Source organism: Aeromonas sp. 75A (genome assembly GCF_051919425.1).
Taxonomy (GTDB): Bacteria; Pseudomonadota; Gammaproteobacteria; order Enterobacterales; family Aeromonadaceae; genus Aeromonas; species Aeromonas veronii.
Map to the genome: position 1 here is coordinate 1564612 of NZ_JBQBES010000002.1, position 57232 is coordinate 1621843.

The window sequence follows — 57232 nt, forward strand, 5'->3', positions numbered from 1 at the left end:
GGAGCTGGTCGCGGGGCTGACCACCTTCCTGGCGATGGTCTACAGCATCATAGTGGTGCCGAACATGCTGGGTGCTGCCGGCTTTGAGCAGGGCCCGGTATTTGTCGCCACCTGTTTGATCGCCGCCTTCGGCTCCCTGCTGATGGGTCTGTGGGCCAAGCTGCCGATGGCCATCGGTTGCGCCATCTCCCTCACCGCCTTTACCGCGTTCAGTCTGGTACTGGGTCAGGGACTGAGCATTCCGGTTGCCCTGGGCGCCATCTTCCTGATGGGGGTGCTGTTTACCTTGATCAGCGTCACCGGCGTGCGCCAGTGGATCCTGGATAACCTCCCCTCCGGCATCGCCCACGGCACCGGCATCGGTATCGGTCTGTTTCTGCTGCTGATCGCCACCAATGGCGTTGGCATGGTGATCAAGAACGAAGGGGCCGGTCTGCCGGTTCAGCTGGGTGAAGTGACCGCCTTCCCGGTCATCATGACGGTGCTGGGTCTGGCCGCCATCTTCGGTCTGGAGCGTCGCAAGGTGCCGGGCGGCATCCTGATGGTGATCATCGCCATCTCCATCCTCGGCCTTATCTTCGACCCGAAAGTGACTTGGCAGGGCTTCTTCGCCATGCCGAGCCTGACTGGCGAGAAAGGCTCGCTGGTAGGCAGCATGGATCTGCTGGGCGCCCTCAATCCGGTGGTCATTCCGACCGTACTGGCGCTGGTGATGACCGCCGTGTTTGACGCCACCGGCACCATCCGTGCCGTGGCCGGACAGGCGGGTCTCATCAACGAACGTGGCCACATCATCAGCGGTGGCAAGGCCCTGACTGCCGACTCCGTCAGCAGCATGGTGGCAGGCGCCGTTGGTGGTGCTCCGGCTGCCGTCTACATCGAATCCGCCGCAGGCACCGCAGCAGGTGGCAAGACCGGTCTGACCGCCACGCTGGTCGGCGTACTGTTCCTGCTGATGATCTTCCTCTCCCCGCTGAGCTATCTGGTACCGGCTTACGCCACCGCACCGGCCTTGATGTACGTCGGTCTGCTGATGCTGGGCAACGTCACCAAGCTGGACTTCAGCGACTCGGTCGATGCGCTCTCCGGCATGCTGTGTGCCGTCTTTATCGTGCTCACCTGCAACATCGTGACCGGCATCATGCTGGGCTTCGTGGCGCTGGTCGTTGGCCGCATCTTCGCTGCCGAGTGGAAGAAGCTCAACGTCGGCACCGTCATCATCGCCCTGGCGCTGGTGATCTTCTACGCCGGTGGCTGGGCCATCTAACCCGTCCGCATATTCCGGTTATAGCCAAGGGCCCTGCGGGGCCCTTTTTCATGGCTGTGAGTCAGCTAACAGTTTCCCACCCGTTTGCCCTGCACTGTTTCAGATTGAAACATCTATCCCCCTTCTGCTGTTTCAAATCCGAACCAAATCATCCGTCATTTTTATCCCTTTTTCTGTCGTTAGACTGGCTCCATCAACCATTTGCCCACCCGAGCGGTGGCAAGCCAAGGAGTGAGCCATGAAGAAACTGATCAATGCCGTCGATGCCGTGGTCCGTGAACAACTGATGGGGATGGCAGCCGCCCACCCCGAGCTCAAGGTACGTATCGAACCCCACTACATCACCCGCGCCGACGCCCCCGTGATGGGCAAGGTGGCGCTGGTCTCCGGCGGTGGCAGCGGCCACGAGCCGATGCACGGCGGTCTGGTAGGCAAAGGGATGCTGGATGGCGCCTGCCCCGGCGAGATCTTTACCTCCCCGACGCCGGATCAGATGTACGAGTGCGGTCAGGCCGTTGATGGCGGCGCGGGCGTGCTGTTTCTGGTGAAGAACTACACCGGCGACGTACTCAACTTCGAGACCGCGGTCGAGCTGCTGCACGGCGATGGTGTAAAAGTGGGCTTCGCCCTGATCGATGACGACGTGGCGGTCAAAGACAGCCTCTACACCGCCGGTCGCCGTGGCGTTGCCACGACCGTGCTGTGCGAGAAGCTGGTCGGTGCCGCCGCCGAAGCGGGCTACGATCTGGCGCGTTGCGAGGCGCTGGCCCGTCGCATCAACAACCAGAGCCGCACCATAGGCGTGGCCATGCATGCCTGTACCGTGCCTGCCGCAGGCAAGCCCTCCTTCACCCTGGCGGACAACGAGATGGAGTTCGGCGTCGGTATCCACGGCGAGCCAGGCATCGAGCGACGCCCCTTCACCGACCTCAATACTCTGGTGGACGACATGTTCAGCGAGCTTGCTGACAACACCCCCTATGGCCGCACCTTGCGCCACTGGGATCGCACCAGCGGCAGCTGGCAGGAGGAGCACACCTTTATCGAACCGCTCAACAAGGGCGATCGGGTCATCGCGCTGGTCAACAGCCTGGGTGGCACCCCCATCTCCGAGCTCTATGGCGTCTATGGTCGCCTCGCCACCCTGTGCGAGGAGGCGGGCATCCATCTGGTGCGCAACCTGATTGGCCCCTACTGCACCTCCCTCGACATGACCGGTATCTCCATCACATTGCTCAAGGTGGATGATGAGCTGATGACCCTGTGGGATGCCCCCGTTCACACCCCCGCCCTGCGTCGCGGCTGCTAAGGAGAACCCATGTTAAGCAAGCATCACATCGTCAACTGGCTGCTCGACTGCGAACATATCTTCACCGAGCAGCGCGACTACCTCACCGCGCTGGATACCGACATCGGCGATGGCGACCACGGCCTCAACATGCAGCGCGGCTTCGCCAAGGTGGCCGAGAAGCTGCCGGCGGTAGCGGACAAGGATATCGGTCAGGTGCTGAAAACCACCGGCATGACATTGCTCTCCTCGGTCGGCGGCGCCAGCGGCCCGCTCTACGGCACCTTCTTTATCCGGGCGGCAGCCAGCAGTGACGCCTGCCAGAGCCTGAGCCTCAGCCAGCTGTGCAAAATGCTGAGCGACGGGGTGGAGGGGATCGTCTCCCGCGGCCGCGCCGAGCCGGGCGACAAGACCATGTGCGATGCTTGGTGGCCGGCACTGGCGGCCCTGCAACAGGCGCAGCAGCAAGAGCTGCCCCTCAATGAAGCACTGGACAAGGCGGTTGCAGCCGCCGCAGCCGGTACCGAGGCGACCATCCAGATGCAGGCCCGCAAGGGGCGCGCCAGCTATCTTGGCGAGCGCAGTATCGGCCATCAGGATGCCGGGGCCACCTCGACCCTGCTGCTGCTGACCGCCCTGCGTGACAGAGCGAGGTTGTGACATGATCGGAATCGTAGTTGTCTCTCACAGCGCCATGCTGGCGGCCGGCTTGAAAGCGCTGGCCGACCAGCTGGGTAGCCCGGCCCGATTGCTGCTGGCGGCCGGGGTCGATGACCCCGACCACCCCATCGGCACCGACGCCATCGCGGTGCTGAGTGCGATTGAAGAGGCGGACGACGGCAGCGGCGTGCTGGTGCTGATGGACTTGGGCAGCGCCCTCTTGAGCGCCGAGACCGCTCTAGAACTGCTGCCCCCGGAGCTGAGCGCCCGGGTACGGCTCTGCCCCGCCCCGCTGGTCGAGGGTACTCTGGCCGCCGTGGTGGCGGCCGGTTCCGGCCTGACGCTGGACGAGGTGGCCGCCGAGGCGCTCGGCGCGCTGGGCCCGAAACAGGCGATGCTGCCTGCCAGCCCAGCGCTGGCCGCCACCGAGACGGCCCCCGCTGCCGACGACGGCTGGCTGCGCTGCGAGGTGGTGGTGGATAACCCCCACGGCCTGCATGTGCGCCCCGCCGCCCGACTGGTGGCTGCCCTCAAGCCCTTTGCCGCTGAACTCAAGCTGCAAAAGGGGGATAAAGAGGCCAATCCCCGCAGCCTGACCCGGCTCGCCATGCTCAACGTGCGGCAGGGCGACCAGCTCATCCTGCTGGCGCGCGGCGAGGATGCCAGCGCCGCCTTGGCCTGCTTCCAGCAGCTGGCCGACGAGCGCTTTGGCGACTGACGCCGCACACCATTGTTTCAAGGGGCTGCACTCGCTCGCTGAGCCTGTGCAGCTTCATTCAAGACGAAGGAGTCCCCGGCACAGCCGCCCCTTCGCCCCGATTCTTAATTCATAAAGAGAGAGGGATAGAATATGGACCGCATCATCATCAGCCCCAGCAAATACGTGCAAGGCAACGGGGCCCTCGCCAATATCGGCAACTACGTCAAAGCGCTCGGCGCCAAGCCACTGATTCTGGCCGACGCCTTCGTCACCAAGCTGGTGGGCGATACCGTGGCCACCAGCTTCCACGGCGCCGGTATCAAGCCAGAGTTCGACTGCTTCAATGGCGAGTGCTCCCGCCCCGAGATCGACCGCCTGCTGGCCCGCTGCAACCAGACGCCGTTTGACGTCATTATCGGCATCGGCGGCGGCAAGACGCTGGATACCGCCAAGTCGGTCGCCTTCTACCAGAAAGTGCCGGTGGTCATAGTGCCGACCATCGCCTCCACCGATGCCCCCACCAGCGCGCTGGCGGTCATCTACACCCCGGAGGGGCAGTTCAGCGAATACCTGATGATCCCGACCAACCCCAACATGGTCATCATGGATACCGGTGTGGTCTCCCGCGCTCCGGTGCGGCTGTTGGTCTCCGGCATGGGGGATGCGCTATCCACCTACTTCGAGGCGCGCGCCAACAAGGTCTCCGGTTGCCAGACTATGGCCGGTGGCGCTTCGACTCTGGCGGCGCAGGCCATCGCCGAGCTCTGCTACAAGACCCTGCTGGCCGATGGTTATAAGGCCAAGCTGGCGGTAGAGCAGGGGCTCTGCACCAAGGCGGTGGAGAACATCATCGAGGCCAACACCTACCTGAGCGGTATCGGCTTCGAGAGCAGCGGACTGGCCGCCGCTCACGCCATCCACAACGGCCTGACCCAGCTGGCCGAGTGTCACCACCTCTACCACGGTGAGAAAGTGGCGTTCGGTACCCTGGTGCAGCTGGTGCTGGAAAACGCCCCGATGGCGGAGATCGAGACAGTGCTGGGTTTCTGCCGCTCGGTGGGTCTGCCGACCAACCTGCATATGATGGGGGTCAAGGAGCTGGACATGGCGCGCCTGATGGAGGTGGCCAAAGCCTCCACCGCCGAGGGCGAGACCATCCACAATATGCCGTTCAAAGTCACCGCCGAGGATGTGCTGGCGGCCATCGTCACCGCCCACCAGCTGGGGCTGTAACCACGCCACGGCTGACCCTGCCATATAAAGCGGCCCCGCCACTGCGGGGCCTTTTCATTTTCTACAGGTTTGTTCGCAACGGCCTTAATAACCGTCAGCCGTGATAGTCGGCGGGATCGATCTCGAGCAGCTTGAGCCGCCGCCAGAGGGTGGTGCGACTGATGCCCAGATGCTGGGCCATCTGGCTCACCTGCCCCTTGCAGGCATGGGCGCAGCGCAGGATGGCTTGCCGCTCCAGCTCCGCCAAGGTGAGCAGCGGTTGCCCCACCACCTCGTCCGCCACCCGCTGATAGCCGTGACGAATGGCGGCGGGCAGCGCCTCCGGCGGGATCGGCCCCTGACCGGCGTGGAGCAGCGCATGCTCGACGGCGCTGCGCAGCTCCCCCAGATTGCCGGGCCAAGGGTAGGCCAGCAGGCAATCGAGAGCCGCCGGACTGAACTGGCGCACCGGTTCGCGCCCCTGCGCCGCCAACTGCTGGCTGATAAGGCCCGGCAGATCGGCCGCGCGCTCCCGCAATCCCGGCAGCCACAGCTCGCACGCCTGTAAGGCATAGAGCAGCTGGCGGCCAAACAGCCCCTCCTGCACCAGCTGCTCCAGCGGGGCGCTGCTGGTGGCGATGATCCGCACCTTGAGCGGCAGGATGCGGGCCGAATCGAAGCGCTGGATGCGGCCGGTCTTGAGCAGTTGTAGCAGCGCCGCCTGCATGGGGGCAGAGAGGCACTCCACCTGCTCCAGCACCAGGGTGCCGCCGTGGGCCAGCTCGAACTTGCCCGCCCGCTCCTGCCCCGCCTCGTCGGAACCCATCAGCTCCAGCGCCATCCGCTCGCTCGGCAGCGCCTTGCAGTTGAGGGTAATGAGCGGCCCGGCAGCCCGCTCGCTGCCAAAGTGGATCGCCTCCGCCAACTGAGCCTTGCCCACCTCCTCCTCGCCGCGCAGCAGGATCGGCCCCTGACTCTGGGCCGCCTGCCGGGCGTAGCGCAGCAGCTTGCGCATGGCGCTCGACTCCCCCACCAGCGCCGACAGCTCGGGCACCGTCTGGCGCAGCTGATGAATGGCCCGCAGCCGATCGACCGGGTGCAGCAAGGCAATAAAGCTGACCCCCTCCGGCCCCGGCAACGGCTTGAGGCTCACCAGCGCATTGATAAACTCCCCCTCCTGCGCGCCAAGCCGCTCCAGTGTCACCTCCACATGGCTGAGCGGCGTCTGGCCCTTGATGGCCAACTGTAACCGCTGGGGCAACAGCAGGTGCTGCTCCAGCGGTTGGCCGAGACAGAGCGCCGGATCGAGCCGCAGCCGGTGGGCCGCCAGCGCATTGAGGTAGCGCAAGCGCCCCTGAGGGTCCCAGGCCAGCACGCCGTCATCCATACCATCGAGCAGGGCGTAAAGCTCGCTCAGGTGGTGCTGGGACTCCTGCATCAGGGTCTCCATCTGCAGCAGATGGGCCAGCTCGCGCCCGGCGCTGACGGTGAGCGCCAGATCGCCGGCGCTCGCCTCCTCCACCTTGCAGATCAAAGCGATGATGGCGACCTGACGGCCATTGCTGTTGTAGACCGGGCTGGCGCAGCTGTGCCACGGGTGCAGAGTCTGGTTGAAGTGCTGGGGGCCGCTGACGCAGAGCGGCACGCCCTCCAGTGCCGCCAGATTGATGGCATTGGTGCCGATACGCCCCTCGCTGAAAAAGGCGCCGGGGCCAAACCCCAGCGCCGCCAGCTCGCGCAGGGTGTCGGGGTGGCCGGTCTGGGTCAGCAGGCAGCCACTCTCGTCGGTGAGCAGCAGGGCGCAGGGGCGCCCCTCCATAAATTCGTAGAGATCCTCGAGGGCCATCTCGCCGGTGGTGAGCAGGTCGCGCTTGCGCTGGCGCAGGCTCTGCAAGGTCTGCCCCTTGGCGCTGTGGGGCGGATGCCAGAGGGTGGCGCTGGTCTGGTGGGCGCAGCGCAGCCAGGATGCCTGCAGATAGTCAGGCCAAGCGAGCAGCGGCTGAAGGTCAGATGGCATGGTCACAGCAATATCCGGCAAGATGTGAGCCGACCATTTAACCACGCCAACGCCCCCGATTCAGTGACCTGCCTCAGAGGGTGGCAAGCACGCCCTCCTCCCGGTCGGGTTCACCGTCAGCAAATTGCTGGCCGAGACACTCCTTCAATCTTTTGATATATAACCCCGCTCACACTACTGACTAGTTTATGAAAAGGAGGCCGAATGGCGCTTTCCATTGCCGCCCCAGAAGTGTATTTTCGCCGAAGGAAGACGTCTGGCGAATGCGTTCAACACCAGAGTCCGTAGGCAATGCTTTAAAATGAATTTTTCCGTGGTGATCACGGCGAAACGGAGTTATATGGAAGGCTCAATTAACGGATTGGTACCACCTTCCATCTAATCATTGTTAGTCATACAGGAGGGTCTGGTGGCAAAACCAATCGTAATCGGAGATATTCAGTTTAGAACCAAAACGGCCGCTAAGGCGGAGATCAGGCGCCGTATTGGTCAATATGAAGCCGGTGATATTCTGTCTGTTGCGGACCAAGTTTTTTTCGAAGAGCTATTCAAGCTTCACGATGAATATGTTGAAAAAGTAGGCGTAGGTATAAAGCATATTCAGGTTGAAAGGGATTTTCATCGAAATAGGTGCTTGTATATCCACCGAACAGATGGTTCGGAAATTGATATTAGCTGGGTTCATTGCGTTCAACCTGCATCCACGAAAACCGTTGTTTCTGCCGCCTTCAGAAGAGCAGTAAAAGAGCGTGTAATGGCATTTAAATCAAGTCAACTATCAGAAGGATGTCGCTGCCCCATTTTGAATATTCCGCTAGATTATGAAAATAGTCATGTAGCGTATACCAAGAATAGCTTCGAGTCGTTACTAGATGATTTTCTTGGTCAAGCAGGTGTCACCTTCGAATCTATCGAGCTTATAAACCCGAGTCCAGATGATAGCGACCAGCGAGGCATTCTGAAAAATCCGGTTATAAAGGAGCAGTGGAACCAATTTTATGACTCCAACGCTCGGTTAACATTGATGAGTGCGGAAGCCAATCTGCGAAGAAAAGGCTAACCAATCCATTAAATCCACGCACTTCGTGTGCCGGACCTCGTTTCATTCAGCTGCTTATCGCGGAATTAATTTTTAGGGAATCCCGTGAAGATTCGATATATAAAACTAGGTGAGGGCGGGAAATGGGAACTCTACTGCATAGAAGAAAAGCAACCCGTAGGTTCGATTAGCCGTAAGGCGTAATCGGACATTCGCGTAAATTAATTCCCGCTATAACGGCTACTCCGATTTCCCATCTGCCAGAGGCCGCTGACTCATGGATACAACCGAGACAGCGGCATCTCGATCGTCCGATTACGCTTCGCTAGTCGAGCCTGCATGCAACGGTAATATATGGGAGATGCAGGTTGGCGCGGATCTGCCAATCTGACGCCATCGCCATAATCAGAATCACCACAAATAACAGAGCCGCCCTTATGGGCGGCTCTTTGCATCAGCGATTAATGGCTAAATCGTCTTGTTACCGAATCGTCACTCGGCCTTAGGGGCTTCAACCGCCGCGCTCGCCGGTTGGTCATCTTCCTTGATCCAGGCATCCAGCAGGGTGTAGCCCACCGCCAACACGACCGGGCCGATAAAGAGACCGATGATCCCCATGGTCAGCAAGCCACCGATTACCCCCACCAGAATGAGGATCAGCGGCAGGTCGGCGCCCCGCTTGATCAGGAAGGGGCGCAGGAAGTTGTCCATGGTGCCCGCAATCAGTGACCACACCAGCAGGAAGGTGCCCCAGGTGGTGTCACCGCTCCAGTAGAGGTAGCCGATACAGGCCAACAGCACCGGGAAGGGGCCGATCTGGGCGACGATCAGCAGGAACATCACCACCACCAACACCATGGCGTAGGGGATACCGGCAATCAGCAGGCCAACACCGGCTACCGAGGATTGCACCAGCGCGGTCACAACTACCCCCATGGCTACGGCACGGATCGCCTGTGAAGCGAGCACAGTGGCATTGTCACCACGCTGACCCGCCAGCCGGTGGGCAAAGCGGCGAATGCCGGTCGCCACCACTTCACCCGAGTGATAGAGCACACCGCAGATACCGACCGTCAGCAGGAAGTGGACGAACAGCAGCCCCAGATTGCCGGCCTGAGAGGCCAGCCAGCGGGCGGTCTGACCGAAATAGGGGGCCAGCTTGGCAAACAGCACCTGACCACCGCTCGCCAGAATTTGCTGCCAGAAGTCATAGAGCTTGTCGCCCACCAGCGGGATCTGTTGCAGCCAGAGCAGCTCGGGTGGCGGTGACTGGCTGATATGGGTACCCAGCTCGATCAGCATGGGCGCCTTCTCCGCCACATTGGCCAGCGTCATAAAGAGCGGGATGACAAACATCAGCAGCAACACCAGCGTCATAAAGAGGGCCGCCAGGGTGCGCTTGCCCCACAACAGGCGCTGCACCATCAACATCAGCGGCCAGGTGGCGATGGTGATCATGGTGGCCCACACCAGCGCAGGCAGGAAGGGCTGCAACACCAAGAAACAGGAGATAATCAGGATGCTGAGAAACAGCACCCCCAGGGTTATCTTGGCCAAATCCACTTTTTTCACATTCATAGAGTTCCCTTGTCAGAGCCGTTGCCCTTGGGTCGTGTGTCGCATTTCAAGAAAGAGAGTATCCACCAGAGGCCAGCGCTCAACCAGAGCCCCAGCCCGAAAAAGAGCACAAACTGACCAAGCAGGATAGCCAGCGAACTGCTGGTCAGCAGCGGCAGCGCCCAGAGTCCCGCCCCGATCACCGCGCCCCCCGCCAGCGTAACCGCGCCAGTCACAATGGGGGGATAACCGCCGCGGGTCAGGGAGCGCAAACCGCCAACCCAGAGCCCGAGGGCCGCCAGCCCGATCCCGGTCAGATGGGCCGACTGAGTCAGCCCCCCGAGCGCCAGTGCAGATGCAATCAGCAGCAGCCAAGCCACCGACTGCCTGTCGGCACGCCAGCAGGGGCGAGCGGCCAGCAGCAAGGCGCCGATCAGCAACCCCGCCGCCACGTCGGAGATAAAGTGCACCCCGAGCCAGACCCGCGCCAGACCTGTGGTGAGCGCCAGCAGCAAGGCCAGCGAATAGGCCAGCCCGCGCCGGGCAGGCCAGAGCCAGCCAAGCAGTGCCCCCCAGAACAGCAGGGCCGAAGCGGTATGGCCGCTCGGCATGCCAAAGCCTTGCGCGCTCTGGGTTGCCAGCAGCGGTTGCAGATGGAAGGGACGCGGCCAGCCGATCCCCTCCTTGCTTGCCTGCACCAGCAGCCCGAGCCAGAGCATGGCAAAGAGCAGCTGGCGCAGCCGCGGCCACCCCAGCAGCGGGAACAGCAAAGGTATCAGGGCAAGCTGAAAGCCGCCTGAACCAAACAGATTGCTGACCGACAGCCACCAGACATCGGGCCCCAGCCACTGCTGCAGCCGCAGCATCAGAGGGATCTCGGCCTGATGCAGCGCATTGCCCTGCGCCACGAAATCGGCCTGCCAGTGCACCTCGCTCTCGGGCACCTGATCAAGCCGGGATTGCAGCCAGTCGAGCTGATCCGGGAAGCGGCGCTGCTCGCGGGGCAGCTGGTCGATGGCGATCAGCCGGGCGTTAAGGATCTCTCCACCCAGATTGGGAGCCTGCAGCAGCGAGACAAAATCGGAATCTTGCTGCGCGACGATGGGTTCCAGCGTGCGGCAGGCGAAGATAAGCGCCCGCTGCCAGCGACCCAGCTCCTGCACCACCTCCCCCTGCAAGCCGGTCTCCTCATAGAGTTCGCGCAGCGCCGCCTGCTCGGGGCGCTCGCCGCCATCGATATAGCCACCGCTCAGGCTGTAGCGGGAGGAGATGCGATCCTGCACCAGCAGCAGTTGATCCTGATGGCGGATGGCGCAGGCGGCTGCCCTTGGGCCAGCCGGTTCGGCACTCAGGGCTGGCAGAGCGGCAAACAACGCCAGCAAGAGTAAAAAGAGGGTTCTCGACATCAATTTGCTTTCCCTATGCACAATGGCGACAAGCCTCCCAGAAATCAGATAGTTGGGCAACGGTAGCGGCCGGATCGCCGCCGTTCCCGCCGCGCTGGCGGTGCACGGAAGATTGCGATGAAGCAGGGCACTCCCTACTATTGGCGGCTATCTTCAATTTCATGCAGCAAATGCTGGAGCCCTCCATGAGACAGTTCGGCTTTTTCCTCGGCATCGCCATCGGTGTCATTTTGATCCTGTTCGGCAGCATCGTCATCTTCCAGGCGCTCCCTGCCGCACTGGATGTACTGGAGATGCCAAGCCGCATCCCGTTCGTGCGCGAGGTCTACACCTGGCTGATGACCAGCGCCAACGGCCTGACCGCCCAGCTGGAGCAGAACTTCCTGGAAGCGTTCCAGACCGTGCTCAAGCTGATCCTGCTCATCACCTTCATGTGGGTCTGCGTCAAGCTGGTCAACATGGGGGTGCTGATTATCCGCGCCGGGGTTGATCTGATCCGCACCGCCATCGCCCACAGCGAAGGCCCCCACGACCAGAAGAAGCCGGATCAGCACGATCACTTCTGACTGAGCTGTGGTCAACGGATGTGAACGCTGCCGCCCCCAACCGGGGCGGCAGCTTTATATGCGCGGTATGGAGGCCCTTCTCAGCCCCCATGGATACCCGATAAAGCAGCGCTTTCCCTTGTGAATCAGCAAACTGCCCATATGTTGCATCACCTTGACATGGTTTGCGCCCCGCGCGGCGGCTGCCAGGTTTCTATCCCGACCCCGTGCTCTGGTATAATCGACCACCTCTTTTCCCCGTTATGGAGCCTGTTCATGCCCAATCATGCAGAAAGTGCCCTCGAGGTTCGTCTCGACAAGTGGCTGTGGGCGGCCCGTTTCTACAAGACCCGCTCCATTGCGCGGGATCAGATCGACGGGGGCAAGGTGCACTACAATGGTCAGCGCAGCAAACCGGGCAAACAGGTGGAAGTGGGGGCACTGATCCGCTTCTGGCAGGGGCAGGATGAACGCGAAGTGCGGGTGCTGGCCTTGAGCGAGCAGCGCAAATCGGCCCCGCTGGCCCAGCAGCTCTATGAAGAGACCGCCGAAAGCCTGAAAAAACGGGCCGAGAACAGCGAGGCGCGCCGCTTCAACAGCCAGTTTGCCCCCAGCCCCGAGCGCCGCCCCGACAAGCAGGAGCGACGCCAGTTGCTCAAGGTCAAACAGTACTGACCGACCCCGATTTGATACCGGGCTGGCCTCAACCCCAGCCCGCCCGATTTACCTCACCGAAAAGCCAGGAATACATGATGAGCAACCAAGATTTGCTGTATCGCTATCTGTTTGAAGAGTACGAAGTGCGTGGCGAGCTGGTCCAGCTGGATCACACCTACCGCCACGTAGTGGAAGCCCAGAACTACCCGGTGCAGGTGCAAAAACTGCTGGGCGAGCTGCTGGTTGCCACCAGCCTGCTGACCGCCACCCTCAAGTTTGAAGGCTCCATCACGGTGCAGCTGCAGGGCGATGGCCCGGTGCGTCTGGCCGTGATCAACGGTGACAACAACCAGCAGCTGCGCGGCGTGGCCCGCTATGAAGGCGAGCTGCCGAGCGATGGCAAGCTGCAGAGCCTGATTGGCAACGGCCAGCTGATCATCACCATCACCCCGGAGCAGGGCGAGCGCTATCAGGGCATCATCGCGCTGGACGCCGATACTCTGGCAGGCTGCCTGGAGCACTACTTCGCCCGCTCCGAACAGCTGGCCACCAAGCTGTGGATCCGTACCGGCTACCACGAAGGTGCGCCGCGCGCTGCTGGCATCATGCTGCAGGAGCTGCCCGCCCAGAGCGAGGATCACAGCAACGATTTCGATCACCTGACCCAGCTCACCAGCACCATCAAGGATGAAGAGCTGTTCGGCCTGCAGGCAGAAGAGATCCTCTACCGTCTCTACCATCAGGACAAGGTGCGGGTGTTCGATCCGCAGGCGGTCGAGTTCCGCTGCACCTGCTCCCGCGAGCGCTGTGAAGGGGCTCTGCTGCAGATAGAAAAGGAAGAGGTCATGGAGATGGTGCAGGAGCTCGGCAAGATCGACATGCACTGTGATTATTGCGGCGCCCAGTACCAATTTAATGGGATCGATGTCGAAACCCTGTTCAGCAGGGCTCCCGGCAATGATGCAAACCAGTTACACTAATTAAAGGCGGGCAAAACCCGCCTTTAACTTTAATAACAAAAAAATACCCTATTTTATAAAGTTTGATGGCGATCGCTAAACTCTACCACCTAAGTGATAGGATGACCGTCAGATAGAACCCTACCAACCTCTGAACCCAGGAGAATACAATGACAATCGTGGCAGAACCCACCCTGGCCCAACAATTAGGACTGGACCAGTACGGCATCAAAAACAGCCAAGAAATCGTTCGCAACCCCTCTTACGAGCAGCTTTTCGCCGAAGAGACACGCCCTGACCTGGAAGGGTTCGAGCGCGGTGTGGTGACCGAACTGGGCGCCGTCAACGTAAACACCGGTATCTTCACCGGTCGCTCCCCGAAAGATAAATATATCGTCAAAGATGCCACTACCCAGGATACTGTGTGGTGGTCTGACCAGGGTAAAAACGATAACAAAGCCATTACCCCTGAAGTGTGGTCACATCTGAAAGGGCTGGTCACCAAACAGCTCTCCGGCAAGCGCCTGTTTGTAGTCGACGGTTTCTGCGGTGCCAACCCAGATACCCGCCTGGCCGTGCGCATCATCACCGAGGTGGCCTGGCAGGCACACTTCGTGAAAAACATGTTCATCCGCCCGAGCGATGAAGAGCTGAAAACCTTCAAGCCTGACTTCGTGGTGATGAACGGTGCCAAGTGCACCAACCCGAACTGGAAGGAGCAGGGTCTCAACTCCGAGAACTTTGTTGCCTTCAACATGACCGAGAAGATGCAGCTCATCGGTGGCACCTGGTACGGTGGCGAGATGAAGAAGGGCATGTTCTCCATGATGAACTACTTCCTGCCCCTGCGCGGCATTGCCTCCATGCACTGCTCCGCCAACGTGGGTCAGGACGGCGACGTCGCCATCTTCTTCGGCCTCTCCGGCACCGGCAAGACCACCCTCTCCACCGATCCCAAGCGTCAGCTGATCGGCGATGACGAGCACGGCTGGGATGACCACGGCGTGTTCAACTTCGAAGGGGGCTGCTACGCCAAGACCATCAAGCTCTCCGAAGAGGCCGAGCCGGACATCTACCACGCCATCCGTCGCGATGCGCTGCTGGAGAACGTGACCGTTGCTGCCGATGGTACCATCGACTTCGATGATGGCTCCAAGACCGAGAACACCCGCGTCTCCTACCCCATCTATCACATCGACAACATCGTCAAGCCGGTCTCCAAGGCAGGTCACGCCACCAAGGTGATCTTCCTGACTGCCGACGCCTTCGGCGTGCTGCCCCCGGTCTCCAAACTGACCAAGGAGCAGACCAAGTACCACTTCCTGTCTGGCTTCACCGCCAAACTGGCCGGTACCGAGCGCGGCATCACAGAGCCGACTCCGACCTTCTCCTCCTGCTTCGGCGCAGCCTTCCTCTCCCTGCACCCGACCAAGTACGGTCAGGAGCTGGTGAAACGGATGGAAGCGGCAGGTGCAGAGGCCTATCTGGTCAACACCGGCTGGAACGGCACCGGCAAGCGCATCTCCATCAAGGATACCCGCGCCATCATCGACGCCATCCTGGATGGCTCCATCGAGAAGGCCGAGACCAAGGTGCTGCCAATCTTCAATCTGGAGATCCCGACCGCGCTGCACGATGTGAACCCGGCGATCCTCGACCCGCGCGACACTTACGCCGACAAGGCCGAGTGGGATGCCAAGGCCGTCGATCTGGCAGGCCGTTTCATCAAGAACTTCGAGCGCTTCACCGATAACGATGAAGGCAAACGTCTGGTCGCGGCAGGCCCGCAGCTGTAACAGGCTCGCTTCGTATCAGTGACATCATGCCGGTCAGCCACGCTGACCGGCATTTTTGTTTTTGTGGAGCCTCGAACGCCGCCATCGGCCCCATTCAAGGGGCCAAAACCTTGCCTTTGCCCATTGTGACAGGTTAGATTCAGCCAAACTTTATACAATATACAATTCTGTAACACCCAATCGTGACCCGACCATGACCCCACCCTACAAGACCCGAACCCAGATGGTGATGGAAAACCTCCGTGGCCGGATCCTCCGTGGGGAGTTCCCCGCTGGCGCCCCCTTGCGTCAGGATGCCATTGCCAAAGAGCTGGCCGTGAGCCGCATCCCGGTGCGCGAAGCCCTGATGCAACTGGAAGCGCAGGGGCTGGTGAAGTTCGAAGCCCATCGCGGCGCCGTGGTCACCATGCTGGACGCCTCGGCCATCGAAGAGCTCTTTTATTTGCGAGCGCTGCTGGAAGCCGATACCCTGTTTCACGCCGTCGACAAGATGACGGAAGCCACCTTCGCACAAGCGGAGGCGATCCTCGCCCAGTTTGATCACGCCCTGGAGTCAGGCACCCAGATCGAACATTGGGCCGAGTTGAACCACAGCTTTCACGCCACCCTCTATCAGGCAGCCGGTCGCCCCCAGGCACTTGAACTGATCGCCCAGATCAATCTGAGCTGTGACCGCTATGTCCGCTTCGAGCTGCTGTTTGCCAGCGACGGCGTGGACAAGGCGGAGCGTGAACACGCCCAATTGCTGGAACTGTGCCGCGCCCGGCGCAAGCACGAGGCGGTGGTGCTGCTCAGGCAGCATATCGAAGCGGCAGGTCAGTCGATCAAGCGGATCCTGGCCAGCGGCCATAAAAACTGAACACTCATATAGCAACCATCTGGCACTAACGACATGAATAATTTCGAGATAATTGAAACCCGCGTCGCCCAAGTCAGGGCCGAGCTGGCCATGCAGGAGTTGGACGCCTTTATCGTCCCCCACGATGATGAGCACCTCGGCGAGTACATCCCCGCCTATGCCGAGCGGCTTGACTGGATCACCGGTTTCAACGGCTCTGCCGGGGTCGCCATCATCATGGCCCAGCGGGCAGCCCTCTTTGTCGATGGTCGCTATACGGTGCAGGCGCGGATGCAAACTCCCGCCGAACTGTTCGAATTCCTCCACCTCATTGAAAATCCCCATGTGCAGTGGCTGGCCGAGCAGCTGCCGTCAGGCTCCCGGGTTGGCTTCGATGCCCGCCTGCACAGCCTGACCTGGTACAAGAATGCCAAGGCCGTGCTGGCCGATCGCGGTATCGAGCTGATCCGCGTCGAGCAGAACCCCATCGACCTGAACTGGAGCGATCGCCCGGAGCCGACCAAGAGCCCGGTCATCCTCTACAGCGAGGAGTTGGCGGGCCAGTCCAGCCAGTCCAAACGTGAACAGCTGGCGGCCGACCTGCGCAAGCGCGGGTTGGATGCCGTACTGCTGACCCAGGCCGAGCCCATCAACTGGCTGCTCAACCTGCGCGGCCGCGATATCGACCGGCTGCCGGTGGTGCTGGGCTTTGCGGTGCTCTACGCCAACACCAGCATGGATTTCTTCGTCGATACCGACAAAATTGACTGCTTCGCCTTCACCCAACACGTGGGGCAGGACGTCTCCGTCTACCCCATCGACAAGCTGGGCGACGTGCTGCAACGCATCGGTGAAGATCAGCAGAAGGTGCTGGCCGATCCGGACAGCGCCAACGCCTGGACCCAGCTCGTTATGGAAGAGGCGGGCGCCATTCTGGTGGCAGGGCAAGACCCCACCATGCTGCCGAAAGCGTGCAAGAACGAGATCGAGCTGACCGGCATGCGTGCCGCTCATCTGCGCGATGGTGTCGCCATGACCCGCTTCCTCGCCTGGCTGGATCGGCTGGTCGCCTCCGGCGAGTTCGAGGGAGTGGATGAATGCACTCTGGCCGATCAGGTGGAAGCGTTCCGCCGCGAGCAGGAGCACTACGTCGAGCCGAGCTTCGATACCATCTCCGCGCTCGGCCCCAACGCCGCCATGTGCCACTACCACCACACCAACGGCACCCCGCGCGCGTTTGGCCAGGACAGCCTCTATCTGCTGGACTCCGGCGCCCAGTATATGGATGGCACCACCGACATCACCCGCACCATCAAGGTGGGTGAGGTGAGCGACGAGCAGAAGGCGATGTTTACCCGGGTACTGCAGGGCCATATCGCGCTGGATCAGGCCAGCTTCCCCCGTGGCACCGCCGGTATCCAGCTCGACGTGCTGGCCCGCATGCCGCTGTGGCAGGCCGGTTACAACTATGACCATGGCACCGGTCACGGCGTCGGTCACTTCCTGAGTGTCCACGAAGGGCCCCAGCGCATCGCGCCGAAAGGGAGCATGGTTGCCCTGCAACCGGGCATGGTGCTCTCCAACGAGCCGGGCTACTACCGTGAAGATGGCTTCGGCATCCGCTGCGAGAACCTGGTGGTGGTGACCGAGTTGGAACAGGTTGGCGAGCTGCCGATGCTGGGCTTCGAGCGGCTGACCTACGTGCCGTTCGATACCCGCCTGATCGACCGCAGCCTGCTGAGCCCAGCCGAATTCCGCTGGATCAACGAATACCATGTCGAGGTGTTCCGCCGCCTGAGCCCACTGCTCGAGGGCGAGGATCTCGCCTGGCTGGAGCAGGCAACCAGCCTCATCTGATGACACAGGGCCTGCGGGCCCTGTTTTTATCCCCCCTTTTGACCTGTATCAACACCCCAAGCGAGCAGGTCAGGAGAATGGCGGCCATGAAAAGTCATCATGCCAGCCCAGCCCGGGGCTCACACGCCGCAGCCAGCAAAAAGGCGAGTGACCACCCCAGACTCATGCGCGAGCAGCAGACGGTCAGCGCCATGATCCGCCTCTACTGCCAGCACCATCATCAGGATCCCCATTGCCGCCACTGTCGCCAGTTGCGGGATTTCGCCCATCAGCGCCTGCGTCGCTGCCGTTATGGCCACGGCCACAAACCCACCTGCGCCAACTGCAATATCCACTGTTACGCACCGGCGATGCGCAAACAGATCCAGCAGGTGATGAAGTGGAGCGGCCCGCGCATGTTGCTGCGCCACCCCTGGCTCACCCTCCGCCACCTGCTCGACGGCTTGCGCAAAGCTCCCAAACTGCCCCAGAGCCGCCCCCTGCCGCCATAACCGCCAATCCCTTGCATCCGGCAGGGGATGACCACTACCCTATGACTCCTTTTCTGCCGTTGACTCCAAGGTCAGCGGCGTTGCCGATCCGTTTGCTGCCAATGGAGTCCTGATGCACCACAACCCGCCCTTGCTACGCACCGCCACCCACAATGACATGCACGCCATCTGGCAGATCGATGCCAAGGTGTTTGGCGAAGATGTCTATCCCGCCTTCTTCTTCCGTCAGGCGATGGATTTGTGGCCCGAGTTGTTGCTGGTGGCCGAATACGAGGGGCAGCTGGTGGGTTATGTGCTGGGGGGATTCGGTCAGGAGCGGTCGCAAGGCTGGGTGCTCTCGCTGGCGGTGCTGCCGGAGGCGCGCGGTTTCGGTCTGGCCGAGCGAATGATGCGCCAGATGGAGGCCAACCAGCAGGCGCTGCAGATCAGCGAACTGCGGCTCACGGTCGATCCGGCCAATCCGGCCCAGCGCCTCTACTACCGGCTCGGTTACACATTGCAGGCAGAAGTAGCCGACTATTTCGGCCTCGGAGAAGACCGTCTGCTGCTGGTTAAAACCCTCTCCGGTACAGCTGCGATTCAAGGACAAAACCGGTTACAGAACGCATAATTGGTTACATTTTGCCGATTTCATGTGTGACGGGGTTGGAGTAAAGTTCACTCATCAACCGGATTGTTCAAATTACGTGCAGCCCAGGAGGCCCACCATGTTGAAGCGTATGACCCTTATTGCCCTGCTGGCAGCAACCACCATCACCGGATGCGCCAACAGTGACGTTTACTCTGGCGATGTTTACACCAAAGACCGCGCCAAACAGGTGCAGACCGTCAGCTACGGCACCATCATCTCCACCCGCCCGGTGAAGATCCAGGCCGATGAGAACTCCCTGATTGGCACCATTGGCGGCGCCGTAGTCGGTGGCCTGCTGGGCAGCACAGTCGGTGGCGGCACCGGACGCGACATCGCAGCCGCAGGCGGCGCCATCGCCGGTGCAGCGGCAGGCAACGCCATCGGCAACAAGATGAATCAGGTCGACGGCGTCGAGCTGGAGATCAAGAAAGAGAACGGCGAAGCCATCGTGGTCGTGCAGAAAGCCAGCCCCACCTTCACCCCGGGTGCTCGCGTGCGCATGACCCAGGGCAATGGCAGCATCAACGTGGCCGTCGTGAACTAAGAGTGTGAACTCAGGCTTTGCAGCTTTAGAGTCATAAAAAAACCGCCGGTTCCGGCGGTTTTTTGTTGTCTGACGTTCGGGATTACATGCTGTAAGCCTTCTCGCCGTGGGAGGTGACATCCAGCCCTTCCCGCTCGGCATCGCCGTTCACCCGCAGACCCACCAGCATGTCGACCGCCTTGAAGGCAATCGCCGCCACGGCACCGGACCAGAGCAGGGTGACACCGACCCCGATAGCCTGGATCTTCACCTGAGTCAGGATGGAGTAGCCCTCGGCAACCTGATTGGTGACATAATCCCACACCCCGGTGCCGCCCAGATCCGGGCTGGCAAAGACGCCGGTCAGCAGGGCGCCGAGAATGCCGCACACCCCGTGTACGCCAAACACGTCCAGACTGTCATCGGCCCCCAGCAGGCGCTTGAGACCGTGGACACCCCACAGACCCGCCACGCCACTGATAAGGCCCATCACCAGACCACCGCCCACACCGACGAAACCGGCTGCCGGGGTGATCACCACCAGACCGGACACCGCACCAGAGGCGGCCCCCAGCAGGGAGGGACGTCCCTTCATCACCCACTCGGCCAGGGTCCATGAGAGAGCTGCCGCAGCCGGCGCCACCCAGGTGTTGATAAAGGCAAGTGCGGCGATACCGTTGGCTTCCAGCGCGGATCCCGCGTTGAAACCGAACCAGCCGAACCAGAGCAGGGAGGCACCGATCATGGTCATGGTCAGGCTGTGGGGGGTCATGGGATCACGACCGTAGCCCAGACGCTTGCCCACCAGATAGGCACCCACCAGACCCGCCACGGCGGCGTTGATATGCACCACTGTGCCGCCTGCAAAATCCAGCGCACCATGCTGGAACAGATAACCGGCCGTTGCAGTCGCTGTGGCGGCAGCCTCGGCGCTGGTATAGGCATCCGGACCTGCCCAGTACCACACCATATGAGCCAGCGGGATATAGGCGAAGGTGAACCAGATCACCGAGAAGAGCAGCACGGCAGCAAACTTGATGCGCTCGGCGAACGCCCCCACGATAAGGCCGCAGGTGATGGCGGCAAAGGCCCCCTGGAACACCACATAGATCAGCTCGCTGATCCCGACCCCCTTGCTGAAGGTGGCGGCGATGGAGTCAGGGGTTACACCCTTGAGCAGCACCTTGCTGAAGGAGCCGTAGAAATTGCCCCCCTCGGTAAAGGCCAGCGAATAGCCGTAGATCACCCAGAGCACGCAGATGAGGCAGAACAGGGTAAAGACCTGCATCAGCACGCTCAGCATGTTTTTGGCCCGCACCAGACCACCGTAGAAGAGGGCCAGACCGGGGATCGACATCAGGATCACCAGCGCCGCCGAGAGCAGCATCCAGGTGTTGTCACCCTTGTTGATTGTCATGGCGGCAACCGGTGCCACCGCAGTCTGTACCTGAGCGACCTCTTCGGCCCAACTTGGGGTAACCAGCAAGGCAGGCAACATCGTCAGACCCGCCATCATCCATTTTTTGACCATAGAGCACTCTCCTTCCCTGTCGTACCGGTACAAGACCGGCTCCGTTTCCCTGATTGAATCTGTGGCGAACCGCAAGGTGTTGCTGCAACCCGCCAGAATCACACCCGTGCCCGGCACGGGGATGCCTCTTGCCACTTCCTCATCACTGCGTCTGCCGCCGATGACCGCAAGAGACCGTCTGACATGTAAAAAGCATAAAGCGGGCCATAAATTTAAATACTTTTAAATCAACGCATTAGCAAGGTTGCGCATCATCAATGCACCAATTTGGCGCATGAGCTGCGCTAACCTGCCCAGGGTCGCCCTGTCGCAGGGCAGGCGATACGTCGTGCACCAGAAGTGCGCAAACCCTGAGCCAGCCCACAAGCTGACGTCATCGATATCGCGCGCTGCGGGCCCGCTCGTTTACACTGACAGACCAGCCGTTTCCTGTTATCCGACCACGGCATGCCATTACACAGCCCCTTGTTTGCAACCTGATGGCAGGCCCAATCCGAGGAACACCATGCAGTTCGATCGTCTCGACATCAGCCTCTCCCACTACCGTCACCTCGACCGTGAGCATCGCGCCCACATCGCGCTGCTGGGGATAGTGATGCTGGCCATCATGGCCCTTCATCTGTTGCTGCTGCCCCACTTCCCCTACGAGCGCTTTTACGCCGTCAGCTTTGGCTTCGAGGTGATCAACTGGCTCACCATGCTGTTCCTGTTCTGGGTGGTGCAGTGCGCCCACCTGCCCACCCACACCTACCGCATGCTCTCCTGCGGTCTGATGTTGTGGATCATGGGGGCCACCGCCGACATCATGGATGAGCTGGTGGCGCAGCCACTCTGGCTCGCCATCTATGCCGAGGATCTGTTGCGCTCCAGCGGCATCCTGCTCAGCAGCATCGGCATCCTGAGCACCATGCACCACCTCTTCCACATCAATACCCAGCTCAGACAACAGGCGCTGTTCGACGATCTCACCCGGCTGCCAAACCGGCGCTACTTTCATCAGCAGCTGTTTCTGGAACAGGGGATTTGCCACGCCCTCATCCTGCTGGATCTGGATCACTTCAAGGTGATCAATGACAACTACGGCCACGATATCGGGGATCGGGTGTTACAGCAGTTTGGCGAGCTGTTGCAACAGCACTGCCCGCCCGGTGCGCTGGCGGCCCGTGTCGGGGGTGAAGAGTTTGCCCTGCTGCTGCCCGTCGCCCACGAAGCCGAGCTGCTGCAACTGGCCAACACCCTGCTCACTGCGACCCGCACCATCGCCCCCGACCCGGCCCATACCATGACGGTCAGCCTGGGAGTGGGGATCCGCGAGCCCAAGGAGCCGGCCGTCTCGCTGTTCAAACGGGTGGATCAGGCACTTTATGGCGCCAAGGAGGCGGGCAGAAACTGCGCGGTATGGGCGATGCCAACTAACAAGGAGGTATGAAGATCTGCAGGTTGATTGCCGATAACGGCGAAACATTGCTGCTGAAACAGGGGCCCAAAGGCCCCTGTTTCATAGGGAAAATCCCCTCACCTAAAAGCGGAAGGTAAGACCGATATTGGCCTGCCATTGGGTTACCAGCTCCCCGCGCACCTTGAACACGCACTGCTCCGGGTTGCAGAGAAACTGATTGTTGTCGTTGACCAGCGAACCATAACCGCGCACCTCGGCCCGCAGCGCCAGATGCTCGGCGAGGCGCGGTTGCACCCCGAGCGCCAGCGACATGGAAGGGGTCACCTCGCTGTCGTAGGCGGCAAATCGGGTCACCCCGATCCCGGCGCCGATGTAGGGCGCCATCAGGTTGTCAGAGAGGGTCAGCGCACCGGCAAAGTGCAGGATGTCCACCGTCAGGCGATCCGGCTGATCGGGGGAGAGGGTGGTGGACTGGTGGCTGTAGAGCAGTTCGATCATGCCGGGGTCATCCACTTCCTTGCTGATGAAGAGCCCCCAGCTGCCGGAGGCCTGCCCCTTCAGCTCGTCAAGGCTGGCCGACACCGGCGCGGGCTGGGGATCGTCGTTGCGCTTGAAATCGATGGCGGAGCTGTAGCCGTAAAATGGCGTCACCTGCCAGCCCAATCCTGCCCCGGCCTCCCCCTCACCGCTCCACGCCTGCCCAAGGGGCAGCAGTGCCCCCATCATCACCATCCCGACTCGTCTCATCCTTACCTCCGGCCAATCCATTTTGCTCAAAAAGCATACCAGAGCCATCCCGTCGCCATCCTAAATGGCACCTGTACCGGCTCATTTTCCGCGGCGTTAAAAGCACCTGAGCCATTCATCGGCCATTAACCCCGGCCATATGCTGGCGTCCAATCCGGGTCATGGTGGCCCGGCACAAGCCGACAGCAGAAGGATGCCGGAGATGGCGACAGCCCCCCTCAACGACCCGCAACACACCCTCGCCAATACCCTGCGGGCCACCGCCCACGCCATCGAGGAGAGCCATATCAGCCTGCGCCAGATACTCGCTCTGGTCGGCGAGCAGGGGATGCTGCTGTTTTGCGTGCTGCTCACCGTCCCCTTCCTGCTGCCGGTCTCGATCCCCGGTGTCAGCACCCCGTTTGGCCTGCTGATCCTCTTTATCGGTATCGGCATTACCCTCAACCGGGTGCCCTGGCTGCCCGCCATGCTGATGGAGCGCCGTTTCGCTGCCGACCAGCTCAAGCCGACCCTGCACAAGGGTGCGGATCTGCTGGCCCGGGTCGATCGCTACATCCGCCCGCGCCTGCTTGCCCTGACCGCCAGCAGCACAATCAACCGCTGCAACGGTCTGCTGATCATGCTGGCCGCTCTGCTGCTGATGCTGCCCCTTGGCGCCATCCCCTTCACCAATGCCCTGCCCGCCTGGGCCATTCTGCTGCTGGCTACCGGCATGCTTCAGCGGGATGGTCTGTTTGTCGCTGGCGGCTATCTGCTGGTGAGCGCGACCCTGGTCTGGTTCGGCGTACTGGCAGCCGGCCTGCTGATGGCGGGCCAGAGCGCCACCAGTTTGCTCGGGTAAATGCGAGACAAAGAAAAAGGGCGACCTGATGGTCGCCCTTTTTGACTTGTGCGGGATCCGCCGTTACAGCAGATCGTAGATAAGGGCCGAGATGGCCAGCAGCCCGATCACCAGCACGAAGAGGGTACTCGCCCCGCGATAACGCTTGAGGGCGGGCAGACGATAGATGGAGCAGGCCGGCAGCAGGAACAGGATCACCGCGATCAGCGGCCCGCTCACCTTCTCGATGATCTCCAGCACGTTCGGATTGAGGTAGGTAATCACCCCGGTCACCACGAACAGGATCACCGACGAGACCCGCGCGATGGTCGTTTCACGCAGGGAAAGTCCCAGCCCCTGACAAGCACCGCTCACCATGCTCACCGTCCCCTCGCTCACCCCCATGGAGGTGCCGAGGAAGGATTTGGACATGGCCAGAATGGCGATAAGCGGCCCCACATAGGCGATCAGCGGATTGGAGAACTTGTTCGCCAGCGCTGACAGCACGGAGATATTGTCGATGCGCGCCTGCGCCATCTCGGCCTGACTCAGGCTCATCACGCAGCTCACCACGAAGAAGAGCACGCTGCCGCAAATCAGCAGGCTGCTGCACTTGATGATCCGCTTGGCGCGCAGGTCGGCGCTCTCCTGACAACGCTTCTTCTGCGCCGCACTGAAGGAGGAGATGATGGGCGCATGGCTGAACGAGAACACCATCACCGGCACGATCAGCCAGAGGGATTTCCAGAACGCCGGATCACGCCAGTCCACCGCCTGACTCTCGCTGAAGTAGGAGAGGCTCCACTGGGGCAGCAGATAGATGGAGAGGCCGATCAGAAAAGCGACCATGGGCAGCGCCAGCACGCTGATGGCCGACACCACGATCTGCTTGCCCGCCAGCAGCACCAGATGCAGACCCAGCATCACCCCCAGCACCAGCAGTCCGCGCGGGATCTCGGCATCCCCCAGCTGGTGCACCACAAAGCTCTGGATCGCGTTGGTGATGGAGATGCTGTAGACCAGAATGATGGGGTAGAAGGCGGTCAGATAGACCAGCATCAGCAGCTTGCCCGCCCGCGCTCCGAAGTGCTCCTCCACCACATGGGTGATATCCCCCTCCTTGTGGGAGCTGGAGAGCACAAAGCGGCTCAACGCCCGATGGGAATAATAAGAGAGCGGAAATGCGAGCAGCAAAATAAAAAATAAAATAACCGGCGAATTACTGCCGACGGTAATTGGGAGAAATAGCGTACCGGCACCGACCGCAGTGGCATATAAGCCCATGGTCCATACCGAATCACTTTTCTCCCATTTCAATTTTGAAACCGGGTTACTCTTTTCAGCAATAGAAACACTCATTGCAATATATACCTTATTAATCTGTCATCATTATTTTTATTGGCCCGAATAACAGGCTGGCAATATCAGGCGGCATTTGGCCGCAGGTGCAGAAAAAGCAAATCCGCCAGCAGCCAACAGGGCCACCGGAGTGAAATGGAGATGCCACGCTACCATCGTTGAAATCGCCATCCGGGTCAAGGTTAATAATTCATGACCGTTTGAATCGGATTGTTTCAAAACGGGGCGAGATGTATCGCATTCGTCACCAGCACACCCATTTATCCCCATTTGATAACATACCGATAAACCCTTGTTCTGTTGCCCAACAACACAAATAAGAACAGCGATCGGGCAGCCAATATTACCACCATAGCCCGCGAGATATCAGTGAAATAATATGGCGAACTTTTCATCCAATTAATGTTTACATCAACAAGGGCTTGTTCATTAATTTTCTGGGGTGGCCGGACAGTGCGCCACCCGATTGCGCCCCGTCCGCTTGGCCTCGTAGAGCCACTCATCGGCACGGGCCAGCACCGCACTCATCCCCCCATATCTCGTTGTTTCAACACAAGAGTTCATTTACGCTGGCCATCTTGAGTCTGGCTCTCGCCCCATCTGCCAGCAGGATGCCCGCCACCTTATGGCGACCCCACGGAAAAGGAACCACAGGATGAAAAATACCATCGTCAAAGCCCGTTTCGAGGCGGTCAGCCTCGAAGGGGAACAGCTCACTCTCAAGATCGCCATCAAGGCCCCCGAGCCGGATCCACGCTCGGCTGGCGGTGACTGGCGCTGCAAGGTGAAGCTGGCGGGGCTGAGCGACAAGACCTTTATCTACGGCATCGACAGCCTGCAGGCCCTGAGCCTCGCCATCAAGTTTGTCGAGACCGAGCTGCGCGCCTTCTCCGATGCGGGCTGGCAGTTCTATCTGCCGGGCAGCCCCGATCACCCCATTGACATGAGCGCCTGCTACTTCCCGGCGCTCTAGCCCGACCCATCCTAGGAGACCAGATGCACGGACCCGATCCCGCCAATCCCCACCCCATGAACGGCTTTCCCCAGGTGTGCTTTATCAAGAACACCATCAAGGGGCCCAATATCGAGGTGGGTGACTACACCTATTACGACGACCCGGAGGATTCGGCTGGCTTCGAGCGCAACGTCCTCTACCACTTCCCCTTCATCGGCGACAAGCTCATCATCGGCAAGTTCTGCGCCATCGCCCGCGGGGTGAAGTTCATCATGAACGGCGCCAACCACCAGACCTCCGGCTTCTCCACCTACCCCTTCTTTATCTTCGGCAACGGCTGGGAGCATGCCGCCCCCGCCCCGGGCAGCCTCCCCTACAAGGGGGATACCGTGATCGGCAACGATGTCTGGATTGGCTATGACGCTATGATCCTGCCGGGAGTAAAAGTCGGCAATGGCGCCATCATCGCCGCCCGCTCCGTGGTCACCGGCGATGTGCCCGCCTACGCCGTGGTCGGCGGCAACCCCGCCAAAGTGATCCGCTACCGCTTCGACGACGACACCATCGCCCGTCTCAACGCCATCGCCTGGTGGGACTGGCCGGTGGAGCAGATCAGCCGGAACTTAAAGTTGATTAGCGGTGGGAAGATCGAGGAGTTGGAGAGGGTTGATTTATAGGAGGTTAGCCAGCAACAGTTAGTACCTGATACAAAAGAAGCATCCACCAAGCTGATCTAGCTATCACGATGCGTACCATCTCACACTCTCAGCTCAAAAAACTTCAGGAAAAACCTACACAGCCGTATACTGACCTACAATAGCATTACTACAATTATCTTTATAATTTATATTTTTACATGAACAGCCACTGTATTGACAGTTATAAGGAGGGGATTTGTTTAAGGTAGAATATTTGGTCTTGTTTGATACTAGCAAAACACAGTGCAAAACTGTTTTAGCATTAAAAAACTTACTGCAAGTTGATTCAGATATATCTATTGACAGAAATAAGGTTGTATTTGAAAAGAAGTCAGCTGATATATCTGTCAAGCTTGGAAAGAAGGATGACAATGCTCACATTTACTTCAATGTTATTTTGAAATGCAAAGAAGAATCTGAGTTGGATTGGTTTTCAGGACTTCAGAGATCAATTAGAAGCTCACTCGCATTAATAACAAAATCGACTTATGTTGTATGGGACGACTTAAGCCTTTACTATAGTGGTCAAGCATATCCTATAATATTCAAAATTGAAAACATGATGAGGCAAATAATCACAAAATTTATGCTTGCGAACATAGGGCTTGGCTGGACAAAAGAAAGATTACCTACCGACGTTCAGCAATCAGTAAACATTAACAACAAAGATGCAAATTATTTGTACAACGTTGATTTTATTCAGCTTAAAAATTTTTTATTTAGTGAGAACTACCCTAACCATAAAGATAGCTTGATTAGAAAATTTAAGTCAGCAAAAAACATATCTGAGTTGAATCTCGATGAAATAAAGGAATTAATTCCAGAATCAAATTGGGATAGATATTTCAAACCCATAGTTGAATGCGAGGCTGAATATCTTAAAAAACGATGGGATTCACTATATGACTTAAGGTGCAAGGTTGCTCACAATAAAGATTTCACTAAAACAGCATTAGAGAATGTCAGAAATTTAGCATCAGAGCTAACTCCAATTTTAGAAAAAGCAATATCGTCTCTAGATAATATTTCAGTATCAGATGATGAGAAAGACGCTGTATTTGAAAAAGTATTAAACAATTACGACACAGTTTTCTCTAAATTCATGGCTCGCTTCCACAAATTAGACTCAACCCTAGACCTGCTGTTAAAAAAATACGCATCAAATATTGATGAAAACAATTTCAAAACCACACTTGATAAAATTGGTTTTTTACAAAGAAATGCCCTCATCAATGACCGTCAAGTACACATAATGCATATGGCAAGAAGAATAAGAAACAGGCTTGTACACAATGACTTTGATATTAATGGTGGCGAAATAACACACGTACAGATGATGCTTGAAGAGATGATTCCTGAGTTGGAATTCGACTTAAACGGAAGTAAAAAATAAATTCTCACATAACCACACAAATTTATTCTTTTCCTGAAAAAATGGTATTGCTCCCTCTTACCTCGCTGAGACGAGCCCGCTTGTCTAGGCCGCGAGACAGGATGTCGAGCGAGCGGCGTCGGGCCATGGGCCAAATCGGGAAAGGGCGAGCCCAGCTCGACCCGATTTGGCGCAAGAACAGGGATGTTCGAAGCGGACTTTGGCCGGCGCCATGGATGGCAAAGGCCAAAGGCCCGCCAGCGCGAGCCGTCGGACAAGCGGGTGAGCCGAAGGAACCCGACGTAAGTCGGGCGAATAAACGGGGGAGAAGACCTTTGGTGCGATTTCGGAAAAGAGCGGGTCTTTCCAAAGTCACTCGCCCAAGCCCGAAGGGCGGGCGAAACCCCTTCGAGGCCAGCGGCCTCGCGTCCTGCACGGCAAAGCCGTGCCAACACACAACGGCCCCTGCCGCCAACGCCATACCTCGGAACGGACGATTACGCCTACCGGCTAATCGACCCTACGATTACTCGGCGCAGCCGTGCCTGCTCGCCACAGGCACGGAGTCTGGTTGGACGCCGGGATGCCACCGGCAAAGGGGGGCATGGCCGCCCCTATCGGCCCAAGAAGGGTTCCCAATCTTTAAACACCGGCTGCAAACCCGCCTGCCGCACGGCGGCGGCCACTTCCCCTACCGGGCGGTCGTCGTGGATGGCGAACTGCTCCAGCTCCTCTTTATCCCCCTCGGCATAGCCCCCCGGCTGGGTGCGCGACTCGGCCGACATCTGGGTGATGCCAAGGCGCACTGCGCCGTTGCGAAAGGTGGCCGACTCGCGGGTGGAGAGGGACAAGTCCAGCGTGGGCGAGAAGAGGCGCCAGGCGCAGATCAGCTGGGCCAGCTGGCGATCCGACATAACCACGGCAGGTTCAAGTCCGCCGGTGCAGGGGCGCAGGCGCGGGAAGGAGAGCGAGTAGCGGCTCTGCCAGTGGTGGCGCTCAAGCCAGCTCAGATGCTCGGCGACAAAGTAGCTGTCGGCGCGCCAATCCGAGGAGAGGCCGATGAGCGCCCCCAAGCCGATTTTGTCGATACCGGCGCGGCCGAGCCGATCCGGCGTGGCAAGGCGCCATGCGATGTCCCGCTTGTTGCCGCGCAGATGGTGGCGGGCGTAGGTGGGGGCGTGGTAGGTCTCCTGATAGACCATGACGGCATCGAGGCCGAGGCTTTTCAGCTCGGCATATTCGGCCTGCGAGAGGGGCTGCACCTCCATCCCCACCGTGCTGAAGTGGCGGCGGATGATGGGCATCACCTCGCGAAAATAGGCGAGCCCCACCTTGTGCTCGTGCTCGCCGGTCACCAGCAGCACGCTGTCAAAACCGCGCGCCTTGATGGCCAGACACTCGCGCTCAATCTCCTCTTTATTCAAGGTCTTGCGCTTGAGGCGGTTGCTCATGGAGAAGCCGCAGTAGGTGCAGTCGTTGGCACAGAGGTTCGACAGATAGAGCGGCACATAGAAGCCGATGGTGTTGCCAAAGCGCTGGCGAGTCAGCCGCTCGGCCTCGGCTGCCATCTGCGGCAGATAGGCTTCGGCGGCAGGGGAGATCAGCGCCATAAAATCGGCCAAGGTACGGCGGGGTGAACCCAGCGCCCGCTCTACATCGGCGGCGGTCTTGGCGCGGATCTGCATGCCGATATCGTCCCACTCCAGCTCCCGCCAGCGGTCGATAAAGGAAGGCGCATCAGCCCTCACCCCCAGCCCCTCTCCCTTATTTTGTGAAGAGCCGAGAGGGGGGCCAAACACATCGGCCTCGGGAGAAACCGAGAAAGAGGGCATGGCGATTGGCTCTTGCCCCGCGCCAGCATCATGACTCATAACGCCCCCAGAAAATCGGTGAGCGGGCTGGAGGCTTGGGCCTGCAGGGCGCGGGCGCCTAGGCCCGCCTTATAGGCGCTGCGACCGGCGGCGCAGGCCAGCGCAAAGGCGCGGCCCATGGCGACCGGGTCGCCGCTCACCGCAATGGCGGTGTTGACCAGCACGGCATCGGCCCCCAGCTCAAAGGCGGCAGCGGCGTGGCTCGGCGCACCGATGCCCGCATCCACCACCACCGGCACATTGGCCTGCTCGACGATGATGGAGAGAAACTCCCGGGTCACCAGCCCCTGATTGGAACCGATGGGCGCACCGAGCGGCATCACGGCGGCGCAGCCCACCTCTTCCAGCCGCTTGCAGAGCACGGGATCGGCGCCGCAGTAGGGCAGCACCACAAAACCCTCTTTCACCAGCTGCTCGGCGGCTTTCAGCGTCTCGATGGGATCGGGCAAGAGGTAGCGCGGGTCGGGGTGGATCTCCAGCTTCAGCCAGTTCGTCCCCAGCGCCTCGCGGGCGAGGTGGGCGGCAAACACCGCCTCGGCGGCGGTCTTGGCGCCAGAGGTGTTGGGCAGCAGCTTGACCCCGAGTTGCAGCAAGGGGCTCAGGATATCGTCGTGGGCCTTGCCCGGTTCAAGCCGCTTGATGGCCATGGTGACCAGCCGGGAGCCGCTCGCCTCGATGGCGGCGGCCATCAGATCCGGACGGGCAAACTTGCCGGTGCCGGTAAAGAGGCGCGATGAGAAGGTGTGATCGGCAATCTTGAGCATGTCAGCCTCCGGCAATGGCGGTGAAGAGGTGAAGTTCGTCCCCGTCATTGAGACGGGTCTCGGCCCAGCGGCCACGGGGCAGCACGGCGCCGTTAAGGGCCACCGCTACGCCCTGTGGATTCACGTCTTGCGCCGCCAGCAGGTCGGCCACGCTCTGCCCTGCCGTCAGCGGCTGGACTTTATCGTTGAGTCGAATGGTCAAGGTCATGGGGTGATCTCCTTACGCTGCCCGCAAACCGGGCAATCGGGGTCGGGGGCCAGAGTGAGGGTCTGCCACTGATGGGTCAACGCATCGAAGCGGCGCAGGGTGCCAGCGACAGGGCTCGGCATCCCGAGCAGCAGTTTCAGTGCCTCCAGCGCCTGCAAAGAGCCCATCACTCCGACCAGCGGGCCGGTGACGCCGCTGGTCTCGCAGCTCTGGGCGAGCTTGGTATCCAGCGGATAGAGGCAGGCGTAACAGGCGTGATCGCTGCTGGTGCGCGCCATCAGCTGCCCCTGCCAACCCACTGCGGCGGCACAGATCCAGGACTTGCCCTGAGCCACGCAGGCGGCGTTGATGGCCTGGCGGGTGGCGAGGTTGTCGCAGCAATCGATCACCAGATCCACCTCGGCCACAAACTCCGGCAGGCTGGCGGCATCGAGCCGCTGGTTGATGGCGATCAGCTCCACCAGCGGGTTGCAGGCCGCCAACCGCTCGCGGGCCAGCTCCGCCTTGGAGTGGTTGACCGCCTCGCTATCGAACAGGATCTGGCGCGGCAGATTGCTGGAATCGACGGTATCGCCATCGGCCAGCCACAAGGTGCCCACCCCGGCCCCGGCCAGATAGAGGGCAAGCGGCGAACCGAGCCCGCCCAAGCCTACGATCAGCACGGACTTATCTTTCAGCCGTGCCTGCCCTTCTTCACCCACTTCCGCCAGCATCAGCTGGCGGCCGTATCGCAAATACTCAACATCAGAGAGCATGGGCAGCCTCCTGCAAGTCGGTCATGAGCAGTGCTGAACGCGGCTCATCCCCTGCCCCCACGGCGGCAAGCAGCCGTTCGGTCGCCCCCTGCCAGTCGTCGCTGGCAGTGATGGCCGAGACCAGCGCGATACTGCCGACCCCGCTTGCCTTGACCGCCGCCACCCGCTCCTCGCTGATGCCGCCGATGGCCACCGTCGGCCAGTCGCACATCAGGGCGCGGTAGCGATGCAGCCGCACCAGCCCCTGCGGGCGCGAAGGCATCGCCTTGGTGTTGGTCGGGAAGATATGCCCCAGCGCGATATAGGAGGGGGCCAGCTCGCGCGCTCGCATCAGCTCGAAGTAGCCGTGGGTGGAGATGCCAAGGCGCAGCCCGGCCGCCTGAATGGCGGCGAGATCGGCGGTCTCCATATCCTCCTGCCCCAGATGCACGCCCCAGGCGCCCGCCTCGATGGCCTGCTGCCAGTAGTCGTTGATAAAGAGCCGCGCCCCATGGCGGCGACCGAGCGCTACCGCATCGCGAATGGCCGGTGCCACCTGAGCGGCAGGCAGATTCTTGATCCGCAGCTGGATGGTCTTGACCCCCTGCCCCAGCAGGCGGCGCAGCCACTTGACCGAATCGACCACCGGATAGAGACCGAGGTTGTGTTCAGTCGGCGCGAAGGGGCCCTGCGGCAGGCGGGCGCTGCTTGTCTCATAAAGGCCGAAACGGCGATCGAGGGTTGACCCCACCAATACGGCGCGGGGGAAGTGAGCCAGATCGGCGGGCCAACCGAGATGGGCGATGGGGCCCGGGCCTGCCCCCACCCCCCGCGCCGCCGCCAACCCCTGTTGCAGGTAGGCTCGCGCCAGGGTGATGGCGTCCTCCACCGGATAATCCTGCGCTACCACGGCGGCAATGGCGCTGGCGTAGCAGCAGCCGGTGCCGTGACCGTGGCGGGTATCGAGGCGCGGCGCGGCGAGCCAGAACTCGCGGGTCTCGTCCTGGTAGTAATCGAGGCAGAGATCGCCGCTCCACTCCAGATGGCCGCCCTTGACCAGCACGGCGCGAGCGCCGAGTTTGCGCAGACGGCGGGCGGCGAGGCGCACCAGCTCGGGGCTGCTGACCGGCAAGCCGGTCAGGGCTTCCAGCTCGGGGCCGTTGGGGGTAATAAGCGACAGACGTGGCAGCAGCTGTTCGCGCACCGCCTCCAGCATATTGGGCTCCGCCATCGGGGTGCCGCTGCTTGCGATGGCCACCGGATCGTAGACCACGAAGGGCGCCTCGATGGCCGCCAGTCGGCGGGCCAGCACCTCGACGTGAAGCCGGGTCGGCAGCAGACCGATCTTGATGGCGGCGGGCGGCAGGTCGACGCCGAGGGCGTCGATCTGGGCGGTGAAGGTCTGCATCAGCACGGGGTCGACCATCTTCACCGCCACCGAGTTCTGGGCGGTAATGGCGGAGATGACCGAACAGCCGTGCACGCCGAGGTCATGCAATGTGTGCAAGTCGGCCTGAATGCCGGCACCGCCGCCGGAGTCTGAACCGGCGATGGTCCAGACAACTGGGCGGGAGTCGGTCACGGGCGACAGATCGGCAGGGCTGACAGCCCCGCTTGCGCTGCTCACGCCTCCTCCCCTGCGGCCTGTTTCAGTGCCGCCGCCTGATGGTAGATCTCGCCACCGGTCTCCTTGAAGGTTTCAGCCATGCGGGCCATGCCGCTCTCCACCTGAGCCACTACCTGCTCCTGCTGGCCATCCATACCGACCAGCTTGATCTCCACCGCTTCAAGCTTTGCGGCATAGTCACGCACGTCCTGAGTGATCTTCATGGAGCAGAACTTGGGCCCGCACATGGAGCAGAAGTGGGCCACCTTGCCGGACTCCTGCGGCAGGGTCTCGTCGTGGTAGGCGCGGGCGGTGTCGGGATCCAACGCCAGATTGAACTGATCCTCCCAGCGAAACTCGAAGCGTGCCTTGGACATGGCGTTGTCGCGGATTTGGGCACCCGGGTGACCTTTGGCCAGATCGGCGGCGTGAGCGGCGATCTTGTAGGTAATCAGCCCCTGCTTCACATCCTCCTTGTTGGGCAGCCCCAGATGCTCCTTGGGGGTGACGTAGCAGAGCATGGCGCAGCCGTACCAGCCGATCAGCGCGGCGCCAATGCCGGAGGTGAAGTGATCGTAACCCGGGGCGATGTCGGTGGTGAGCGGGCCCAGCGTATAGAACGGCGCCTCGTGGCAGTGCTCCAGCTGCTCGGTCATGTTGCGCTCGATCATGTGCATCGGCACATGGCCCGGCCCCTCGATCATCACCTGCACGTCGTACTCCCACGCGATTTTGGTCAGCTCGCCCAGGGTGCGCAGCTCGGCGAACTGGGCCTCGTCGTTGGCGTCATAGACGGAGCCCGGACGCAGACCGTCGCCCAGCGACAGCGCCACGTCATAGGCGGCGCAGATCTCGCAAATTTCTCGGAAGTGCTGGTAGAGGAAGTTCTCCTTGTGGTGCGACAGGCACCACTTGGCCATGATGCTGCCGCCGCGCGACACGATGCCGGTTAGGCGCTTGGCGGTCATCGGCACGAAGCGCAGCAGGACGCCGGCGTGGATGGTGAAGTAATCCACCCCCTGCTCGGCCTGCTCCAGCAGGGTATCGCGGAACAGCTCCCAGGTGAGGTCTTCGGCAATGCCGTTGGTCTTTTCCAGCGCCTGATAGATGGGCACGGTACCGATGGGCACCGGGCTGTTGCGCAGGATCCACTCGCGGGTCTCGTGGATGTAGCGACCGGTGGAGAGATCCATGACGGTGTCGGCGCCCCAGCGGGTCGACCAGACCAGCTTCTCCACCTCCTCTTCGATGCTGGAGGTGACCGCCGAGTTGCCGATGTTGGCGTTGATCTTCACCAGGAAATTGCGGCCGATGATCATCGGCTCCGCTTCCGGGTGGTTGATGTTGCTGGGGATGATGGCGCGACCGGCGGCCACCTCATCTCGCACAAATTCGGGGGTGATGTTCAGGGGCAAACGGGCACCGAAATCGCGGCCCGGATGCTGGGTGCGCAACAGTTCAGAGCGCACCCGCTCGCGCCCCATGTTCTCGCGAATGGCGATAAATTCCATCTCGGGAGTGACGATGCCGGCGCGGGCGTAGTGGAGCTGGGTGACCCGGCGGCCCGGCTTGGCACGACGCGGTTTCGGCAGATGCTCGAAGCGCAGGTGATCCAGCCCCTCGTCGGCCAGCCGCTCCTGAGTGAAGGTGGAGCTGAGCCCCGGCAGCTCGTCGGTATCATCCCGCTCCAGCACCCAGTTTTCCCGCAAGCGCGGCAGGCCACGGCGCACGTCGATGGCGACCCCCTCCTCCCCGTAACGGCCCGAGGTGTCGTAGACCGGCACCGGCTCGTTGGGTTCGAACTTGGGATCTTCTTTGGTGCCGCCGACGAAAGTATCGGCCAGCTGGATTTCCCGCAGGGGTACACGGATATCGGGGCGGGAGCCTTCGATAAAGATGCGCCGGGAGTTGGGATGAGCCATCCCCTTGAGGCTGTCGATAAAGGCCTGGGCGCTGGAGCGCTGCTCGCGGCGGCTGGATTTGGTGGTATCAGAAACAGAAGTAGACATAGCAAAACTCACATTAACTGGTTGAAGTTATGGGTATTTGCTTGTCTGGAGTTCGAGGAGAAGATGAACTTGCGGCGGGGTGTTTATCTCGGGAGGGAGTGCGCGCGGGATGGATCTCCGCGCTGCTGTTCTGCCGCTTCCCGCTCTCTGCACGCTGTGGGCAAGGCGCCCCACGTGCAGGAAAACCGGACGGGACAGACTCCCTCCTGTGCGCCCTGACCCATCAAGGATGATCCCTTCGATGAGCGGAAGAGGCTTGTTCCGCCTCCGGCGCGGTAACCCGCAAGTTACCCTTGTTCCCTTCGCAGGTTTTAACCTGATCAGGTTCCACGGATCCCGAATTAACGGTCTCAGCTTCGCGTCGTTCGACGGTCAGCACTCCGACAAGATGGCGCAAGTATAAGGGGGAAAATCTAAAGCACAAGCCGTTAACAATCTGGCCAACACGCCTCTTTCAACAAATGAGTGAACGATGCCTCGCTCACGGGGCCACCCCAAGTACAGGTCAAACCTGCGTTGGCATCCCCTTGGCAAGCCATAGCTTCCTGTTGTGATCATTCAGGGACAAGAGGAGAAAAAGAGGGAAAATCGAGGGGCGCAGGGCAAGTGCATCGTCTTGCGCAGAACAGAAACAGGCCCCTATGAAAGGGGCCTGCGAGGGAGGTTATTGAACCGGAACTATGGTCAGAGATACGTTGCCAAACCCTTCGTTGGCAAGGGCCTCGCTGTCCAGATCCACACCGGTAAGCGCCACCTCATCGGCAGAGGCACTGCGCAGCTGGGCAGCCTTCGCGGAACGGGTCTGGGGCTGACCGATTTCGATATCGCCGGCAAACTGGCTCTCGGCATAGAAGTCACCGGTCACTGCCGAACGGATCGGGCGCAGCACACGACCCAGGTTATTCTGCATGGTCGACAAACCATACTCGCTGATGGTCCAGTTCCAGTCCCACCACTTCACTTCACCCGGGATATAACGCTTGTCCCACTGGTAGCGAATGCTGCTTGCCTTGTCGCGGAACGGGCCGACGGCAAAGGTGTGCTCCCAGGTCGGACGATTCTCAGGATGGGTATACCAGGCATTGCCGCCCCAACGCAGGAAGCCCTTCATGGTCAGGTCATAATTGACCTCGGCCTTGAACTCGTAGGGGTAGGAGATGTTGGACTTGTAGAGGGCAACCCGCACCGGCAGGCTGGAGTGAGGCGGCACCGTGGGGCGCGCTTCAACCGAGACGGTCTCGGTCGTCGAGCCCCCTTTCTGGGAGGCCCAGCTCTGGCTCGCAGCGATCTCGATGGCCAGTTCGGTTTCCCCCACCAACGGCCACTGAAACTTGTTCTTGGTAGTCACCTTCTCGCTCAGGCTGTAGGTGTCGGTCTTCGACCAGTTGGTGGCCTTGTCGTACTTCAGGGTCACCACCACCTGCTGAGGCAGATCCGTGTAGTTGGTCGCATTGGCCGTGATGGTCTTGACCAGCTGCTTGCCGCTCTCGGTGACCTGACCATGGCTGAAGGAGTCGGGCTCCAGGGTATATGAGAAGTTGCTTACCTTGATGGAGCTCTTCTCCCCGCAACGATATCCGGAGCAGCCGCCGTCATTATTTCCCTTTATCAGCCAGCCATCGCCAACCCGGGTAACATCCATATCTTCCCCGACATAGGGGCTATGATTTCCACCCACCCAGGCGTATCCCAAATAATGAGCGAGATAACTGACCGGCTTGATAAAATAATCATTGTCGTGGACAAGCCGCCATTGCACATCGACCTCATCACCCGCCGGAATATTCCAGTCAGAGAGTGCTGGTATTTCTCCGGAAACCGGTGAGTTGGGATAACACCAGGTTTCTCCGGCAGTGCCCTGTTTGATTTCGCCATTATATCCCGGCCCCATAATCACCCAGCGATCCGCCAGCCCGGTGATCTGCCACTGCCCCATGCGGCTGACCAGATTACCCTTGATACTCATGGCTTCATCGCGGGTCAGAGGACGGTAACCACTGGCACAGACGCCCGTGCCAAGCCCCGCCCACTTGACCTGATCAGGGTAGACAGGTTCAGCCGCCTGCACCTGAGCGAGCATCAATGAAGACGCCAAAAACGCCAGATTGGCGGTAATTATTCTATTCATCATTTATCCCTCTTTCAGACATACGATAATTGTTATTGTGTAGAAATATCCTTTTTCATTTGACAGGTATGGACTCCGACAAAAGCTGACACAAATAAAATAAACCACCAAAAAACATCCATGACAAACAAAATAATGGTGGTATAAGAAAATAATTAGAGTGATGACTTTATTGAGGAATAAATCATAAATATTGTGGCAGCCATTATTTAATGGCTGCCACAATATGGTGAAGCTATATTAAATAAGAAGATACTGAATTACTCTTCCGGATTGATCACTTCAATTCCCTGCAATATTCCATTCGCCGAACGGATCAATACCAGCTCGCTCCCGGCATGCAGATCGGCGGCCGAACCGTTGACCCAGCGCACCAGCGGATTGAGTGGCACAGTGCCCAGGGTAGCCAACGTGAGCTGCCGGTCATCGAAGGATTGCAGGCGATCTTGCGCCCGCTGCCAGGGCTGATTGGCCAGCGGGGCTCTGGCGGCCAGCAGCTCAATGCGGGTGGCAACGCCATCGGCCACCAGCAGGGCGAGCTGGTCGCCGGGTTTGAGTGGCTGCGGCCAAATCTCCCCCTGCCGCCAGATGGCGGCACTGCCCAGCTCCACTTCGGCCCCCTGAAATTGCAGGCGGATGCCGTCGCTGTGCTCCAGCTCCACCAGCCACAATTCGTCGGCTCCCGCCTGCGCCGCCCAGAGCGGCACACCCAGCATCCATGCACACCACTTTCTCGATTGTTCCATCTTCGTTCGTCCCTGAACAAAAAGCCCATGCTGGACAAGCATGGGCTTCATTCGGGAGCATTTCTAATCGGAACGCAGAGATCGGATCAGTCATCCTCGCGGCAGCGGCTCAGACGCATGCCGTCAAACTTGCACTCCAGCTCAAGCCAGCGCCCTTCGAACGGCGCCAGACTGTTGTCAGAGGTGGTGTAGCCCCAGATCCGCCCTCCTTCGACCGGCCCCTCCAGATCCATCTCGTCCTTGTCATCTTCGTCGAGGGCTTCGACCTTGCGTACATAGCGTACGCCGTTCTCCACCACCCCCTTCATCTCGACCCAGGTACCACCGAGATCATCCTCGTTGAGCCAATCCTTGAAGCGAGTCTGGTCGTCGATCACGAACGGCATGCCGTTGACCATCAACTGGCCAAGCTGCCAGGTGGTGCGGCCGGTCAGTTTGAATTCGGTCGCCTGTGCGGTGCCAAGTGGCAACAATATCAGCAGCAGAAGGGCGCAGAGAGACTTCTTCATCAGGGATCCTCGGGGTTACACTGGCAAACAGGATGCCGAATCCGGTGTGAAAAGAGCGTGAAACGCTCGCCAACCAGGAGAGCAAAGCATGAAGATTTTGGTAGTGGAAGACAATCCTCAGGTGGCGGAAACCATCATGGATTATCTGGAGCTGGCCGGTCACCGCCTCGATTGTGCCTATCACGGTCAGGCGGCGCTGCAACTGCTGGAGGAGCAGCGTTTCGACGTCATCATCATGGATGTGATGATGCCGCGCCTCGATGGCCTCAGCACAGTAGCGCGCCTGCGCGAGCAGGGGATTGCCACTCCCGTGCTGTTTCTCACCGCCCGCGACAGCCTGGAAGACAAGCTGGCAGGCTTCAAGGCGGGAGGGGATGACTATCTGGTCAAGCCGTTCGCCATGGAGGAGCTGGAGGTACGGCTGCAAGCCCTCAGCCTGCGCGGCCCGCGCGGCGATGTGGGGGCCATCAGCTTTGGCGATCTGACGGTCGATGTCGCCAGCGGCCGCGCCACCCGCGCCGGTGAGCCCCTCAAGCTCGGCAAGATCCCGTTCCGGATCCTCGCCCTGCTGGCCCGCCGCGCCCCCGCCATCGTCAGCCGTCAGGAGGTGCTCGACACCGTCTGGGGGGATGAGGAGCCCGACTCCGATGCCCTGCGCAGCCATATCTACGCCCTGCGCAACGCGCTGGACAAACCCTTCCCCACTCCCATGCTGGAGACCCTGCACGGTCAGGGCTACCGACTGGTGAACGCATGAGCCTGCCGAGCCTGCGCCGCCGCCTGATCATGGCGCTCGGCGGCGCCGGGGTGGTGCTGCTGATCCTGCTCTCCGGCCTGATGCTGGTGGCCGAAGACAAGATGGAAGAGCTGAGCCTGCGCCACTGGCTGGAAGCCGAAGTGACCCGCTACAGCGATGACTGGCTGCGACTCGGCCCGGCGGCGGCAGCCCCGAGCCCCAGACAGTTCTCCAGCTACTGGACCGAGGCGGGCCGCTTACCCAAGTGGTTGAAGCCCTACCAGACTCCCGGCTTTTTCGAGCACCAGCTGGGCAAGGAGGACAAACACTTTCTGGTGGCTCGTCACCCCTCCGGCGAGGGACTGCTCTATCTGGTGTTCAATGACGACGCCGACGACTACCTCGACCCCTACGAAGACAAGCTGCATCTGGCGACCCGGCTGATCGGGCTGGCGCTGCTGCTCGCCTGCCTCGGCTTCGGCATCTGGCTGGTGCGCCATATCACAGGACCGCTGCAACGGCTGCAACAGAGGGTCGCCCACCTCACCCCGGATCAGGCTGATTTCGAGCCCGACGCCCCCTGGCAGGAGCTGCGGGATATCGAGCTGGCGCTGCTGGCCGGCAAGCAGGAGGTGAGCGCAGTGTTCGCTCGCGAGCAGGAGTTCAGCCGCTTCGCCAGCCACGAGCTGCGCACCCCCAACATGGTGATCCAGGGCTCGGCGGCCCTGCTCGGCAAGGTGACGGATCTGCCCGCACCGGCCGCCCGCGCCACCACCCGTATCCGCGCTGCCGCCGACGAGATGGCGCTGCTCACCGAGACCTTCCTGCTGCTGGGCCGCAAGGAGGCAGTGGAGCGACCGCTGCAGCAGGTGACCCCGCTGATCCGTCAGGAGCTGGCCCGCCTCGCTCCGCTGTTGCAGCGGGAGGCCCTCGATATCCGGCTTAACCTGGACGAGAGCAGCGAAGTAAACGCCCCCCTCTCCCTGCTCGCCATTGCCCTCGGCAACCTGCTGAAAAATGCCCTGAGCTATGCCGAGGGACATATCGACATCGAGCTGTGTGGCCCGGTGCTCACCATCAGCAACCCGACGGCGGCGGCGCCGGATCAGATCCTCGGCTACGGCTGCGGCCTCACCATCATCCAGCGCATCTGCGAGAAGCTGGGCTGGCAGATCGATACCCGGCTGGAGAATGGCGTATTCAGCGCAAGGCTGGCGATGATCACTGCCGAACAGTTCCCTCTCCCTTTGGGAGAGGGTTAGGGTGAGGGCGCAGTGGCACCGCCAACCCACTAGCCAGATAGCAACAAGGCGCCCGAGGGCGCCTTGTTGCTATCTGACGGATGCAAGCCTGAGGCTCACTCCGCCGGTTTGTTCTTGCGGCTCGCCTTGAGTTCGAGGAACTCGATGATCTTGCCGGCCACATCCTTGCCGGAGGCGGCTTCCACCCCTTGCAGGCCGGGGGAGGAGTTGACCTCCAGCACCAGCGGGCCGCGGGCGCTGCGCAGGATATCGACCCCCGCCACATCCAGCCCCATGATCTTGGCGGCCTGCACCGCGGTAGCGCGCTCTTCCGGAGTGATCTTGATCGCCTCGGCGGTGCCGCCACGGTGCAGGTTGGAGCGAAACTCCCCCGGCTGTGCCTGACGGCGCATGGCGGCAACCACCTTGCCGTTGACCACCAGACAGCGGATGTCGGCGCCATTGGCCTCGCGGATATACTCCTGCACCAGAATGTTGTTGTTGGTCTGGATAAAGGCCTCGATCACACTCTCGGCGGCTTTCTGGGTCTCGCAGAGCACCACGCCAATCCCCTGGGTTCCCTCCAGCAGTTTCACCACCAGCGGCGCCCCGCCCACCATGGTGATGAGGTCGGGCACGTCGTGGGTGCTGTGGGCATAGCCGGTGATGGGCAGGCCGATGCCGTGGCGGGAGAGCAGTTGCATCGCCCGCAACTTGTCGCGGGAACGGCTGATGGCCACCGAGCTGTTGAGAGCCATGGTGTTCATCATCTCGAACTGGCGCAGCACGGCGGTGCCGTAGGCGGTAATGCTGGCCCCGATCCGGGGGATCACGGCGTCATAGCTTCCCAGCTCCCCACCCTCGTAATGAATGGAGGGGTTGTGGGAAGCGATATTCATATAGCAGCGCAGGGTGTCGAGCACCTCTACCTGATGACCGCGCGCCTGTGCCACCTCGACCAGACGGCGGGTGGAGTAGTTTTTCGGCTCACGGGATAAAATAGCGATCTTCATGACAATTCCGCTAGAAGGCTATGCCTGGGCAGGATGGGGCGGGAGAGTATAAGGTGCCACAGCGCCAAGACAACGCCAATTGTTTATCCTGACAACAAGACAAACCACACCAAACCGCACGCTACCACATCACTGTGACCAACAGGTTAAACGGCGGCTCTGCGCAGGTTGTTCAACCCGTGCAAGGATGCCGCCGTTTCTCGTTAAAGATCAACCGATGTCACGCGGGAGTCAGTTCAGGTTTGGCCCCAGCCAGCGCTCGGCATCTGCCAGCGTCATCCCCTTGCGAACAGCGTAATCCTCCACCTGATCTTGCTGGATCTGCGCCACCGCGAAGTATTTGCTCTCGGGATGGGAGAAGTACCAACCCGACACCGCCGCCCCCGGCCACATGGCGTAGGATTCGGTGAGCTGCATGCCGATAGCCTGCTCCACCTTCAGCAGTTCCCAGATGCTCCCCTTCTCGGTGTGCTCCGGGCAGGCCGGATAACCGGGGGCCGGGCGGATGCCCTGATAGTTCTCGCGAATGAGCTCCTCGTTGCTGAGGGCCTCGTCGGGAGCATAACCCCAGTGTACCTTGCGCACCTGCTCGTGCAGATACTCGGCAAAGGCTTCGGCCAGACGGTCGCACACCGCCTGAATCAGGATGGCGTTGTAGTCGTCATGCTGCGCCTTGTAGGCCTTGGCGATGGCCTCCTCACCGATGCCGCCGGTCACCGCGAAGGCACCGATCCAGTCGGGCTTGCCGCTCTCTTTCGGCGCCACATAGTCCGCCAGACAGTAGTTGGGGAAGCCCTGCTTCTCGCTCTGCTGGCGCAGGTGGTGCAGCACCTTGATCACTTCTGTGCGGGACTCGTCGCTGTAGACCTCGATGCTGTCCCCTACCGCGTTGGCGGGGAACAGGCCGATCACCCCGGCGCAGCGCACGCTCTGATCCTTTTCCAGCTGGTCCAGCATGGCGTTGGCATCGGCAAACAGCTTGGTCGCCTCCTCGCCAATGATCTCGTCCTCGAGGATGCGCGGAAATTTGCCCGCCAGCTCCCAGCTGAGGAAGAACGGCGTCCAGTCGATGTAGGGGCGCAGCACCGAAATGGGCACATTTTCGAATTTCTGCACCCCGAGCTCGCGGGGCTTCGGCGGCTGGTAGCCAACCCAGTCCAGCTGGTGCCGGTTGGCGCGGGCATGAGCCAGACTGACCGGACGGGAGCGCGGCTGCTTGCGGGCATGCTGATCCCGGGCGATCTCGTACTCCTTGTCGATGCGGGCGACAAACGCCTCCTTCAGATCCGGGCTGAGCAGGCTCTGGGCCACCCCCACCGCGCGGGAGGCGTTGGAGACATAGACCACAGGCTCCGAGTAGTTCTGCTCTATCTTCACCGCAGTGTGGGCCTTGGAGGTGGTAGCCCCGCCGATCAGCAGCGGCAGCTTGAAGCCCTGACGCTCCATCTCCTTGGCCACGTGCACCATCTCGTCCAGCGATGGGGTAATGAGACCCGACAACCCGATGATATCGGCGCCGACCTCCCGCGCAGTCTTGAGAATGGTCTCGCAGGAGACCATGACCCCGAGGTCGACAATCTCGAAGTTGTTGCACTGCAGCACCACCCCGACGATGTTCTTGCCGATGTCGTGCACGTCACCCTTGACTGTGGCGAGCACTATCTTGCCATTGCTGGAGCCTCCCGACTTTTCCGCCTCGATATAGGGCTGCAGATAGGCCACAGCCCGCTTCATCACCCGCGCCGATTTCACCACCTGCGGCAGGAACATCTTGCCCGCCCCGAACAGGTCGCCGACCACGTTCATGCCATCCATCAGCGGCCCTTCGATGACATGCAGCGGCTTCTCGGCGCCAGCGCGCGCCTCTTCGGTATCCTCTTCGATAAAGTCGGTGATCCCCTTGACCAGTGCGTGCTCCAGCCGCTTGCCCACCGGCCAGCTGCGCCACTCCTGATCCCGCGGATCCTCAGCCTGTGCACCGGCACCGCGATACTTCTCGGCGATGGCCAGCAGCTCCTCGGTGGCGTTGTCATTGAGGTTGAGCACCACCGCCTCGACCTTCTCTTTCAGCTCCGCCGGAATGTCTTCATAGATGGCGAGCTGACCGGCGTTGACGATCCCCATATCCATACCGTTCTTGATGGCGTGGTAGAGGAAGACGGCGTGAATGGCTTCCCGCACCGGCTCGTTGCCACGAAACGAAAACGAGACGTTGGAGACGCCGCCGGAGATCATGGCGTGGGGCAGGTGCGTTTTGATGTCCTTCACCGCCTCGATGAAGTCCACCGCGTAGTTGTTGTGCTCATCGATGCCGGTCGCCACCGCGAAGATGTTGGGGTCGAAGATGATGTCTTCCGGCGGGAAACCGACCTGATCCACCAGGATCCGGTAGGCACGCTGGCAGATCTCGAACTTGCGGGCGCGGGTATCCGCCTGACCCGCTTCATCGAACGCCATCACGATGACGGCTGCGCCGTAGCGGCGCAGCAGTTTAGCCTGCTGAATGAACTTCTCCTCCCCCTCTTTCATGGAGATGGAGTTGACCACCGGCTTGCCCTGCACGCACTTGAGGCCCGCTTCCAGCACCTCCCACTTGGAGGAGTCGATCATCACAGGCACCCGGGCGATATCCGGCTCACCGGCGATGAGGTTGAGGAAGCGCACCATGGCCGCTTCGGCGTCCAGCATCCCCTCGTCCATGTTGATGTCGATGATCTGGGCGCCGTTCTCCACCTGCTGCTTGGCAACATCGAGCGCCTCGTCGTAGAGCCCCTCCTTGATCAGCCGCTTGAACTTGGCCGAACCGGTGACGTTGGTGCGCTCCCCCACGTTCACGAACATGGATTCAGGGGTAATGATCAGCGGCTCGAGGCCAGACAGGCGGCAGGCCACCGGCAGCTCGGGCAGCACGCGCGGCTTGATGCCCGCCACGGCGTCCGCCATGGCGCGAATATGGGTCGGGGTGGTGCCGCAGCAACCACCGACCATGTTGAGGAAGCCGCTTTGGGCCCACTCGCGGATATGCTCCGCCATCTCACCCGCATCGAGGTCGTACTCACCGAACGCATTGGGCAGACCGGCGTTGGGGTGGGCGCTGACGCAGGATTCGCTGATGCGAGACAACTCCTCCACATACTGGCGCAGCTCGTCCGGGCCCAGCGCACAGTTGAGGCCGAACGAAACGGGTTTGACGTGGCGCAGCGAGTGGTAGAAGGCTTCGGTGGTCTGGCCGGAGAGGGTACGGCCGGAGGCATCGGTAATGGTGCCGGAGATCATCACCGGCAGGCTGTAACCCAGCGCCTCGAACACCCCTTCCACCGCGAAGGCGGCGGCCTTGGCGTTGAGGGTATCGAAGATGGTCTCGATCAGGATGATGTCGGCGCCCCCCTCGATCAGGGCGTGGGTCGATTCGGTATAGGCGGCCACCAGCTGGTCATAGGTGACGTTGCGCTTGCCGGGATCGTTCACATCCGGCGAGATGGAGGCGGTGCGGTTGGTGGGGCCCAACACCCCTGCGACGAAGCGCGGCTTGGCGGGATCTTTTGCCGTCCACTCGTCGGCCACAGCGCGGGCCAGACGGGCGGCTTCACGGTTGATCTCGGCGGAAAACTCTTCCATCTCGTAATCGGCCATGGCGATGCGCGTGGCGTTGAAGGTGTTGGTCTCGAGAATGTCGGCCCCGGCAGCGCAATACTGCTCGTGGATCTCGCGGATCACCGCCGGACGGGTCAGCACCAGCAGATCGTTGTTGCCCTTGATGTCGGTATGCCAGTCGGCAAACCGCTCACCCCGATAATCTGCCTCCCCCAGCTTGTAGCCCTGGATCATGGTGCCCATGGCCCCGTCGATGATCAGGATCCGCTCCCTGAGGCAGGCTTCCAGCTTCTTTGTTACGTCCGACTGCTTGCTCGGCTCTCTGCTCGACATTACGTTCGACACCGCGTGTTCCTCTTACATCCATGCAACTGCGTAAACAGCATCCTAACAGCAAACAAATAAAATGGAAATCTAGCCGTCTATCAGTCCAAATGCACCACCATATACTCATTTATGGGTAATGAGTAACATAGGGCCCGAGAGTAACCTATGCCCGTCCTGCATAGGGATACGTGCTTGCTGTCTACCAACGAGAAAAAAATAACTATGAGCGTCTACTACACACTCTGTTTTCTGGCAGCGTTGGCGATTTTTATCGCCTTTGCCAACCAGTATGTTGTGAAGATCCAGACCACCATCGCCATCACTGCGGGCTCCATGCTGATCTCCGCGTTGCTGGTGCTGTTCGGTAAACTGGGCTGGTTCAATCTGGAACCTCTTGCCGTCAAGACCATGGAGAGCATCGACTTCCAGAACTTCCTGCTGAAGGGGATTCTGGGCTTCCTGCTGTTCGCCGGTGGCCTCGGCATCAACCTCAAGGCGCTGCGTAGCCAGAAGTGGGAGATCACCATTCTGGCCATCATTGCCACCCTGCTCTCCACCTTCCTCATCGGCTACGGCTTCTGGTTTATCGCCAAGCTGCTGGGCTGGGAGTTGCCGCTGGTCTACTGCATGCTGTTCGGCGCGCTGATCTCCCCCACTGACCCGATTGCCGTACTGGCCATCGTCAAGAAGATGAAAGCGCCACCCCAGATCGCCATCCAGATCGAAGGGGAATCCCTGTTCAACGACGGTGTTGGCCTCGTCATCTTCGCTACCGTGTTTGCCGTCGCCTTTGGCGGTGTCGAGCCCACCTTCGGTAGCGTGGCCGGTCTGTTCCTGCACGAAGCCCTCGGCGGCATCCTGTTCGGTGCCGTGCTGGGCCTCATCGCCCACGTGATGATCAGCGCCACCGATGACGGTTCATTGGAGCTGCTGCTGACCCTCTGTATCCCGACCGCCGGCTTTGCCTTTGCCAACATGATCGGCGTCTCCGGCGCACTGGCCATGGTGGTCACCGGCATCATGATCGGCAACTGGACCCGTCACTCCGGCTTCTCCGAGCAGAGTAGCCATCACCTGGATCACTTCTGGGAGTTGATGGACCAGTTCCTCAACGCCCTGCTGTTCCTGCTGATCGGTCTGGCGCTGGTACTGCTGGATCTCGCCTGGCGTGACTGGATCCTGCTGGTCATTGCGGTGCCGCTCTGCCTGGGTGCCCGCTTTATCAGCGTGTCGCTGCCCTATGTGGCTTTCCGCCGATTCCGCAATTACAACACCTTCTCGGTACGGATCCTCACCTGGGGTGGCCTGCGCGGTGGTCTGGCGATGGCGATGGCACTGGCACTCCCCTCCGGCGTCATGATGATCCCGGAACATGGCGTCGATCTGCGTCAGGTCATCCTGGTGATGACCTACTCGGTGGTGATGTTCTCCATCGTGGTGCAAGGCATGACCATCACCCCGATGATCACGGCTGCCAAGAAGGCCTGTGGCGACTACTGAGTCCGCCCACTGTGCTGATTGCAGAATGAGAGAGGGCTCCCGTCGGGAGCCCTCTTTTTATGGCGGATAGTTGCGAATATTTGCTGCTGATAGCACCTTGATTACACAGAGGAAAAGTGTACTGACTTCAACATCGGCAAATTATTGTTTGCTTTTTATTCATTTCGAGGAGAGAATGCGCGTCGGCTAGTTAATCAGCCCTGTTTATGTTTACCCTGCAATGCTTCACCTCACGATGAATCCTGCCAGTACCCGCATAACCTTCTTCTGATTTACTCGCCTTGAGAACCGTCAGGCTGTCTGCCTGCGTTGCCCGGCTCTCACGGTGCAGACCCGATCTGCCCACCCAATTTGATTTATGCATCAGCATATTCCTTGAAAGTGCAGACGCCCCTTAACCGGGCTGGGTATTCCTGCGCGCTTGTCGTTCACCCAATCGACCGCGCCCATTGACCTGACATTTGCCAATACAAGGAGCAAACACCTAATTTATATAGAGAAATACCATGATGAAAGCAGTACAAACACACAAGCCCCTGCGTCGCAGCAAGCCCATCAACCTGCCTGTGCAAGAGCACGACAATGATGCGTTTCTGATCCAGTTCAGCACCCGCTTCAGCGGCGGTTTCGCCATCTCCTGTGATGGTATCGCTGGCGAGTTCTCCATCGAAGACCTCAACTGATCCTGCCTGCCCTCCGGCAGCGCCCGATGCAGACAGGCCGCAACTCACGGCGGCCTCTTTGCTTCTCTCTCACGCCTTTAGCCAGACCCGGCCTCTTGCTTGTCACTCAGCCTGACAGCCACCTCGCCATTCGCTTTTCAGCTCTCTGACCTTGATCACTGCTCCAGTAGCAGGCACTCATCGGCATCTTCGCTCAGCTTGACCAGCCGACTGCGCACCAGCCCCAACTTGGCCAGCAGGCCGATGGATCGCTCGTTGCCCGGAGTGACGATGGCAACTACCTGCCCGCTCCCCAACCGGCTTTTGCCATCGGCAAGGGCGGCCTGCGCCGCTTCAATGGCGTAGCCCTGACCGCGATATTGCGGCAGGAAGGCGTAACCGATATCGACCTGCTCCAGGGTATCGCGCTTGATCAAACCGCAGATACCGAGGCTGACACCGTCCTCTTTGCGCTCCACCAGATAGAGTCCGTGACCATAGCGGGCATAGCTGACCGCCGGCCCCTGCTGGATATACTCCTGCGCCTGCTCCAGGGTGCGAATGCCCCGATCGCCGATGTAACGATAAAAGTCGCCGTCATTGAGCAGCTCAAGGATGAAGGGGGCGTCGGTGGCGATCATTTCGCGCAGGATCAGGCGGGAGGAGGCAATCATGGCAAGGGCTCTCAAACGGAAAGTGAAGGGCAAAGAGTGCCCCGTCACTCCCGGGCTGGCAAGCCTGTGGAGCCATCGGCCATGAAAAAGGGGCCGCGTTGGCCCCTGATGAGATGGGATAAACGGGCTCAGGCAGCCAGCAACCCGGCGTAGCCATTACCCTGCTCGCGCAGTGCAGTGAACTGGGCGGCACAATCGGCCCAGCTCAGCCCCAGTGCTTCTGCCACCTTGTGGGGCCACTCGGGCGGCGCCTCTTCCCCCACATCGGATTGCGCAGCCAGCACGATCGCCAGATGGATAAGCCCCGCCTCGGCGGAGAACTCCTTGGCCAGCATGGGGTTGTAGTGATACTCCACCGCATTGCTGATGGTCTCGGGAAACTTCCAGTAACGAGCCATGGCCGCCCCGACCTGGGCATAGTTGAAGCCGACCACCAGCTCTTCCGCCTTGGCCCGTCCCTTGTGCAACTCCAGATCGTGGATGTGATGGACGGTGTTTTCCGGCAGGCCTACGTGCATCACCAGTCGGCCAAGATCGTAGAGCAGGGCGCAGGTAAAGACCTCATCCCCCTTCATCCCCTTCTTCACCGCCAGACGACGGGCCAGCTCAGCCACGTTGAAGACGCAACCCCAGAAATGTTTGAGGTCAATGCCGGGCACCGCAGTGACCGATTCGGTGAGCCCGCAGGCCAGCACCATGTTGCGCACCATCGCCAATCCAAGCCGCACCGCGGCCTCATTGACGGTGCCGATCTGACGACTGCTGCCGAATTTGGCCGAGTTGGCCAAGCGCAGCAACTTGGCGGAGATGACAGGGTCCTTGTTGATCAACTTGCTGATCTTGAGCAGATCCGGATCCTTTTCATTGAAGGTCTGGATCAAATCGCGCATCACTTCCGGGATCTGGGGCAGTAGCTTGGGCTCGGCCAGCAGGGAATCTATCGTGGGCATAGGCGTGTCCATCCATGTTATCTGTGTTCCAACCTGTTTGCCTTGGCAAACTCCTCCTAATTATGGGTAACAAATGGCCTCCCCATCGGATTGTTTATTCGCTGGTCATTCAAGGTGTTAGTCACATTCAGGCTATACTGGCCGCCACATTCACTGTTGCGGATATCCCATGAACGACACTCAGGAATTTTTTGATGAAGACGCGCTGCTGGAGATGGTGGAGAACCAGCTCAACGACGGTCACCCGCCCCATGTGAAGGCGACCCTGATGCGGCTGGTGATGAAGGGCACCCCGCGGGAAGAGGCGCTGCAATATATCGCCTGCGCCCTCGGTGCCGAGCTGATGGCAATGGAAGCCGATCAGGGCCCCTTCAATCTGACCCGTTACGGCGAGTTCCTCGACAGTCTGCCCGAGATGCCGTGGGCAGACGACTGACCCGAGCTGGATGACGGATGCAAAAAGGGCGGGTGCCAATGGCCCCGCCCTTTTGCATGGATCCGCTCCGGATCAGAACTGGGAGTTGATGATCACCTCTTCCCCCAGCGCCCCTGCCAACGGCAGTGGCCGATAGCTGGAGTTGGCGGCCCGCAGCAGACGAATGCCGCGAATGCCGACCTCCTGCGCCGCCTTGATATCCCCATCGGCGTCGCCGTAGAAGAGCTTCATCTGCTTATCCTTGAGCCATTGCACCTTGGTGTTCTGGCCCGGCTGATCACCAGCGAAGATCACCGGATTGAGCTGGTCGGCCGGAATATTCATGGTCTGCTGCAGAGTCTGGCTCACGGTTTCGGTCTTGGTGGCCGAGCGACCGGTGACGAAATAGATGTGGTCACCGCGCTTGAGATGCATGGCGATGAGCGCCTTGCCCACCTCTTTCGGCATGCTGAACGCATCCCAGCCATTGTTCATCTTCTCCCAGAAGGCGGGGTTCTTCAGATAGCTCTCGTCGTTGGGGGAGAACTCCTGTTTGCCGCGATAAAAACCCGGGCTGGAGAAGAGCAGGGTATCGTCGATATCAAACCCGACCGCCATCGGGGGCAGGCCATCCAGACTCTTGGCAATCTGCTCCACTGACACCCAGTGGATTGGCGCCTGCTGGGCCAAGGTGACGGTGGTGACACCGGCAGGGATAGGCTGAACGGTAGCGGCTTGACCCGCTACGGCAGGAAGAGCTAGAGCGGCAGCCAACAAGGAGGCAAGCAGCGCCGGACGAGAGAGGTGTTTCATAAGGCAGGTTGTCATCTTCAATCAAAAGAGGGGGCCAATAGTGCCCCCATCCCGCCCCTCAAATCTGTGAATACTCCTGCAAAAGGGAGCATTTGACGCCCGATAATTAATCCTTGATTGGCAGCAAATCGGTAAAGACAAAGCCATCGCGCAGCACTGTCTCGCCGACCCGAATGCCGAGCGGACGGGAGAACATGGGGCCATCATAGGCCAGGGTGTGAAACTCGCCGTTCTCGCCACATGGGTCAACGCCCTCCGGCAGCGCCGCCAGCAGTGCCTCGTCAAAGTCGTGGCCCCCCAGGCTGGCATCCAGCTTGTTCGGGTCGAGAGCACTGATCCGCGCCTTCAACCCAGCGGCCACCATCTGCGGCGCCAGTTCACGGGTATTGCTGCCCCACAGCGGGAACAGTGGTTCGATGCCGGTACCTGCCAGCTGCTTTTCACGGTAGGCGCGCACATCCTCGAGGAACAAGTCGCCAAAGGCCATATGGCGGATCCCCTGTGCCACCACATCAGCGATAAAGCCGGTCATGATGCGGGCGTAATCCTCGTTGCTACAGGGCCAGGGCAGATCGATGGTGATGAGGGGCAGCCCGACGCAGGCGGCCTGCTCGGTCAACAGCTGCTTGCGCACCCCGTGCATCGCCACCCGCTCGAATGCCTGATTGAGGGTGGTAAACAGCCCCACCACCTCGATGGCGGGATCTTGCCGCAACTGATGCAGTGCCCATGCGCAATCCTTGCCGCTGCTCCAGGAGAGCAGTACCCGTTTCTTTTCCATCATTCCTCCGCCAGCGGGGCACTCGGATTGCCCCAAAAAGATGCAAGACAGTGTTGCGAATTGCGCGATTTACACACAAGAGGCAGGCAGCATACTCTCGATCACCTGTATATGCCCCTTGCACGGGGTGACAATAACTAAAAAAACCGATGGGAAACATACGGATATGACCACGACCACACAACAACATGATCACGCCCGCCCCCTCAATCGACAGGATTACAAAACCCTGAGTCTGGCTGCCCTCGGCGGCGCGCTGGAGTTTTACGACTTCATCATCTTCGTCTTCTTCGCCGTGGTCATCGGCGAGCTGTTCTTCCCGGCAGATATTCCCGAGTGGCTGCGCCAGTTCCAGACCTTCGGCATCTTCGCCGCCGGTTATCTGGCCCGCCCGCTTGGCGGTATCATCATGGCCCACTTTGGCGATCTCATCGGTCGCAAGCGGATGTTCACCCTCAGCATCATCATGATGGCGCTGCCGACCCTGTTGATCGGTCTGCTGCCCACCTATGCAGTGCTCGGCATCGGCGCCCCTATCGCCCTGCTGGGACTGCGGATCCTGCAAGGCGCCGCCATCGGCGGTGAAGTGCCCGGCGCCTGGGTGTTTGTCGCCGAGCACGTCCCTGCCCGTCGGGTCGGGGTCGCCTGCGGCACGCTCACGGCGGGATTGACGGCCGGCATCCTGCTCGGCTCCCTCATCGCCACTGCGGTCAACAAGAGCCTGACCCCGGCCGAAGTGAGCGAGTGGGGCTGGCGAGTGCCCTTCCTGCTCGGCGGTATCTTCGGCATCGTCGCCATGTACCTGCGTCGCTGGTTGCACGAAACCCCGGTCTTCGCCGAGATGAAAGCCAACAAGACCTTGGCTGACGAACTGCCCCTCAAGTCGGTGCTGCGCAACCACAAGAGCAGCGTGGTGGTCTCCATGCTGCTCACCTGGCTGCTCTCCGCCGGTATCGTGGTGGTGATCCTGATGACCCCCACCTATCTGCAGAAGGTCTATGGCATCAGCCCGGCTGACGCCCTGACCGCCAACTCGCTGGCGATCGTTGCCCTGACCCTCGGCTGCATCGTCTATGGCCGACTGATCGACCTGCTGGGCAGCGGTCTCACCTTCATGTTCGGCTCCCTGCTGCTGGCGGGCTCCAGCTACGCCTTCTATCACGGTCTGGCGGCTGGTACGAGTCAGTTGGTGCCGCTCTACATGCTGGCAGGCTTTGCGGTCGGGATTGTCGGCGCCGTGCCTTACGTGATGGTCAACGCCTTCCCGCCGGTGGTGCGCTTCTCCGGTCTGTCATTCTCCTACAACGTGGCCTACGCCATCTTCGGCGGCCTCACCCCGATGGCGGTGACCCTCTGGATGAAGAGCGACATGCTTGCCCCCTCCCACTATGTGGTGAGCCTGTCGGTGCTGGGTTTCGCCATCGGTCTCTGGCTCTGGTTCCAGCAACGGGCCATCCGGCAGCAGCAAGCGCCGCAAGCGGCCTGACCCGAACAACAAGCCCCGGTATCTGCCGGGGCTTTTTTGTACTGCTTATGTTCAGTTTCGCCAGCATAAGATAGTCTCCCTCTGGGGCCTGCCACCCGCATCGCCCCATGACGTCCAACTCTTTATCCGAGGCTCAAGATGTTCTTTCAGGTCGTATTACTCACCTTGCTGGCGCTGCTGCCCATGGTCAACCCGCCCACCACGGCCACCCTGCTGCTGGGGCTGAGCAAGGGGATGTCGCGCGAACACGTGCGCCGTCAGGTCAATCTGGCCACCATCTATCTGTTCTGCACCCTCTGCATCACCTTCTTTATCGGATCCTCGATCCTGGATCTGTTCGGGATCTCCATTCCGGGCTTGCGCCTGGCCGGTGGCCTCATCATCGGCTTTATCGGCTTTCGCATGCTGTTTCCCGCCCCCAGCCAGCAGAGCGGGGTCGATATAAACCAGAGCATTGCCTTCGTACCGCTCACCATGCCCAGCATGTGCGGGCCGGGCACCATGGCACTGGTGATAAGCGGGGCCGCCCAGATCGCCGAGCTGCCGGACGAATACAACCGCATCACCATCTACGCCGGTGTGGTAACGGCGTTTGCCCTGATGAGCCTGATCAGCTGGGGTGTGTTGAAGCTGGCGGATCCGGTCTGCAAGCTCCTGGGCGCCACCGGCATCGATGCCATGACCCGCATCATGGGCTTCCTGCTGGTCTGCATGGGTATGCAGTTTTGCATCAACGGCATCAAGGAAGTGGCGCAGGATCCGGTCTTCCACAACGGCCAGGCCGTGCAAACCGCACCGGCGCTACCGCAGGCTTCCGGCACGTTTGATCAGTTGCCGCAGAAGCCCACCGGCTCTGATTGAAAACGGTATCAAAAAGTCCCTGACGATCTGCACTGATCTTGTCCCTGATCATGTTATTGACACACAAATGAGTTAGTTTGTTTTTCATACAGACTGTATTCAGATGGACGCTGATAGGTTTGTTGATGAATACCCACTCAACTTCAGGAGAGTATGCAGATGGACAAGATGCTGACCGAAATAGGGAGCCATAGCCTGTTTCACGAGTACCTGAACGTGGTTGGGATTGCGAGCCCATCCCTCGCCAAGATCGAGCAACACTGGGAATATAAAGATCAAGAGCAACTGGTTGCCAAAATCCAGATCGACAAACAGGGTAACGCTCGCTATTTCATCGACGCCCGCGCCATATCCGTCAACTGATACCGAATAACTCGCCAGCCCCGGTCCAACGACCGGGGCTTTTTGTTGCCTGTGGTTCCCTGAATAGCAAAACCCCGGCAAGAGCCGGGGTTTGAATGCGTCGGGTTACGCTGCTGCGCGGCTAACCCAAACCTACGAAGTGCCACCCACGGTGAGCTGATCCAGTTTAAGGGTGGGTTGGCCGACACCAACCGGCACGCTCTGCCCCTCCTTGCCGCAGATGCCGACACCGCGATCCAGCGCAAGGTCGCTACCCACCATGGAGACCTGGCTCATCGCCTCGGGGCCGTTGCCGATCAGGGTTGCGCCCTTGATGGGAGCGGTAATCTTGCCATCCTCGATGAGGTAAGCCTCGGAGGCGGAGAAGACAAACTTGCCGGAGGTGATGTCCACCTGACCACCACCGAAGTTGGGGGCATAAATGCCCTTCTTCACCGAGGCGATGATCTCGACCGGATCGTACTGACCCGCCAGCATGTAGGTGTTGGTCATGCGCGGCATCGGCATGGCGGCGTAGGATTCGCGGCGACCGTTGCCGGTGAGCGGCACACCCATCAGGCGAGCGTTCTGTTTATCTTGCAGATAACCCTTGAGGATACCGTTCTCGATCAGCACGTTATAACCACCCTGCGTCCCCTCGTCATCGATCGAGACGGAGCCGCGCCGACCCGGCAGGGTGCCATCATCGACGATGGTACAGTGCTTGGAGGCCACCTGCTCGCCGATGCGGCCAGCAAATGCGGAAGATCCCTTGCGGTTGAAATCCCCCTCCAGACCATGACCTACCGCCTCGTGCAGCAGCACGCCGGGCCAGCCGGAGCCCAACACCACCGGCATGGTACCGGCTGGCGCGTCGATGGCTTCCAGATTGACCAGCGCCTGACGCACCGCTTCACGCACATAGCCAAAGGCGCGGCTCTCCAGCCCGTCCAGTTCGAGGAACCAGTCGTAACCAAAGCGCCCGCCGCCACCAGCACTGCCACGCTCGCGGCGATCGCCCTTCTCGGCGATCACGGTCACCGACAGACGCACCAGCGGACGAATATCGGCGGCCAGGGTGCCGTCGGTGGCGGCCACCAGCACCTCTTCGTAGACGCCGCTGATGGAGGCCATCACCTGATTGATGGCGGGATCCAGACTCCTGGCGAACTTATCCATCTGCTCCAGCAGGGCAATCTTCTGGTGCTTGTCGAGGGTCTGTAGCGGATCCATGGCCGGATAGAGCAGGTTCGCTTCGGTGCGGGCCCACGCCTTCACCTTGCCGTGAGCACCGGCTGCGGCGATGCCGCGAGCGGCAGTCACCGACTGTTGCAGCGCCAGCAGGCTCAGCTCGTCCGAGTAGGCGAAGCCAGTCTTCTCGCCGCTGACGGCGCGCACCCCCACACCCTGATCGATGTTGTAGCTGCCATCCTTGACGATGCCATCTTCCAGCATCCAGGACTCGTGCCAGCTGCGCTGGAAATAGAGATCGCCGAACTCGACCTGATGGCTCATCAGGTTGCCGAGCAGCTGCTGCAGGCGCCCTTCATCGAGATCGTTCGGGGCCAACAGGGAGGCACTAACCTGGCTCAATAGACTCAATCTTCTTCTCCACTCTCGTAACGAGCTGTTTTAAATCGTCTTGCCGACGGATTGGCAACAAGCCACACCATCACAACAAACGGGCATGCTCCAGCACGGGAAAACGGCTGCGTTTCAATTTTTCACCACACCATCAGAGCAAACGGGCGTGTTGCAGCACTGGCATGGTGCGTTTCAATTCATCGATAAGCCCGGGCTCCATCTTCGCCAGCACTGTGCCGCGCCCGGACTCTTTGCTCGCCAGCACCCGACCCCAAGGGTCGACCACCATGCTGTGGCCCCAGGTCTGGCGCCCCGTTTCGTGAGTGCCGCCCTGATTGGCAGCGACTACGTAGCACTGGTTTTCGATGGCGCGGGCCCGCAGCAGCGGCTCCCAGTGCGCCTCGCCGGTCACGGCGGTAAAGGCGGCAGGCACCAGCAGCACGCGGGCACCGGCACGGGCCAACTGGCGGTAGAGCTCGGGAAAGCGCAGATCATAACAGATCGAGAGGCCGAGGGGACCAAAGGGAGAGTCCACCAACACAGGCGCCGCCCCTGGGCTGAAGGTCTCCGACTCACGGTAGCGACCGTGATTGTCCGCCACATCCACGTCGAACAGGTGGATCTTGTGGTAGTGGCCCCTGAGCTCACCGCTTGGGTTAAACACCAGCGAGCTGGTGTGGATATGGTCGGAATCTGCGATGGTGGTCGGCATAGCCCCGGCCACCAGCCAGATGCCATAATCGCGGGCCCATTTGGCCAGCTGCTGCTGGATCGGGCCCTCACCTATGGCCTCCGCGCCATCCAGATAGCCCTGCCGTTCGCCAAACAGGGCAAAGTTTTCCGGCAGCAGCACCAGCAGCGGCCGATCCTTGGGCAGCATGGCCAACTCGGTGGCGATCTGCTCCCGGTTATCCTGCCAGTGACGACCAGATACCAGCTGTATTGCGGCTAACCACATGACTCTCTCCTTGTCCGCGTTAATCGCGATCCACAATATTCGGGTCTTTATCCATCTCGGCCAGCAGCTTGCGAAGATGATGCCTAACCAATCCCCGCTGGCCCCGCTCCGCCCATTTGAGGCAATCGAACAACTCCCAAACCAGACCATCCCCTTCGGCCATATAGGCAGGAAAGTCCCAATGGCTTGGGGCAGGGCCAGATACCTCAAGCGCACCAAGGGAGGAAGTTTTATCGAACAGTGGCAAATAAGGTTTGGCAAGGGGGAACTCAGCCCCCCGATCAAGGATGTGGATCTCGATGCTGGTCATGTCGAGGAATATGAAGCGCCAGTATGAACAGACCTCTTCATGTCTTCCTTGCCAGCAGTGAAAGATGGGCCGCTCCCCCACAATGG

At 60.5% G+C, this 57232-nt stretch carries 52 protein-coding genes, 1 pseudogene and 1 riboswitch (2 of these 54 running past the window's edge); of the genes and pseudogenes, 28 read left to right on the plus strand and 25 right to left on the minus strand.

The window, feature by feature from the left end; all coding sequences use genetic code 11:
* The 5 genes from ACTG2T_RS07160 to ACTG2T_RS07180 all read left to right on the plus strand — a co-directional run.
* Positions 1 to 1267 carry the 3' portion of an NCS2 family permease gene (locus ACTG2T_RS07160; RefSeq protein WP_206829893.1) on the plus strand. It extends 92 nt beyond the left edge of the window, so only the last 1267 of its 1359 coding nucleotides appear in the window; its start codon lies beyond the left edge, outside the window; it ends in the stop codon at positions 1265 to 1267.
* A gap of 238 nt (positions 1268 to 1505) precedes the next feature.
* On the plus strand, positions 1506 to 2576 hold the full coding sequence (dhaK, locus tag ACTG2T_RS07165) for a dihydroxyacetone kinase subunit DhaK (RefSeq protein WP_139403476.1): 1071 nt from the start codon (positions 1506 to 1508) through the stop codon (positions 2574 to 2576).
* A gap of 9 nt (positions 2577 to 2585) precedes the next feature.
* The gene (gene dhaL, locus ACTG2T_RS07170) at positions 2586 to 3215 is read left to right on the plus strand and encodes a dihydroxyacetone kinase subunit DhaL (RefSeq protein ID WP_021231630.1); all 630 of its coding nucleotides are present in this window, start codon (positions 2586 to 2588) and stop codon (positions 3213 to 3215) included.
* Position 3216: 1 nt separating this feature from the next.
* Positions 3217 to 3933 carry a dihydroxyacetone kinase phosphoryl donor subunit DhaM gene (gene dhaM / locus ACTG2T_RS07175; protein WP_330125428.1) on the plus strand — a complete coding sequence of 239 codons (717 nt, stop codon included), beginning with the start codon at positions 3217 to 3219 and terminating at the stop codon, positions 3931 to 3933.
* A 132-nt stretch (positions 3934 to 4065) separates the two neighbouring features.
* The gene (locus ACTG2T_RS07180; RefSeq protein WP_278171458.1) at positions 4066 to 5148 is read left to right on the plus strand and encodes a glycerol dehydrogenase; all 1083 of its coding nucleotides are present in this window, start codon (positions 4066 to 4068) and stop codon (positions 5146 to 5148) included.
* A 94-nt stretch (positions 5149 to 5242) separates the two neighbouring features.
* Here ACTG2T_RS07180 and dhaR read toward each other — a convergent pair whose 3' ends face one another.
* Entirely contained in the window at positions 5243 to 7144 is a 1902-nt protein-coding gene (gene dhaR, locus ACTG2T_RS07185) for a dihydroxyacetone kinase operon transcriptional regulator DhaR (protein ID WP_330125427.1), read from the minus strand.
* 409 nt (positions 7145 to 7553) lie between these two features.
* Here dhaR and ACTG2T_RS07190 point away from each other — a divergent pair, with 409 nt between their 5' ends.
* Positions 7554 to 8204 carry a DCL family protein gene (locus tag ACTG2T_RS07190; protein ID WP_330125426.1) on the plus strand — a complete coding sequence of 217 codons (651 nt, stop codon included), beginning with the start codon at positions 7554 to 7556 and terminating at the stop codon, positions 8202 to 8204.
* 471 nt (positions 8205 to 8675) lie between these two features.
* Here the strand turns inward: ACTG2T_RS07190 and ydiK are convergent, their stop codons facing one another.
* Positions 8676 to 9761 carry an AI-2E family transporter YdiK gene (ydiK, locus tag ACTG2T_RS07195; protein WP_236317082.1) on the minus strand — a complete coding sequence of 362 codons (1086 nt, stop codon included), beginning with the start codon at positions 9759 to 9761 and terminating at the stop codon, positions 8676 to 8678.
* Complete coding sequence (locus tag ACTG2T_RS07200) at positions 9758 to 11146, minus strand: bifunctional NUDIX hydrolase/phosphatase PAP2 family protein (protein ID WP_330125425.1); 1389 nt, start codon at positions 11144 to 11146, stop codon at positions 9758 to 9760. The genes ydiK and ACTG2T_RS07200 overlap by 4 nt, the downstream gene beginning before the upstream one ends.
* 185 nt (positions 11147 to 11331) lie before the next feature.
* Between ACTG2T_RS07200 and ACTG2T_RS07205 the strand changes: the two genes are divergently transcribed.
* From ACTG2T_RS07205 to ACTG2T_RS07245, 9 genes are all read left to right on the plus strand, one after another.
* Complete coding sequence (locus tag ACTG2T_RS07205) at positions 11332 to 11712, plus strand: hypothetical protein (RefSeq protein WP_005340143.1); 381 nt, start codon at positions 11332 to 11334, stop codon at positions 11710 to 11712.
* A gap of 255 nt (positions 11713 to 11967) precedes the next feature.
* Complete coding sequence (gene hslR, locus ACTG2T_RS07210; RefSeq protein WP_005340141.1) at positions 11968 to 12366, plus strand: ribosome-associated heat shock protein Hsp15; 399 nt, start codon at positions 11968 to 11970, stop codon at positions 12364 to 12366.
* Positions 12367 to 12443: 77 nt separating this feature from the next.
* On the plus strand, positions 12444 to 13328 hold the full coding sequence (gene hslO / locus ACTG2T_RS07215) for an Hsp33 family molecular chaperone HslO (protein ID WP_005340140.1): 885 nt from the start codon (positions 12444 to 12446) through the stop codon (positions 13326 to 13328).
* Between the two features lie 149 nt (positions 13329 to 13477).
* On the plus strand, positions 13478 to 15103 hold the full coding sequence (pckA, locus tag ACTG2T_RS07220; RefSeq protein WP_005340139.1) for a phosphoenolpyruvate carboxykinase (ATP): 1626 nt from the start codon (positions 13478 to 13480) through the stop codon (positions 15101 to 15103).
* A 193-nt stretch (positions 15104 to 15296) separates the two neighbouring features.
* Positions 15297 to 15962 (plus strand): GntR family transcriptional regulator, encoded by a 666-nt coding sequence (locus ACTG2T_RS07225; RefSeq protein ID WP_005340138.1) that lies wholly within the window; start codon positions 15297 to 15299, stop codon positions 15960 to 15962.
* A gap of 33 nt (positions 15963 to 15995) precedes the next feature.
* Positions 15996 to 17798, plus strand: coding sequence for an aminopeptidase P family protein (locus ACTG2T_RS07230; RefSeq protein WP_330125424.1), 1803 nt, complete (start codon positions 15996 to 15998; stop codon positions 17796 to 17798).
* Positions 17799 to 17884: 86 nt separating this feature from the next.
* On the plus strand, positions 17885 to 18289 hold the full coding sequence (locus ACTG2T_RS07235) for a nitrous oxide-stimulated promoter family protein (protein ID WP_005356534.1): 405 nt from the start codon (positions 17885 to 17887) through the stop codon (positions 18287 to 18289).
* 112 nt (positions 18290 to 18401) lie between these two features.
* The gene (locus tag ACTG2T_RS07240; protein WP_330125423.1) at positions 18402 to 18899 is read left to right on the plus strand and encodes a GNAT family N-acetyltransferase; all 498 of its coding nucleotides are present in this window, start codon (positions 18402 to 18404) and stop codon (positions 18897 to 18899) included.
* Between the two features lie 97 nt (positions 18900 to 18996).
* Positions 18997 to 19464: a glycine zipper 2TM domain-containing protein gene (locus ACTG2T_RS07245; protein ID WP_005340126.1), complete on the plus strand. Its 468-nt coding sequence runs from the start codon at positions 18997 to 18999 to the stop codon at positions 19462 to 19464.
* An 82-nt stretch (positions 19465 to 19546) separates the two neighbouring features.
* Here the strand turns inward: ACTG2T_RS07245 and amt are convergent, their stop codons facing one another.
* Positions 19547 to 20974 (minus strand): ammonium transporter, encoded by a 1428-nt coding sequence (gene amt, locus ACTG2T_RS07250; protein WP_139476542.1) that lies wholly within the window; start codon positions 20972 to 20974, stop codon positions 19547 to 19549.
* A 505-nt stretch (positions 20975 to 21479) separates the two neighbouring features.
* Between amt and ACTG2T_RS07255 the strand changes: the two genes are divergently transcribed.
* Positions 21480 to 22403 (plus strand): GGDEF domain-containing protein, encoded by a 924-nt coding sequence (locus ACTG2T_RS07255; protein WP_151285743.1) that lies wholly within the window; start codon positions 21480 to 21482, stop codon positions 22401 to 22403.
* A gap of 90 nt (positions 22404 to 22493) precedes the next feature.
* On the opposite strand, the gene ACTG2T_RS07260 is transcribed toward ACTG2T_RS07255, so the two are convergent.
* Positions 22494 to 23120: an outer membrane beta-barrel protein gene (locus ACTG2T_RS07260; protein WP_330125422.1), complete on the minus strand. Its 627-nt coding sequence runs from the start codon at positions 23118 to 23120 to the stop codon at positions 22494 to 22496.
* 202 nt (positions 23121 to 23322) lie between these two features.
* On the opposite strand from ACTG2T_RS07260, the gene ACTG2T_RS07265 reads away from it, so the two are divergent.
* On the plus strand, positions 23323 to 23961 hold the full coding sequence (locus ACTG2T_RS07265) for an exopolysaccharide biosynthesis protein (RefSeq protein WP_330125421.1): 639 nt from the start codon (positions 23323 to 23325) through the stop codon (positions 23959 to 23961).
* A gap of 63 nt (positions 23962 to 24024) precedes the next feature.
* Here the strand turns inward: ACTG2T_RS07265 and ACTG2T_RS07270 are convergent, their stop codons facing one another.
* Together ACTG2T_RS07270 and ACTG2T_RS07275 are read right to left on the minus strand one after the other, a co-directional pair.
* On the minus strand, positions 24025 to 25299 hold the full coding sequence (locus tag ACTG2T_RS07270) for an amino acid permease (RefSeq protein WP_330125420.1): 1275 nt from the start codon (positions 25297 to 25299) through the stop codon (positions 24025 to 24027).
* Between the two features lie 429 nt (positions 25300 to 25728).
* Positions 25729 to 25827, minus strand: a pseudogene (locus ACTG2T_RS07275) (GGDEF domain-containing protein); the annotation flags it as partial.
* A gap of 127 nt (positions 25828 to 25954) precedes the next feature.
* On the opposite strand from ACTG2T_RS07275, the gene ACTG2T_RS07280 reads away from it, so the two are divergent.
* The 3 genes from ACTG2T_RS07280 to ACTG2T_RS07290 all read left to right on the plus strand — a co-directional run bounded on the left by ACTG2T_RS07280 (position 25955) and on the right by ACTG2T_RS07290 (position 28345).
* Positions 25955 to 26272, plus strand: a complete 318-nt coding sequence (locus tag ACTG2T_RS07280) for a DUF6968 family protein (protein ID WP_330125419.1) — start codon at positions 25955 to 25957, stop codon at positions 26270 to 26272.
* A 23-nt stretch (positions 26273 to 26295) separates the two neighbouring features.
* Positions 26296 to 26931, plus strand: coding sequence for a Vat family streptogramin A O-acetyltransferase (locus ACTG2T_RS07285; RefSeq protein ID WP_330125418.1), 636 nt, complete (start codon positions 26296 to 26298; stop codon positions 26929 to 26931).
* Between the two features lie 217 nt (positions 26932 to 27148).
* Entirely contained in the window at positions 27149 to 28345 is a 1197-nt protein-coding gene (locus tag ACTG2T_RS07290) for a hypothetical protein (RefSeq protein ID WP_330125417.1), read from the plus strand.
* Positions 28346 to 28938: 593 nt separating this feature from the next.
* On the opposite strand, the gene thiH is transcribed toward ACTG2T_RS07290, so the two are convergent.
* From thiH to ACTG2T_RS07335, 9 genes are all read right to left on the minus strand, one after another.
* The gene (gene thiH, locus ACTG2T_RS07295) at positions 28939 to 30156 is read right to left on the minus strand and encodes a 2-iminoacetate synthase ThiH (protein ID WP_330125432.1); all 1218 of its coding nucleotides are present in this window, start codon (positions 30154 to 30156) and stop codon (positions 28939 to 28941) included.
* 35 nt (positions 30157 to 30191) lie between these two features.
* Positions 30192 to 30959, minus strand: a complete 768-nt coding sequence (locus tag ACTG2T_RS07300) for a thiazole synthase (protein ID WP_330125416.1) — start codon at positions 30957 to 30959, stop codon at positions 30192 to 30194.
* A gap of 1 nt (position 30960) precedes the next feature.
* Positions 30961 to 31167 (minus strand): sulfur carrier protein ThiS, encoded by a 207-nt coding sequence (gene thiS, locus ACTG2T_RS07305; RefSeq protein ID WP_236317238.1) that lies wholly within the window; start codon positions 31165 to 31167, stop codon positions 30961 to 30963.
* Positions 31164 to 31922 carry a HesA/MoeB/ThiF family protein gene (locus ACTG2T_RS07310; RefSeq protein WP_330125415.1) on the minus strand — a complete coding sequence of 253 codons (759 nt, stop codon included), beginning with the start codon at positions 31920 to 31922 and terminating at the stop codon, positions 31164 to 31166. The genes thiS and ACTG2T_RS07310 overlap by 4 nt, the downstream gene beginning before the upstream one ends.
* Positions 31912 to 33528, minus strand: a complete 1617-nt coding sequence (thiE, locus tag ACTG2T_RS07315) for a thiamine phosphate synthase (protein ID WP_330125414.1) — start codon at positions 33526 to 33528, stop codon at positions 31912 to 31914. The genes ACTG2T_RS07310 and thiE overlap by 11 nt, the downstream gene beginning before the upstream one ends.
* The gene (thiC, locus tag ACTG2T_RS07320) at positions 33525 to 35516 is read right to left on the minus strand and encodes a phosphomethylpyrimidine synthase ThiC (protein WP_158113741.1); all 1992 of its coding nucleotides are present in this window, start codon (positions 35514 to 35516) and stop codon (positions 33525 to 33527) included. The genes thiE and thiC overlap by 4 nt, the downstream gene beginning before the upstream one ends.
* 280 nt (positions 35517 to 35796) lie before the next feature.
* A riboswitch (TPP riboswitch) is annotated at positions 35797 to 35909 on the minus strand.
* Between the two features lie 271 nt (positions 35910 to 36180).
* Complete coding sequence (gene aerA, locus ACTG2T_RS07325; protein ID WP_199258981.1) at positions 36181 to 37644, minus strand: aerolysin AerA; 1464 nt, start codon at positions 37642 to 37644, stop codon at positions 36181 to 36183.
* 260 nt (positions 37645 to 37904) lie between these two features.
* Positions 37905 to 38390: a hypothetical protein gene (locus ACTG2T_RS07330; RefSeq protein ID WP_330125413.1), complete on the minus strand. Its 486-nt coding sequence runs from the start codon at positions 38388 to 38390 to the stop codon at positions 37905 to 37907.
* Between the two features lie 86 nt (positions 38391 to 38476).
* A complete protein-coding gene (locus tag ACTG2T_RS07335) occupies positions 38477 to 38899 on the minus strand; it encodes a hypothetical protein (RefSeq protein WP_005340092.1) in 423 nt (140 codons plus the stop codon).
* A gap of 88 nt (positions 38900 to 38987) precedes the next feature.
* Between ACTG2T_RS07335 and ACTG2T_RS07340 the strand changes: the two genes are divergently transcribed.
* Entirely contained in the window at positions 38988 to 39656 is a 669-nt protein-coding gene (locus ACTG2T_RS07340) for a response regulator transcription factor (RefSeq protein WP_058054173.1), read from the plus strand.
* A complete protein-coding gene (locus tag ACTG2T_RS07345) occupies positions 39653 to 40897 on the plus strand; it encodes a sensor histidine kinase (RefSeq protein ID WP_201947747.1) in 1245 nt (414 codons plus the stop codon). Before ACTG2T_RS07340 ends, ACTG2T_RS07345 begins: the two co-directional genes overlap by 4 nt.
* A 95-nt stretch (positions 40898 to 40992) precedes the next feature.
* Here ACTG2T_RS07345 and rimK read toward each other — a convergent pair whose 3' ends face one another.
* Positions 40993 to 41889: a 30S ribosomal protein S6--L-glutamate ligase gene (gene rimK, locus ACTG2T_RS07350; protein WP_005340088.1), complete on the minus strand. Its 897-nt coding sequence runs from the start codon at positions 41887 to 41889 to the stop codon at positions 40993 to 40995.
* Between the two features lie 231 nt (positions 41890 to 42120).
* Entirely contained in the window at positions 42121 to 45816 is a 3696-nt protein-coding gene (gene metH / locus ACTG2T_RS07355) for a methionine synthase (RefSeq protein ID WP_330125412.1), read from the minus strand.
* A gap of 216 nt (positions 45817 to 46032) precedes the next feature.
* Between metH and ACTG2T_RS07360 the strand changes: the two genes are divergently transcribed.
* Together ACTG2T_RS07360 and ACTG2T_RS07365 are read left to right on the plus strand one after the other, a co-directional pair.
* Positions 46033 to 47310, plus strand: a complete 1278-nt coding sequence (locus ACTG2T_RS07360) for a cation:proton antiporter (protein ID WP_021231596.1) — start codon at positions 46033 to 46035, stop codon at positions 47308 to 47310.
* Positions 47311 to 47816: 506 nt separating this feature from the next.
* Positions 47817 to 47993, plus strand: coding sequence for a hypothetical protein (locus ACTG2T_RS07365; protein WP_005340085.1), 177 nt, complete (start codon positions 47817 to 47819; stop codon positions 47991 to 47993).
* Between the two features lie 155 nt (positions 47994 to 48148).
* On the opposite strand, the gene ACTG2T_RS07370 is transcribed toward ACTG2T_RS07365, so the two are convergent.
* Together ACTG2T_RS07370 and ACTG2T_RS07375 are read right to left on the minus strand one after the other, a co-directional pair.
* Positions 48149 to 48646, minus strand: coding sequence for a GNAT family N-acetyltransferase (locus tag ACTG2T_RS07370; RefSeq protein WP_330125411.1), 498 nt, complete (start codon positions 48644 to 48646; stop codon positions 48149 to 48151).
* Positions 48647 to 48774: 128 nt separating this feature from the next.
* Positions 48775 to 49596, minus strand: a complete 822-nt coding sequence (locus tag ACTG2T_RS07375) for an HDOD domain-containing protein (RefSeq protein WP_330125410.1) — start codon at positions 49594 to 49596, stop codon at positions 48775 to 48777.
* A gap of 169 nt (positions 49597 to 49765) precedes the next feature.
* On the opposite strand from ACTG2T_RS07375, the gene ACTG2T_RS07380 reads away from it, so the two are divergent.
* Entirely contained in the window at positions 49766 to 50032 is a 267-nt protein-coding gene (locus ACTG2T_RS07380) for a hypothetical protein (RefSeq protein ID WP_005348674.1), read from the plus strand.
* Positions 50033 to 50104: 72 nt separating this feature from the next.
* Here ACTG2T_RS07380 and aphA read toward each other — a convergent pair whose 3' ends face one another.
* On the minus strand, positions 50105 to 50824 hold the full coding sequence (gene aphA / locus ACTG2T_RS07385; RefSeq protein ID WP_181363308.1) for an acid phosphatase AphA: 720 nt from the start codon (positions 50822 to 50824) through the stop codon (positions 50105 to 50107).
* Between the two features lie 106 nt (positions 50825 to 50930).
* The gene (locus ACTG2T_RS07390) at positions 50931 to 51605 is read right to left on the minus strand and encodes an ATP-binding protein (protein ID WP_111900307.1); all 675 of its coding nucleotides are present in this window, start codon (positions 51603 to 51605) and stop codon (positions 50931 to 50933) included.
* A gap of 166 nt (positions 51606 to 51771) precedes the next feature.
* Between ACTG2T_RS07390 and ACTG2T_RS07395 the strand changes: the two genes are divergently transcribed.
* From ACTG2T_RS07395 to ACTG2T_RS07405, 3 genes are all read left to right on the plus strand, one after another.
* On the plus strand, positions 51772 to 53091 hold the full coding sequence (locus tag ACTG2T_RS07395; protein ID WP_042052570.1) for an MFS transporter: 1320 nt from the start codon (positions 51772 to 51774) through the stop codon (positions 53089 to 53091).
* A gap of 138 nt (positions 53092 to 53229) precedes the next feature.
* Entirely contained in the window at positions 53230 to 53952 is a 723-nt protein-coding gene (locus ACTG2T_RS07400; RefSeq protein ID WP_330125409.1) for a MarC family NAAT transporter, read from the plus strand.
* A 159-nt stretch (positions 53953 to 54111) separates the two neighbouring features.
* Positions 54112 to 54315 carry a hypothetical protein gene (locus ACTG2T_RS07405; RefSeq protein WP_043822671.1) on the plus strand — a complete coding sequence of 68 codons (204 nt, stop codon included), beginning with the start codon at positions 54112 to 54114 and terminating at the stop codon, positions 54313 to 54315.
* A gap of 132 nt (positions 54316 to 54447) precedes the next feature.
* On the opposite strand, the gene tldD is transcribed toward ACTG2T_RS07405, so the two are convergent.
* The 3 genes from tldD to ACTG2T_RS07420 all read right to left on the minus strand — a co-directional run.
* Positions 54448 to 55896 carry a metalloprotease TldD gene (gene tldD, locus ACTG2T_RS07410; protein ID WP_330125408.1) on the minus strand — a complete coding sequence of 483 codons (1449 nt, stop codon included), beginning with the start codon at positions 55894 to 55896 and terminating at the stop codon, positions 54448 to 54450.
* Positions 55897 to 56029: 133 nt separating this feature from the next.
* Positions 56030 to 56836, minus strand: a complete 807-nt coding sequence (locus ACTG2T_RS07415; RefSeq protein ID WP_330125407.1) for a carbon-nitrogen hydrolase family protein — start codon at positions 56834 to 56836, stop codon at positions 56030 to 56032.
* Positions 56837 to 56855: 19 nt separating this feature from the next.
* A protein-coding gene (locus tag ACTG2T_RS07420; RefSeq protein ID WP_330125406.1) for a nucleotidyltransferase domain-containing protein crosses the window boundary here: on the minus strand, positions 56856 to 57232 show its 3' portion. The gene runs 211 nt beyond the window's last position; 377 of the gene's 588 nt are visible here — the last part of the coding sequence; its start codon lies beyond the right edge, outside the window; its stop codon occupies positions 56856 to 56858.

Coding starts and splice junctions, on each gene's coding strand:
- dhaK (WP_139403476.1), top strand. CDS start 1,506: ATGAAGAAACTGATCAATGCCGTCGATGCCGTGGTCCGTGAACAACTG.
- dhaL (WP_021231630.1), top strand. CDS start 2,586: ATGTTAAGCAAGCATCACATCGTCAACTGGCTGCTCGACTGCGAACAT.
- dhaM (WP_330125428.1), top strand. CDS start 3,217: ATGATCGGAATCGTAGTTGTCTCTCACAGCGCCATGCTGGCGGCCGGC.
- ACTG2T_RS07180 (WP_278171458.1), top strand. CDS start 4,066: ATGGACCGCATCATCATCAGCCCCAGCAAATACGTGCAAGGCAACGGG.
- dhaR (WP_330125427.1), bottom strand. CDS start 7,144: ATGCCATCTGACCTTCAGCCGCTGCTCGCTTGGCCTGACTATCTGCAG.
- ydiK (WP_236317082.1), bottom strand. CDS start 9,761: ATGAATGTGAAAAAAGTGGATTTGGCCAAGATAACCCTGGGGGTGCTG.
- ACTG2T_RS07200 (WP_330125425.1), bottom strand. CDS start 11,146: ATGTCGAGAACCCTCTTTTTACTCTTGCTGGCGTTGTTTGCCGCTCTG.
- ACTG2T_RS07205 (WP_005340143.1), top strand. CDS start 11,332: ATGAGACAGTTCGGCTTTTTCCTCGGCATCGCCATCGGTGTCATTTTG.
- hslR (WP_005340141.1), top strand. CDS start 11,968: ATGCCCAATCATGCAGAAAGTGCCCTCGAGGTTCGTCTCGACAAGTGG.
- hslO (WP_005340140.1), top strand. CDS start 12,444: ATGAGCAACCAAGATTTGCTGTATCGCTATCTGTTTGAAGAGTACGAA.
- pckA (WP_005340139.1), top strand. CDS start 13,478: ATGACAATCGTGGCAGAACCCACCCTGGCCCAACAATTAGGACTGGAC.
- ACTG2T_RS07225 (WP_005340138.1), top strand. CDS start 15,297: ATGACCCCACCCTACAAGACCCGAACCCAGATGGTGATGGAAAACCTC.
- ACTG2T_RS07230 (WP_330125424.1), top strand. CDS start 15,996: ATGAATAATTTCGAGATAATTGAAACCCGCGTCGCCCAAGTCAGGGCC.
- ACTG2T_RS07235 (WP_005356534.1), top strand. CDS start 17,885: ATGAAAAGTCATCATGCCAGCCCAGCCCGGGGCTCACACGCCGCAGCC.
- ACTG2T_RS07240 (WP_330125423.1), top strand. CDS start 18,402: ATGCACCACAACCCGCCCTTGCTACGCACCGCCACCCACAATGACATG.
- ACTG2T_RS07245 (WP_005340126.1), top strand. CDS start 18,997: ATGTTGAAGCGTATGACCCTTATTGCCCTGCTGGCAGCAACCACCATC.
- amt (WP_139476542.1), bottom strand. CDS start 20,974: ATGGTCAAAAAATGGATGATGGCGGGTCTGACGATGTTGCCTGCCTTG.
- ACTG2T_RS07255 (WP_151285743.1), top strand. CDS start 21,480: ATGCAGTTCGATCGTCTCGACATCAGCCTCTCCCACTACCGTCACCTC.
- ACTG2T_RS07260 (WP_330125422.1), bottom strand. CDS start 23,120: ATGAGACGAGTCGGGATGGTGATGATGGGGGCACTGCTGCCCCTTGGG.
- ACTG2T_RS07265 (WP_330125421.1), top strand. CDS start 23,323: ATGGCGACAGCCCCCCTCAACGACCCGCAACACACCCTCGCCAATACC.
- ACTG2T_RS07270 (WP_330125420.1), bottom strand. CDS start 25,299: ATGAGTGTTTCTATTGCTGAAAAGAGTAACCCGGTTTCAAAATTGAAA.
- ACTG2T_RS07280 (WP_330125419.1), top strand. CDS start 25,955: ATGAAAAATACCATCGTCAAAGCCCGTTTCGAGGCGGTCAGCCTCGAA.
- ACTG2T_RS07285 (WP_330125418.1), top strand. CDS start 26,296: ATGCACGGACCCGATCCCGCCAATCCCCACCCCATGAACGGCTTTCCC.
- thiH (WP_330125432.1), bottom strand. CDS start 30,156: ATGCCCTCTTTCTCGGTTTCTCCCGAGGCCGATGTGTTTGGCCCCCCT.
- ACTG2T_RS07300 (WP_330125416.1), bottom strand. CDS start 30,959: ATGCTCAAGATTGCCGATCACACCTTCTCATCGCGCCTCTTTACCGGC.
- thiS (WP_236317238.1), bottom strand. CDS start 31,167: ATGACCTTGACCATTCGACTCAACGATAAAGTCCAGCCGCTGACGGCA.
- ACTG2T_RS07310 (WP_330125415.1), bottom strand. CDS start 31,922: ATGCTCTCTGATGTTGAGTATTTGCGATACGGCCGCCAGCTGATGCTG.
- thiC (WP_158113741.1), bottom strand. CDS start 35,516: ATGTCTACTTCTGTTTCTGATACCACCAAATCCAGCCGCCGCGAGCAG.
- aerA (WP_199258981.1), bottom strand. CDS start 37,644: ATGAATAGAATAATTACCGCCAATCTGGCGTTTTTGGCGTCTTCATTG.
- ACTG2T_RS07330 (WP_330125413.1), bottom strand. CDS start 38,390: ATGGAACAATCGAGAAAGTGGTGTGCATGGATGCTGGGTGTGCCGCTC.
- ACTG2T_RS07335 (WP_005340092.1), bottom strand. CDS start 38,899: ATGAAGAAGTCTCTCTGCGCCCTTCTGCTGCTGATATTGTTGCCACTT.
- ACTG2T_RS07340 (WP_058054173.1), top strand. CDS start 38,988: ATGAAGATTTTGGTAGTGGAAGACAATCCTCAGGTGGCGGAAACCATC.
- ACTG2T_RS07345 (WP_201947747.1), top strand. CDS start 39,653: ATGAGCCTGCCGAGCCTGCGCCGCCGCCTGATCATGGCGCTCGGCGGC.
- rimK (WP_005340088.1), bottom strand. CDS start 41,889: ATGAAGATCGCTATTTTATCCCGTGAGCCGAAAAACTACTCCACCCGC.
- metH (WP_330125412.1), bottom strand. CDS start 45,816: ATGTCGAGCAGAGAGCCGAGCAAGCAGTCGGACGTAACAAAGAAGCTG.
- ACTG2T_RS07360 (WP_021231596.1), top strand. CDS start 46,033: ATGAGCGTCTACTACACACTCTGTTTTCTGGCAGCGTTGGCGATTTTT.
- ACTG2T_RS07365 (WP_005340085.1), top strand. CDS start 47,817: ATGATGAAAGCAGTACAAACACACAAGCCCCTGCGTCGCAGCAAGCCC.
- ACTG2T_RS07370 (WP_330125411.1), bottom strand. CDS start 48,646: ATGATTGCCTCCTCCCGCCTGATCCTGCGCGAAATGATCGCCACCGAC.
- ACTG2T_RS07375 (WP_330125410.1), bottom strand. CDS start 49,596: ATGCCCACGATAGATTCCCTGCTGGCCGAGCCCAAGCTACTGCCCCAG.
- ACTG2T_RS07380 (WP_005348674.1), top strand. CDS start 49,766: ATGAACGACACTCAGGAATTTTTTGATGAAGACGCGCTGCTGGAGATG.
- aphA (WP_181363308.1), bottom strand. CDS start 50,824: ATGAAACACCTCTCTCGTCCGGCGCTGCTTGCCTCCTTGTTGGCTGCC.
- ACTG2T_RS07390 (WP_111900307.1), bottom strand. CDS start 51,605: ATGGAAAAGAAACGGGTACTGCTCTCCTGGAGCAGCGGCAAGGATTGC.
- ACTG2T_RS07395 (WP_042052570.1), top strand. CDS start 51,772: ATGACCACGACCACACAACAACATGATCACGCCCGCCCCCTCAATCGA.
- ACTG2T_RS07400 (WP_330125409.1), top strand. CDS start 53,230: ATGTTCTTTCAGGTCGTATTACTCACCTTGCTGGCGCTGCTGCCCATG.
- ACTG2T_RS07405 (WP_043822671.1), top strand. CDS start 54,112: ATGGACAAGATGCTGACCGAAATAGGGAGCCATAGCCTGTTTCACGAG.
- ACTG2T_RS07415 (WP_330125407.1), bottom strand. CDS start 56,836: ATGTGGTTAGCCGCAATACAGCTGGTATCTGGTCGTCACTGGCAGGAT.